The 53163-nt window shown below is 67.7% G+C and carries 63 protein-coding genes and 1 tRNA gene (1 of these 64 only partly in view); 33 read left to right on the top strand and 31 right to left on the bottom strand.

All coding sequences use genetic code 11. The features are described 5' to 3' along the window. Positions 1-46: 46 nt before the first annotated feature. Both MU521_RS07980 and MU521_RS07975 read left to right on the top strand, forming a co-directional pair. Complete coding sequence (locus MU521_RS07980) at positions 47-313, top strand: DUF7967 family protein (RefSeq protein WP_092690507.1); 267 nt, start codon at positions 47-49, stop codon at positions 311-313. Continuing rightward, entirely contained in the window at positions 313-576 is a 264-nt protein-coding gene (locus MU521_RS07975; protein WP_092690509.1) for a DUF7967 family protein, read from the top strand. Before MU521_RS07980 ends, MU521_RS07975 begins: the two co-directional genes overlap by 1 nt. 388 nt (positions 577-964) lie before the next feature. Here the strand turns inward: MU521_RS07975 and MU521_RS07970 are convergent, their stop codons facing one another. Genes MU521_RS07970 through MU521_RS07960 form a run of 3 tightly spaced genes read right to left on the bottom strand, consistent with a single transcriptional unit; the run spans position 965 to position 4825 of the window. Then, positions 965-1555 carry a hypothetical protein gene (locus MU521_RS07970; protein WP_092690512.1) on the bottom strand — a complete coding sequence of 197 codons (591 nt, stop codon included), beginning with the start codon at positions 1553-1555 and terminating at the stop codon, positions 965-967. A gap of 37 nt (positions 1556-1592) precedes the next feature. After that, a complete protein-coding gene (gene ligA / locus MU521_RS07965) occupies positions 1593-3671 on the bottom strand; it encodes an NAD-dependent DNA ligase LigA (RefSeq protein WP_092690514.1) in 2079 nt (692 codons plus the stop codon). A 44-nt stretch (positions 3672-3715) separates the two neighbouring features. Then, complete coding sequence (locus tag MU521_RS07960; RefSeq protein ID WP_092690517.1) at positions 3716-4825, bottom strand: pyridoxal-phosphate-dependent aminotransferase family protein; 1110 nt, start codon at positions 4823-4825, stop codon at positions 3716-3718. A 316-nt stretch (positions 4826-5141) separates the two neighbouring features. Between MU521_RS07960 and MU521_RS07955 the strand changes: the two genes are divergently transcribed. From MU521_RS07955 to metX, 3 genes are all read left to right on the top strand, one after another. Then, positions 5142-5513, top strand: a complete 372-nt coding sequence (locus tag MU521_RS07955; protein WP_139171080.1) for a hypothetical protein — start codon at positions 5142-5144, stop codon at positions 5511-5513. A 132-nt stretch (positions 5514-5645) separates the two neighbouring features. Next, positions 5646-6944 carry an O-acetylhomoserine aminocarboxypropyltransferase/cysteine synthase family protein gene (locus MU521_RS07950; protein ID WP_092690523.1) on the top strand — a complete coding sequence of 433 codons (1299 nt, stop codon included), beginning with the start codon at positions 5646-5648 and terminating at the stop codon, positions 6942-6944. Position 6945: 1 nt separating this feature from the next. Continuing rightward, positions 6946-8151 (top strand): homoserine O-acetyltransferase MetX, encoded by a 1206-nt coding sequence (gene metX, locus MU521_RS07945; RefSeq protein ID WP_092690526.1) that lies wholly within the window; start codon positions 6946-6948, stop codon positions 8149-8151. 20 nt (positions 8152-8171) lie between these two features. On the opposite strand, the gene MU521_RS07940 is transcribed toward metX, so the two are convergent. Next, positions 8172-8432 carry a hypothetical protein gene (locus tag MU521_RS07940; RefSeq protein ID WP_092690528.1) on the bottom strand — a complete coding sequence of 87 codons (261 nt, stop codon included), beginning with the start codon at positions 8430-8432 and terminating at the stop codon, positions 8172-8174. A 132-nt stretch (positions 8433-8564) separates the two neighbouring features. Here MU521_RS07940 and MU521_RS07935 point away from each other — a divergent pair, with 132 nt between their 5' ends. Beyond that, positions 8565-9860 (top strand): O-acetylhomoserine aminocarboxypropyltransferase/cysteine synthase family protein, encoded by a 1296-nt coding sequence (locus MU521_RS07935; protein ID WP_092690531.1) that lies wholly within the window; start codon positions 8565-8567, stop codon positions 9858-9860. On the opposite strand, the gene MU521_RS07930 is transcribed toward MU521_RS07935, so the two are convergent. After that, a complete protein-coding gene (locus MU521_RS07930; protein WP_092690533.1) occupies positions 9857-10570 on the bottom strand; it encodes a hypothetical protein in 714 nt (237 codons plus the stop codon). The two genes, MU521_RS07935 and MU521_RS07930, sit on opposite strands and share 4 nt — an antisense overlap. Before the next feature lie 137 nt (positions 10571-10707). After that, positions 10708-11343: a phosphoserine phosphatase SerB gene (gene serB, locus MU521_RS07925; protein WP_092690536.1), complete on the bottom strand. Its 636-nt coding sequence runs from the start codon at positions 11341-11343 to the stop codon at positions 10708-10710. Positions 11344-11453: 110 nt separating this feature from the next. Here serB and MU521_RS07920 point away from each other — a divergent pair, with 110 nt between their 5' ends. Then, positions 11454-11894 (top strand): DUF7522 family protein, encoded by a 441-nt coding sequence (locus tag MU521_RS07920; RefSeq protein ID WP_092690538.1) that lies wholly within the window; start codon positions 11454-11456, stop codon positions 11892-11894. A 3-nt stretch (positions 11895-11897) separates the two neighbouring features. On the opposite strand, the gene MU521_RS07915 is transcribed toward MU521_RS07920, so the two are convergent. Next, positions 11898-12536 carry a DUF7504 family protein gene (locus tag MU521_RS07915; RefSeq protein ID WP_092690541.1) on the bottom strand — a complete coding sequence of 213 codons (639 nt, stop codon included), beginning with the start codon at positions 12534-12536 and terminating at the stop codon, positions 11898-11900. A gap of 181 nt (positions 12537-12717) precedes the next feature. Here MU521_RS07915 and serA point away from each other — a divergent pair, with 181 nt between their 5' ends. Beyond that, the gene (serA, locus tag MU521_RS07910; protein WP_092690544.1) at positions 12718-14319 is read left to right on the top strand and encodes a phosphoglycerate dehydrogenase; all 1602 of its coding nucleotides are present in this window, start codon (positions 12718-12720) and stop codon (positions 14317-14319) included. 17 nt (positions 14320-14336) lie between these two features. Here the strand turns inward: serA and MU521_RS07905 are convergent, their stop codons facing one another. From MU521_RS07905 to rtcA, 4 genes are all read right to left on the bottom strand, one after another. Next, positions 14337-14708 carry a hypothetical protein gene (locus tag MU521_RS07905; RefSeq protein WP_217630124.1) on the bottom strand — a complete coding sequence of 124 codons (372 nt, stop codon included), beginning with the start codon at positions 14706-14708 and terminating at the stop codon, positions 14337-14339. 88 nt (positions 14709-14796) lie between these two features. Continuing rightward, entirely contained in the window at positions 14797-16119 is a 1323-nt protein-coding gene (thrC, locus tag MU521_RS07900; protein WP_092690549.1) for a threonine synthase, read from the bottom strand. Positions 16120-16183: 64 nt separating this feature from the next. Then, positions 16184-16573 carry a helix-turn-helix domain-containing protein gene (locus MU521_RS07895; RefSeq protein ID WP_092690552.1) on the bottom strand — a complete coding sequence of 130 codons (390 nt, stop codon included), beginning with the start codon at positions 16571-16573 and terminating at the stop codon, positions 16184-16186. A 67-nt stretch (positions 16574-16640) separates the two neighbouring features. After that, entirely contained in the window at positions 16641-17672 is a 1032-nt protein-coding gene (gene rtcA, locus MU521_RS07890; RefSeq protein WP_092690555.1) for an RNA 3'-terminal phosphate cyclase, read from the bottom strand. A 193-nt stretch (positions 17673-17865) separates the two neighbouring features. On the opposite strand from rtcA, the gene MU521_RS07885 reads away from it, so the two are divergent. After that, positions 17866-18900, top strand: coding sequence for a PAS domain-containing sensor histidine kinase (locus MU521_RS07885; protein ID WP_139171081.1), 1035 nt, complete (start codon positions 17866-17868; stop codon positions 18898-18900). Between the two features lie 234 nt (positions 18901-19134). Here the strand turns inward: MU521_RS07885 and sufU are convergent, their stop codons facing one another. Next, entirely contained in the window at positions 19135-19560 is a 426-nt protein-coding gene (gene sufU, locus MU521_RS07880; protein WP_092690561.1) for a Fe-S cluster assembly sulfur transfer protein SufU, read from the bottom strand. Positions 19561-19882: 322 nt separating this feature from the next. Between sufU and MU521_RS07875 the strand changes: the two genes are divergently transcribed. From MU521_RS07875 to MU521_RS07860, 4 genes are all read left to right on the top strand, one after another. Then, the gene (locus tag MU521_RS07875; RefSeq protein ID WP_092690563.1) at positions 19883-20086 is read left to right on the top strand and encodes a hypothetical protein; all 204 of its coding nucleotides are present in this window, start codon (positions 19883-19885) and stop codon (positions 20084-20086) included. A 62-nt stretch (positions 20087-20148) separates the two neighbouring features. After that, complete coding sequence (locus tag MU521_RS07870; RefSeq protein ID WP_092690565.1) at positions 20149-20847, top strand: AzlC family ABC transporter permease; 699 nt, start codon at positions 20149-20151, stop codon at positions 20845-20847. Next, positions 20837-21178: an AzlD domain-containing protein gene (locus MU521_RS07865; protein WP_092690568.1), complete on the top strand. Its 342-nt coding sequence runs from the start codon at positions 20837-20839 to the stop codon at positions 21176-21178. The genes MU521_RS07870 and MU521_RS07865 overlap by 11 nt, the downstream gene beginning before the upstream one ends. Positions 21179-21217: 39 nt before the next feature. After that, a complete protein-coding gene (locus MU521_RS07860) occupies positions 21218-21418 on the top strand; it encodes a hypothetical protein (protein WP_092690570.1) in 201 nt (66 codons plus the stop codon). Between the two features lie 36 nt (positions 21419-21454). On the opposite strand, the gene MU521_RS07855 is transcribed toward MU521_RS07860, so the two are convergent. From MU521_RS07855 to MU521_RS07815, 9 genes are all read right to left on the bottom strand, one after another. After that, a complete protein-coding gene (locus tag MU521_RS07855) occupies positions 21455-22699 on the bottom strand; it encodes an aminotransferase class V-fold PLP-dependent enzyme (protein WP_092690571.1) in 1245 nt (414 codons plus the stop codon). Between the two features lie 68 nt (positions 22700-22767). Beyond that, positions 22768-23184, bottom strand: a complete 417-nt coding sequence (locus MU521_RS07850; protein ID WP_092690574.1) for an acyl-CoA thioesterase — start codon at positions 23182-23184, stop codon at positions 22768-22770. Between the two features lie 83 nt (positions 23185-23267). Continuing rightward, entirely contained in the window at positions 23268-24362 is a 1095-nt protein-coding gene (locus MU521_RS07845) for a mandelate racemase/muconate lactonizing enzyme family protein (RefSeq protein ID WP_092690576.1), read from the bottom strand. Positions 24363-24445: 83 nt separating this feature from the next. Next, positions 24446-24736 (bottom strand): DUF424 domain-containing protein, encoded by a 291-nt coding sequence (locus tag MU521_RS07840; protein WP_092690579.1) that lies wholly within the window; start codon positions 24734-24736, stop codon positions 24446-24448. Beyond that, positions 24733-25491: a tetratricopeptide repeat protein gene (locus MU521_RS07835; protein WP_092690581.1), complete on the bottom strand. Its 759-nt coding sequence runs from the start codon at positions 25489-25491 to the stop codon at positions 24733-24735. The genes MU521_RS07840 and MU521_RS07835 overlap by 4 nt, the downstream gene beginning before the upstream one ends. A 167-nt stretch (positions 25492-25658) precedes the next feature. Next, entirely contained in the window at positions 25659-26768 is a 1110-nt protein-coding gene (locus tag MU521_RS07830) for an agmatinase family protein (RefSeq protein WP_092690584.1), read from the bottom strand. 207 nt (positions 26769-26975) lie between these two features. Beyond that, the gene (locus MU521_RS07825) at positions 26976-27998 is read right to left on the bottom strand and encodes a phosphate signaling complex PhoU family protein (RefSeq protein WP_092690786.1); all 1023 of its coding nucleotides are present in this window, start codon (positions 27996-27998) and stop codon (positions 26976-26978) included. A 157-nt stretch (positions 27999-28155) separates the two neighbouring features. After that, positions 28156-29721, bottom strand: a complete 1566-nt coding sequence (locus MU521_RS07820; RefSeq protein ID WP_092690586.1) for a high affinity choline transporter 1 — start codon at positions 29719-29721, stop codon at positions 28156-28158. Positions 29722-29985: 264 nt separating this feature from the next. Then, positions 29986-30438: a M67 family metallopeptidase gene (locus MU521_RS07815; protein WP_217630125.1), complete on the bottom strand. Its 453-nt coding sequence runs from the start codon at positions 30436-30438 to the stop codon at positions 29986-29988. A gap of 108 nt (positions 30439-30546) precedes the next feature. On the opposite strand from MU521_RS07815, the gene thpR reads away from it, so the two are divergent. Then, complete coding sequence (thpR, locus tag MU521_RS07810) at positions 30547-31104, top strand: RNA 2',3'-cyclic phosphodiesterase (RefSeq protein ID WP_092690589.1); 558 nt, start codon at positions 30547-30549, stop codon at positions 31102-31104. 73 nt (positions 31105-31177) lie between these two features. Here the strand turns inward: thpR and MU521_RS07805 are convergent, their stop codons facing one another. Beyond that, complete coding sequence (locus tag MU521_RS07805) at positions 31178-31444, bottom strand: DUF7999 family protein (protein ID WP_092690592.1); 267 nt, start codon at positions 31442-31444, stop codon at positions 31178-31180. 196 nt (positions 31445-31640) lie between these two features. Here MU521_RS07805 and MU521_RS07800 point away from each other — a divergent pair, with 196 nt between their 5' ends. The 8 genes from MU521_RS07800 (at position 31641) to MU521_RS07765 (ending at position 37911) form a co-directional block, all read left to right on the top strand. Continuing rightward, complete coding sequence (locus MU521_RS07800; RefSeq protein ID WP_092690594.1) at positions 31641-32450, top strand: ZIP family metal transporter; 810 nt, start codon at positions 31641-31643, stop codon at positions 32448-32450. Between the two features lie 260 nt (positions 32451-32710). Then, on the top strand, positions 32711-32863 hold the full coding sequence (locus tag MU521_RS07795; protein WP_077206110.1) for a 50S ribosomal protein L39e: 153 nt from the start codon (positions 32711-32713) through the stop codon (positions 32861-32863). Next, positions 32863-33138, top strand: a complete 276-nt coding sequence (locus MU521_RS07790) for a 50S ribosomal protein L31e (protein ID WP_092690597.1) — start codon at positions 32863-32865, stop codon at positions 33136-33138. Before MU521_RS07795 ends, MU521_RS07790 begins: the two co-directional genes overlap by 1 nt. A gap of 2 nt (positions 33139-33140) precedes the next feature. Then, positions 33141-33803 carry a translation initiation factor IF-6 gene (locus tag MU521_RS07785; protein ID WP_092690599.1) on the top strand — a complete coding sequence of 221 codons (663 nt, stop codon included), beginning with the start codon at positions 33141-33143 and terminating at the stop codon, positions 33801-33803. A gap of 154 nt (positions 33804-33957) precedes the next feature. After that, positions 33958-35058: a branched-chain amino acid ABC transporter permease gene (locus MU521_RS07780; RefSeq protein WP_092690601.1), complete on the top strand. Its 1101-nt coding sequence runs from the start codon at positions 33958-33960 to the stop codon at positions 35056-35058. Continuing rightward, a complete protein-coding gene (locus MU521_RS07775; RefSeq protein WP_245681158.1) occupies positions 35055-36368 on the top strand; it encodes a branched-chain amino acid ABC transporter permease in 1314 nt (437 codons plus the stop codon). The genes MU521_RS07780 and MU521_RS07775 overlap by 4 nt, the downstream gene beginning before the upstream one ends. Next, a complete protein-coding gene (locus tag MU521_RS07770; protein ID WP_092690603.1) occupies positions 36365-37207 on the top strand; it encodes an ABC transporter ATP-binding protein in 843 nt (280 codons plus the stop codon). The genes MU521_RS07775 and MU521_RS07770 overlap by 4 nt, the downstream gene beginning before the upstream one ends. Next, positions 37207-37911: an ABC transporter ATP-binding protein gene (locus MU521_RS07765; protein ID WP_092690606.1), complete on the top strand. Its 705-nt coding sequence runs from the start codon at positions 37207-37209 to the stop codon at positions 37909-37911. Before MU521_RS07770 ends, MU521_RS07765 begins: the two co-directional genes overlap by 1 nt. Here MU521_RS07765 and MU521_RS07760 read toward each other — a convergent pair whose 3' ends face one another. The 3 genes from MU521_RS07760 to MU521_RS07750 all read right to left on the bottom strand — a co-directional run bounded on the left by MU521_RS07760 (position 37912) and on the right by MU521_RS07750 (position 40200). Then, positions 37912-39147, bottom strand: coding sequence for an ABC transporter substrate-binding protein (locus MU521_RS07760; RefSeq protein ID WP_092690609.1), 1236 nt, complete (start codon positions 39145-39147; stop codon positions 37912-37914). Positions 39148-39238: 91 nt separating this feature from the next. After that, on the bottom strand, positions 39239-39709 hold the full coding sequence (locus tag MU521_RS07755; RefSeq protein ID WP_092690611.1) for a YbaK/EbsC family protein: 471 nt from the start codon (positions 39707-39709) through the stop codon (positions 39239-39241). 386 nt (positions 39710-40095) lie between these two features. After that, positions 40096-40200, bottom strand: a tRNA-Arg gene (locus MU521_RS07750). A gap of 111 nt (positions 40201-40311) precedes the next feature. Between MU521_RS07750 and MU521_RS07745 the strand changes: the two genes are divergently transcribed. From MU521_RS07745 to MU521_RS07735, 3 genes are read left to right on the top strand one after another with little or no spacing between them, the layout of a single operon-like run. Beyond that, on the top strand, positions 40312-40872 hold the full coding sequence (locus tag MU521_RS07745; protein WP_092690614.1) for an AAA family ATPase: 561 nt from the start codon (positions 40312-40314) through the stop codon (positions 40870-40872). Continuing rightward, positions 40869-41285, top strand: a complete 417-nt coding sequence (locus tag MU521_RS07740; protein WP_092690616.1) for an RNA-binding domain-containing protein — start codon at positions 40869-40871, stop codon at positions 41283-41285. Before MU521_RS07745 ends, MU521_RS07740 begins: the two co-directional genes overlap by 4 nt. Continuing rightward, the gene (locus MU521_RS07735; protein ID WP_092690618.1) at positions 41282-41896 is read left to right on the top strand and encodes an HAD family hydrolase; all 615 of its coding nucleotides are present in this window, start codon (positions 41282-41284) and stop codon (positions 41894-41896) included. Before MU521_RS07740 ends, MU521_RS07735 begins: the two co-directional genes overlap by 4 nt. On the opposite strand, the gene MU521_RS07730 is transcribed toward MU521_RS07735, so the two are convergent. Beyond that, positions 41888-43009, bottom strand: coding sequence for a molybdopterin-dependent oxidoreductase (locus MU521_RS07730; protein WP_092690621.1), 1122 nt, complete (start codon positions 43007-43009; stop codon positions 41888-41890). The two genes, MU521_RS07735 and MU521_RS07730, sit on opposite strands and share 9 nt — an antisense overlap. A 52-nt stretch (positions 43010-43061) precedes the next feature. Beyond that, entirely contained in the window at positions 43062-44027 is a 966-nt protein-coding gene (locus MU521_RS07725) for a lamin tail domain-containing protein (RefSeq protein ID WP_092690623.1), read from the bottom strand. A gap of 96 nt (positions 44028-44123) precedes the next feature. Between MU521_RS07725 and MU521_RS21615 the strand changes: the two genes are divergently transcribed. Beyond that, positions 44124-44981 (top strand): CBS domain-containing protein, encoded by an 858-nt coding sequence (locus tag MU521_RS21615; protein WP_349356956.1) that lies wholly within the window; start codon positions 44124-44126, stop codon positions 44979-44981. A gap of 440 nt (positions 44982-45421) precedes the next feature. Here the strand turns inward: MU521_RS21615 and MU521_RS07710 are convergent, their stop codons facing one another. Genes MU521_RS07710 through MU521_RS07700 form a run of 3 tightly spaced genes read right to left on the bottom strand, consistent with a single transcriptional unit; the run spans position 45422 to position 47646 of the window. Further along, positions 45422-46450 carry a nucleoside recognition domain-containing protein gene (locus MU521_RS07710; RefSeq protein WP_092690625.1) on the bottom strand — a complete coding sequence of 343 codons (1029 nt, stop codon included), beginning with the start codon at positions 46448-46450 and terminating at the stop codon, positions 45422-45424. A 60-nt stretch (positions 46451-46510) separates the two neighbouring features. Further along, positions 46511-47068, bottom strand: a complete 558-nt coding sequence (locus MU521_RS07705) for a magnesium transporter (RefSeq protein WP_092690628.1) — start codon at positions 47066-47068, stop codon at positions 46511-46513. After that, positions 47068-47646 (bottom strand): magnesium transporter, encoded by a 579-nt coding sequence (locus MU521_RS07700; RefSeq protein WP_092690630.1) that lies wholly within the window; start codon positions 47644-47646, stop codon positions 47068-47070. Before MU521_RS07700 ends, MU521_RS07705 begins: the two co-directional genes overlap by 1 nt. A 122-nt stretch (positions 47647-47768) precedes the next feature. Between MU521_RS07700 and surE the strand changes: the two genes are divergently transcribed. From surE to ftsY, 6 genes are all read left to right on the top strand, one after another. Beyond that, complete coding sequence (surE, locus tag MU521_RS07695; RefSeq protein ID WP_092690633.1) at positions 47769-48662, top strand: 5'/3'-nucleotidase SurE; 894 nt, start codon at positions 47769-47771, stop codon at positions 48660-48662. A gap of 156 nt (positions 48663-48818) precedes the next feature. Then, positions 48819-49829, top strand: a complete 1011-nt coding sequence (locus MU521_RS07690; protein ID WP_092690636.1) for an NAD(P)-dependent alcohol dehydrogenase — start codon at positions 48819-48821, stop codon at positions 49827-49829. 34 nt (positions 49830-49863) lie between these two features. Then, the gene (locus tag MU521_RS07685) at positions 49864-50073 is read left to right on the top strand and encodes a YgaP-like transmembrane domain (RefSeq protein WP_092690639.1); all 210 of its coding nucleotides are present in this window, start codon (positions 49864-49866) and stop codon (positions 50071-50073) included. A gap of 52 nt (positions 50074-50125) precedes the next feature. Next, positions 50126-50299, top strand: a complete 174-nt coding sequence (gene rpl18a, locus MU521_RS07680; RefSeq protein WP_092690641.1) for a 50S ribosomal protein L18Ae — start codon at positions 50126-50128, stop codon at positions 50297-50299. Then, the gene (gene pfdA / locus MU521_RS07675; RefSeq protein ID WP_092690644.1) at positions 50296-50763 is read left to right on the top strand and encodes a prefoldin subunit alpha; all 468 of its coding nucleotides are present in this window, start codon (positions 50296-50298) and stop codon (positions 50761-50763) included. The genes rpl18a and pfdA overlap by 4 nt, the downstream gene beginning before the upstream one ends. A gap of 6 nt (positions 50764-50769) precedes the next feature. After that, positions 50770-51897, top strand: coding sequence for a signal recognition particle-docking protein FtsY (gene ftsY, locus MU521_RS07670; protein ID WP_092690646.1), 1128 nt, complete (start codon positions 50770-50772; stop codon positions 51895-51897). A gap of 2 nt (positions 51898-51899) precedes the next feature. Here ftsY and MU521_RS07665 read toward each other — a convergent pair whose 3' ends face one another. Beyond that, positions 51900-52043, bottom strand: a complete 144-nt coding sequence (locus MU521_RS07665; RefSeq protein WP_175452823.1) for a DUF8595 family protein — start codon at positions 52041-52043, stop codon at positions 51900-51902. A gap of 414 nt (positions 52044-52457) precedes the next feature. Between MU521_RS07665 and MU521_RS07660 the strand changes: the two genes are divergently transcribed. Next, positions 52458-53163: the 5' end (the start) of a nitrite/sulfite reductase gene (locus MU521_RS07660; RefSeq protein ID WP_092690649.1), read on the top strand. Its footprint extends 1031 nt past the window's final position; the window shows 706 of its 1737 coding nt (coding positions 1-706); it begins with the start codon at positions 52458-52460; the stop codon falls past the right edge of the window.

Genomic DNA, 53163 nt, shown 5'->3' with positions numbered 1-53163 from the left:
GACGTGCGATGAGTGGATACAAGCCGGCCGGCCTGCAATCCCCGGTATGACCGACGGGACCGAACGGGTCTGGCTCGTCGAGCGCGAGTACAGCGACAAGGGACTGCTCACGCTCGTGTACGCCACCCCCGACGGCGAACGCTACATGCAGAGTAACCGCTCATCGAACATGCTCCAGGGTAGCGGTGTCACCGCCGCAAAGGAGGCCACTGCCGACCAGTTGAAGCCGGTGGACGACCCTGACTTGCGGGAGCGCTACGCCAGCGAGGCCGACCGCGTCGCCGAGAACAACGGCCCCGACGACGAGATCTGATGTCCGACGAGACCGTTCGCGTCTGGCTCGTCGCCCGCGAGTACGAACACGAGGACATGGTGACGCTCGTCTACGCGACGCCGGACGGCCAGCGGGCTGTCTTCCAGCAACGCTCGACGCGGATGCTGTTCGACTCGACCGTCACCGCCGGCCTCGACGTGGAACCCGACCGCCTGGAAGCCGTCGATCCCGAGGACCGGGAGCGGTACGCGACCGAGGCCGAGCGGATGGCCGAGCGACACGATCCCGACGACGAGGTGTGAGCCGGATGGCCCGACCGCAGGGAGGGCCATCGAACGAGCAAGCGGTGAAACCGCGAGCCGGATGGCCCGACCGCAGGGAGGGCCATCGAACGAGCAAGCGGTGAAACCGCGAGCCGGATGGCCCGACCAGTGAGGGATCGAAGATCCCTCTGGCAGCCGGCGCGTCGTCGTTCGAAAGGCGCTTCGCGCCTTTCGTGATGTCGCCAGACGCCGTCGGCATCTGGCTGCTAACCAGAACGCGGAGCGTTCTGGTGATGACGAGAGAGCTTTGCTCTCTCGGACCACGCCGGCGACGCAGGGAGAGGCATCGAACGAGCGAGCGGCGGCGGGGGAGCCGCGAGCCGTCACGGACAGACTCAGGCGCGCGTTCGTCGTGGCCGGCCATCCGCTACCCGACGTACTCCCGGTGAACCTGCGCCAGATCGACGTTGCTCGGGAAGACGTGCAGCGCAGGTGTGACGCCCCAGATCGAGGTCGTGACCAGTTCCTCGGCCGACCGGAGTCGCTCGCGCCTGGCGTCGTCGTCGATTCCGTCGAGCGACCCCCACTCCTCGACAGTGACCGGGACCACCAGTGTGTCCCGCCCGCGCCAGTAGGGATCGCGGAGGCCGGCCGGCGTCAGGTAGTACGCCGACTCGAACGTCGAGCGCGTCTGGATGATGACGTGGAAAACGCCACCCTTCTCGTCGGTCTCGGCGGTTTTCAGCGTCTCCCGAACTTCGGGGTCGAGGTCGGGGCCTGCCACGGCCGGCGCTTCGTCGGCGACGAGCGTGACGTACGCCTGTTCCTCGCCGTCCTGCTGGAGGCCGTTGTCGATGGCGCGGTCGGCGGCCGGATGGAGGTCCGCGTGACCGCCGGTCAACCGGACCGAGGGCCGGCCGAGGGCGCTGGTCGCGCCCAGTGTCAGGAGACTTCCCGCTCCGGCGGCGAGCAGGTCGCGTCTGGAGAGTTTTCGGAGCGCGTCGAGTCTGGAGGGCATACTCGCGGGTACAGGGGCCCCCGAAAAATCACTTGGGCTACAGCACGCCCCGCTCGTCCAGCAGGGCCAGGAACTCGTCCTCGTCGATTTCCGGGACGTCTTCGGCCGCGGCGTCCTCGCGTTTGTTGGTCCCCGGGTTCTCGCCGACGACAAGATAGTCGGTGTTGCCCGAGACGCTGCTGGTGGCCGACCCCCCGTTGGCCTCGACCAGGTCCTGGGCCGCCGAGCGCGTGAACTCGTCCAGTGAGCCGGTGAACACGAACGTCTCGCCGGCGAGTTCGTCGCCGGCGTCGGCCTCGACCGGCTGAGGATCGACGCCGCGCTCGCGCAACTGTTCGATCACCTCACGGTTGCGTGCCGATTCGAAAAACTCCCGGATCTCGCGGGCGACGGTCGGACCCACGTCGGCGACGGACTGGAGTTCCTCGGTGTCGGCAGCCATCACGGCGTCGAGGTCGCCGAACTCGCGGGCCAGCGATTTGGCGGTGCTGGGGCCGACCTCGGGGACGCCGATGGCCGCGAGGAACTCCGGAAGCGGTGGCTCCCGTGCCGCCTCGATCTCGGTGAGCAGGTTCTCGGCGCTCGTCTCGCCCCACCCTTCCAGATCGGCCACGGCCTCGCGGTCGAGCGCGTAGAGGTCGGGCAGGCGCTCGACTAGCCCGGCGTCCATGAGCTGCTCGATCCGTTCGGGGCCCAGGCCCTCGATATCTAGCCCCGTGCGGCTGGCGTAGTGTTCGATGGCCCGCTCCAGCTGGGCGGGACAGGCCAGCCCGCCGGTGCAGTAGGCCATGGGCCCGTCGCGCTCGACGGCGCTGTCACAGGCCGGACAGTGATCCGGGAACGAAAAGTGGCTCTCGGTGCGGTCCTCGACGACTTCCTCCACGTCGGGGATCACGTCGCCGGCGCGTTTGACCCGCACCGAGTCACCGACGCCGACGCCCAGGCGCTCGATCTCGTCGGGGTTGTGGAGGCTGGCCCGCGAGACCGTCACGCCGGAGACCTCGACGGGGTCCAGCAGGGCGACGGGTGTCAGCCGCCCCGTCCGGCCGACCTGGACGACGATGTCGGTGACCCGTGTCACCTCCTTGCGGGCGGGGAACTTGTAGGCGAAGGCCCACCGCGGGTGCCGGCTGGTCGCGCCCAGCAGGTCACGGGCCTCGCGGTCGTCGACCTTGATGACGACGCCGTCGATCTCGTAGGGCAGGTCCTCGCGCCCGTCGAGCATCGCGTCGCGGTAGTCGATGGCGGCCTCGATATCGTCGACCACCTCGACTTCCTCGGCGACTCGGAGACCCCACTCCCGGAGCGCCCGGAGGTCGGCCTGCTGGCTCTCTGCATGCTCGCTGGCGTCCAGCACGCCGAAAAAGAAGATCGAGAGCGGGCGCTCGGCCGTCACCGAGGGGTCGAGTTGTCGGAGCGTGCCCGCGGCGGCGTTGCGCGGGTTGGCGAAGGCGTCTTCCCCGCGCTCGACCCGTTCCTTGTTGTACTCTCGGAATGCAGCCTTGGGCATGTACACCTCGCCCCGCACGGCGAGGAACTCGGGGTAGTCCCCGCGGAGCCGCTGGGGCACGCTCGGGATGGTCCGGACGTTCTCGGTCACGTCGTCGCCCTCCACGCCGTCGCCGCGGGTCGCTGCCCGTTCGTACTGGCCGGCCTCGTAGACGATCTCGACCGAGAGCCCGTCGAACTTGGGCTCACAGACGTACCGCAGGTTTCCGTCCCAGTCGGCGTCGTCCAGCCCGTCCCGGACGCGTTCGTCGAACGCCCGGACCTCCTCTGTCTCGCCGCTCTGGTCGATGGAGAGCATCTCCGCGACGTGTTCGACCGAATCGAGTTCGTCGACGGCGTCGCCGCCCACGCGGCGGGTCGGGCTGTCCTCGGTATCGAGATCGAACTCGGCTTCGAGGTCTTGCAACCGCGAGAACAGGGCGTCGTAGGTACGGTCGCCGATCACTGGATCGGTCTCGACGTAGTAGCGGTAGTCGTGATAGCGGATCGCCTCGCGCAACTGCTGGGCTTGCTCGCGGGCTCGGTTCTCGTCGATAGCAGCGACCGGCGCGAAGTCGGTGTCCGGCTCCGTGACGTAGGGGTTGTCGGCCGGTGCGTCCGCGTCCATATCGGCTCCTGTATCGGGTCCGTATAGAGTCCCGTGGTCTCCCGTCAGAGCCCGGCCACGTCTTCGATGGCGTCGGTGAGCTCTTTGATGCTCTCGACGGTGTGTTCGCCCATGTGGCCGATGCGGAAACTCTCCTCGGAGATGTCGCCGTAGCCGCTGGAAAAGACCATGTCGTACTCCTCGGACACCTGCTCGACGGTCTCGGCCACGTTAATATCGCGCGTGTTCTCGATGCAGGTCACGGTCTGGGATTCGTAGCCGTCCTCGGGGTACAGACCGAAGTGTTCGCGGGCCCACTCGCGGGTGTACTCGGCCATCTCGCGGTGGCGCTGGTCGCGGGCATCGTGGCCCTCTTCGAGCATGTGTTTCATCTGCTTGCGGTAGGCGAGCATGATCGGGATGGCGGGGGTCGAGTGGGTCTGGCCCTTCCGGTCGTAGTAGTCCAGACAGCGCCGGAAGCCACCGTACCACGAGGAGTCGCCTTTCTCGACTTCGCGCTCGTAGGCGGCGTCGCTGACGGTACAGATGGCCAGCCCCGGCGGCATGGCGAAGGCCTTCTGCGTGGAGGTGAAGATGCAGTCGACGTCGTGGGCCTCGATGTCGACGTAGTCGCCGCCGAGACAGGAGATGGCGTCGACGACGAAGTAGGTGTCGGGGTAGTCACCCAGTAGGTCGCCGATCTCCTCGACGGGGTTGCGGACGCCCGTGGAGGTCTCGTTCATGACGACGCCGACGGCGTCGTAGCCCTCGTCGCTCTCCTCCAGCGCGTCGCGGATGTCCTCGGGTTTGACCGCCTGCCCCCACTCGTACTCGATGCGGTCGACCTCCTTGCCGAGGCGCTCGGCCACGTTGGCCTGGCGTTCACTGAACGCGCCGCTCGTGGGGACGAGCATGCGGTCCTCGACGAGGTTGAGCGTCGTGGCCTCCCAGAACTCGGTCCCCGAGGCCGTGAGGACGATCACTTCGTCGTCGGTGCCGAGGAACTCCTTGGTGTCCTCCACGATGGTCGTGTAGAGGTCCGTCATCCGGTCCATGCGGTGGCCGAACATCGGTTCCGCCATCGCCTCGATCACGTCGTCGCGGACCTCCGTCGGCCCCGGAAGATACAGCGTCTTGTCGGGATAGTCGCCCGTGTATTCCTGTTTCTTGGTCACCGAAACCACCTGGTACCCCCAACTCCTCGGCCGGGGGGCATGGTAGTTTTGATACCGCGGCGGGGGCCGGCCATTCAGTCGGATCCGTCCCCGCAGAGTCGTTCGGCCAGCGGATCGAGGTGACCCCGCCCGACGACGGCCACCACGTCGCTCTCGGCGCACAGGGTAGCGAGCCGGGTGGCTATACACCCGCTTCGCGCGCAACCCCTCGACGGCATCGGTTTCGCCCCGACGGATCGTAAATTCCAAATAGGAAATACAAGAACATAAACGCGAACGCTCCCGGCGTGACACGCTGTGGGGCCCTCCGACACCGATGGTCCGAAAACGTACACTCGTGATGGCGGTACTCGCCGTCCTCGCCGGGACCGGAATCGCGGTGGCGTCCAGCACGGCCGATTCGAGCCGGTGTGAACCGGTCGACGAGACCCAGAACATCTCGAAAGAGCGCCTCCAGAACCGGACGAACGCCTCCGACTACGAGGACTCCCGGTCGAACGTGAGCGAGGACGACGGCTTCGTCCTCACCGGCCGGAAACTGGCCGAACTGGCGATCGACGAGATCCTCGAAGAGGAGCCCTGCGGGAACGAGACCGCACCGAACGGCTCGACGACCTCGACCACGCCGACCGGCAACGCGACCGCCACCCCGACCGGGACCGCCGCACCGACGGAATCGGACGCCTGACTGCCCGCGTCTTCTCGCCCCGTCGACTACAGTGTCCGATTTCACGGCCACTCTCCCGTGTGTCACGAACACTCACAGAAATATTGCCGTAACTCTCGGTTATAGATGGCTTGAGATATATGAGTGTGGTACATGACTGACGACACGCGACGGTTCGGGACGCGGTGTGTCCACGCCGGCCAGGAAGAGCCGGATCCGGCGACGGGGGCACGCGCGCCGCCGATCTATCAGACAACGTCCTACGTCTTCGAGGACGCGGAGCACGCGGCGGACCTGTTCGCGCTGGAGGGCGACGGTAACATCTACTCGCGGTTTCACAACCCGACGGTCCGGACCCTGGAGGAGCGACTGGCCGCGCTGGAGAACGGGGTCGACGCCGTCGCCACGGGTGCCGGGATGGCGGCGCTGGACGCCGCCACGTCGGTGCTGGCCGAAGCCGGCGACAACGTGGTCTCGGCCTCGTCGATCTACGGCGGGACCCACACCTATCTCTCACACAACGCCCGCCGGCGCGGGGTCGAGGCCCGCTTCGTCGACACGCTGGACTACGCGGCCTACGACGACGCCATCGACGCGGACACCGCCTACGTCCACTGTGAGACCATCGGCAACCCCGCGCTGGTCACGCCCGATTTCGACGAACTGGCTGCCGTCTGTGAGGCAAACGACGTGCCGCTGTTCGTCGACAACACGTTCGGGACGCCCGCGCTCTGTACGCCCCTCGATCACGGCGCGGACATCGTCTGGGAGTCGACGACGAAGTGGATCCACGGGTCGGGCACGACCGTCGGCGGCGTCCTCGTCGACGGCGGCTCCTTCGCCTGGGGAGAGTTCCCCGAGAAGTACCCCGAGATCGGCGCGCCGAATCCTGTCTTCGACGGGACGACCTTCAGCGAGCGGTTCGGTGACCGCGCGTTCGCCGCCGCCGCCCGCTATCGGTCTCTCCGGGCCCTTGGCGACGGGCAGAAACCCTTCGACGCCTGGCAGACCCTCCAGGGCTCGGAGACGCTCGCCGTCCGGATGGAGCGCCACTGCGAGAACGCGATGGCCGTCGCGGAACACCTCGACGACCACCCGGAAGTCGCGTGGGTCACCTACCCGGGCCTGGAGCACCACGAGACCCACGACAACGCCAGCGAGTATCTGGAGGGGGGCTACGGCGGCATGATCGCCTTCGGGCTGGAAGACGGCTACGAGGCCGGCCGTGACGTGTGCGAGTCGGTCGAGCTCGGACAATTCCTCGCCAACGTCGGCGACGCCAAGACGCTGGTCGTCCACCCCGCGAGCACCACCCACGCTCAGTTGACCGAGGACGAACAGCGCAAAAGCGGCGTCACGCCCGACCTCCTGCGGCTCTCGGTCGGCATCGAGGACGTCGAAGATATCAAGGCAGACCTCGACCAAGCCATCGCGACGGCCACGAGGACGTAGCATGGAGGTCGAACGCGACACGATCTCGGTCGGCGAGTTCGAGTTCGAGTGCGGGGAGTCCATCCCCGACCTCGAAGTCGCCTACGAGGCCTACGGCGAGTTCACCGGCGAGAACGCGGTGCTGGTCTGTCACGCCCTGACCGGCAGTTCACACGTCGCCGGCCACAGGACCGGCAAAGACACCAGCGGCCAGGCCCGCGCGTGGTGGGACGACATCGTCGGCCCGGGGAAGGCCATCGACACCACCGAGTACTACGTGGTGTGTGCCAACGTTCCCGGCTCCTGCTACGGCACCACGGGCCCGGCCAGCGAGAACCCCGAGACCGGCGAGCCCTACGGCACCGACTTCCCCGCCGTCACGGTCGGCGACTGGACGGAAGCCCAGCGCCGCCTGCTCGACGAACTCGGGATTCCCGCGCTCCACGCCGTCGTCGGCGGGAGCGTCGGCGGCATGAACGCCCTGGACTGGGCGAAACGCCACCCCGACCACGTCGAGCGCGTGGTGTCCATCGCCGCCGCCGCCCGCCTCGACCCGCAGTGTCTCGCCCTCGATGCGGTCGCCCGCCGGGCTATCACCACTGACGACGCCTGGCAGGGCGGCGACTACTACGACACCGACGACGAACCCACCGATGGCCTGGCGCTGGCCCGCCAGATCGGCCACATCATGTACCTCTCGAAGGCCTCGATGGAACAGAAGTTCGGCCGCCGTGCCGCGGGCCGGGACGCCATGCGGACCTTCCCCGTCGACCCCGCTGGAACCTTCTTCCCCTACCGGGACGTGGAGTCCTATCTGGACTACCAGGCCGAGAAGTTCGTCGAGCGGTTCGACGCCAACGCCTACCTCTATCTCACCCGGTCGATGGACAACTACGACCTCGCCGCCGGCTTCGAGGACGACGCCGACGCCCTCAGTGCCTTCGAGGGCGAGGCCCTGCTGATGTCCTTTACCGGTGACTGGCACTTCACGACCGAGCAGTCCGAACAGGTCGCGGAGGCCTTCCGCGACCTCGACACGCCGGTCGCCCACCACGTCATCGAATCCGACCACGGTCACGACGCCTTCCTCGTCGAACCCGAGAAAGTGGGGCCGCCCCTCGCCGACTTCCTCGATTCGGGGGTCGACGGGAAGGCGATCACCGACACCGCCGAGGACGACGAACCCGAGAGTCAGTTCGCGCCCGTCCACACGAGTCTGTTCTCCTGAGCAGGTGTGAGCCGCTCCGCTCACCGCGCGGAGACGGCTGCAGCCACACCCACCAGAAACGCCGCGACGTGGGCCGGTTGCGCGACCGCGACGGCCGGCACGGCCGCCAGTACCGTCGCCGCCTGCGCGGGATCGGTCAGCGCCGCCCCGCTCCGGTCGCTGGCCGTCGCGAGCACGGTCACGGCGGCCCCGAGGGCGGCGACGAACCCGGCGACGGCCAGCGGATTGTCACTGAGTCGTTCGAGGACGACGCTTCCGGTCCGACCGACGCGACCACTCATCGCCCGTCGCTTCTCACCGGAGAAATATGAACCCATCCACACCGGGGAGACGGCTCCGGCCCGAACGTATTCGGCCACTGTCACCCACGAGTGGACAGCTATTTCTTCGGGGCGTGTGAATCGCCCCCAGCCATGACGGACGACGACGACGACCAGATCGAGACGAAGTCGCTCCACGTCGGCCAGGAAGACCCGGATCCGGCCACGGGGGCGCGCGCACCGCCGATCTACCAGACCACGAGCTACGTGTTCGAGGACGCCGAGGACGCCGCCGACCAGTTCGCGCTGGCGAAACCGGGCTACATCTACTCGCGGCTGATGAACCCGACCGTCGAGACCCTGCAGGAGCGCATCGCCGCGCTGGAGGGTGGCGTCGGCGCGGTCGCCACGGCCTCCGGGATGGGTGCGCTCAACCTCACCGACTTCGTGCTGGCCGGGCCGGGCGACAACATCGTCACCGCTTCCTCGCTCTATGGGGGGACCTACACCTACTACACCCACACGCTCCCCAGGAAAGGTGTCGAGGCGCGGTTCGTCGACACCCTCGATTACGAGGCCTACGAGGACGCCATCGACGAGAACACGAAGTACATCCACTGCGAGACCATCGGCAACCCCGCGCTGGTCACGCCCGATTTCGACCGCCTCGCGGAGATCGCCGACGATCACGGCATCCCGCTGTTCGTGGACAACACATTCGCGACGCCGTACCTGTGCAACCCCATCGAACACGGCGCGAACCTCGTCTGGAACTCCACGACGAAGTGGATCCACGGTCACGGGACGACCGTCGGCGGCGTCGTCGTCGACGGGGGCAACTTCGACTGGAGCGCCCACGCCGAGGACTACCCCGAGATCGCGACGGACAACCCCGCCTACCACGGCGTCAACTTCGCCGAAGCCATGGGCGAGCAGGCGTTCACCTACACCGCCATCGCGCGCGGCCTGCGCGACCTGGGCAACCAGCAGTCCCCCTTCGACGCCTGGCAGACCCTCCAGGGCGTCGAGACCCTGCCCCAGCGCATGAGCGCCCACTGTGAAAACGCCATGGCCGTCGCGGAGTTCCTCCAGGACCACCCCGAGGTCTCGTGGGTCACCTATCCCGGCCTGGAAGGCCACGAGACCCACGACAACGCCTCGAAGTACCTCGACGGGGGGTATGGCGGCATGATCACGTTCGGGCTGGAAGACGGCTACGATGCCGCCCGTGGCACGGTCGAGTCCACCGAGGTCGCCAGCCTGCTGGCCAACGTCGGCGACGCCAAGACGCTCATCATCCATCCCGCCAGCACGACCCACCAGCAACTCACCGACGAGGAGAAGGAAGCCGCAGGTGTCACCGACGATCTGGTCCGCCTCTCCGTGGGACTGGAGGGCGTCGAGGACATCACGGCCGACCTCGATCAGGCCATCGCTCAGTCGACCTAGAACAGGCTAAAGAGCCGACTGGTCAGCGCGGCCTGCCGGTAGGCCAGTTTCTGGAACGCGGCGGGTTGCCGGACTGCCTCGTCCAGCACGAGGTCCGGCATCGACCGGCGGGACTGCTCGAACATGAAGGTGGTCGCTACGTCGGCCGCCACGTCGCCGAGCAACTGCAGCACCGTCAGCGTCTGTGGCCCGAAGGGGCCGTCGGTCTCGATGGATAGGTCACCGCCGAGGACGGCCGAGGTGGCCGGCCGGCCGTCGATGATCGCCTGCCAGATGTCCCACTCGGCTTCGAGCACCGCGTTGACCTCGCGGTCGTCGGGCCCGTCGAGAATTTCCACCTCGGGACACTTCCCGTTCTCCAGCCCGATGTAACAGTAGATGTTCCCCTCGTGGACACAGAACTCGAGTTGATCGAGGAGGTCCTGTGACACCGGCGGGAAGTGCTCGCGGACCCCGTCGTCGATCAACTCGGGTGCCTCGTCGAGCGTCACGTCGTCGATGTCGTTCCGGATTTTCTCCGGGACGCCCTCGAACACCAGCTCCGGCAGGTCCCCGATCCGCGTCTCCGAAAGCGGCAGGTCCTCGACCACGATCAGCACGTCACCGTTCGACCCCACACCCCAGCCGACACCGACGTCGTCCAGCGCAGCGCTCTCGTTGATCTCGCGCCGGTATGCGTCGAGCCACTGTTGCGTGGGAAACAGACTCACACTCAAGACACTTCCTGTACACGTTTCCTACACAAAAGGCCTCCGCCCAGTACGACGTAAATTAAAATCAGAGATGGCATGAAAAGATCGGCGGCCGCCCCATCACGATACCGTTCGTCGGCCGGACAGCGCGGCCGTTAGAGGACGCCTTCGGCCTCCAGGAGTCCGTGGAGTTCGGCCATCGAGAGGACGATGGTGTCACACGCGGGTTCGACGGCCGGTTTCGGATCGAACCCGACCGACAGGCCCGCGACTTCCAGCATCGGCATGTCGTTGGCCCCGTCGCCGACGGCGATGGTGTCGGCCATCTCCACGCCGACCGTGCCGGCCAGGTCTTCGAGGGCGTCGTCTTTGGTCCCCTCGATGAGCGGGCCCTCGACCTCGCCGGTGAGTTCGCCCGCTTCCACCGGAAGCCGGTTGGCGACGATGGAGTCGACGGTGACACCGGCCTTTTCGAGTGCGCGCTCGACGCCGCGCTCGAACCCACCGGTCAGGATGGCGGTGTGGATGCCGGCCTCGTTGAGGTGCTCGATGACCATGGCGGCGTCCGCCCGGAGGACGACCTGATCGAAGGCGGCCTCGGCCTTGTCCTGGGTGAGCCCCTCCAGCAGTTCACACCGACTGCGGAGGCTCTCGGCGTAGCCGATCTCGTCGTTCATCGCCCGCTGGGTGATCTCCGCCATCTGGTCGGCGACCCCGCACTGCTCGCCCAGCAGGACGGTCATCTCCGAGTCCGAGAGCGTGCCGTCGAAGTCGAAGGCCACGAGTGTCATATTCTCCCGTTCGCGGCCGGGGGCTTCAAGGGCGGTGGTTTTCGTCGGTCGGCGTCGCCGACCCCGAACCGTCCCCTGCGCTTATATCCGCTCGTGACTACGTACGCGGCATGGCCGACACCCCGCCGGACGATCTCGAGGCCCCATCGGACGAGATGGCGGAGATCGACGACGACGAACTCGACGACGTGGACGACCACGTCCGTGACCTCATCGACGACCTGCAGGACGAATCCGACGCCTCCCTTCGCTCGGCGATCCGGTACGCCGCCGACGACTACGACGTGCTCTTTCTCCGCGAAGACGTGGCCGAGACCCTCTCGCTCCCCGAACGCGAAGAGCGCGCCGAGACGCTCATCATGAAGGGACTGAGCGATCCGCCACAGGAGGGCGCGCTGTTCGATTTCGGCACGCTCGACGCGACGATGCGGTTCTACGACAACGTCCTCGTGGCCCACTTCCCCTTCCGTGAGTGGTCGGGAATCGTGTTCACCTTCGACCGGACGGAGGCACCGCTTGTCGATCTCGTTCACGAACAGCTGGACGAATAGCCGTCAGAACGTGGTCCACGTCCGGGGGCCGAAGTCGCCGCCTCTCACTTTGAGCTCGGGGCCGTTTCCGTCCTCGCGTACCTCGACCAGCGCGTCGAACACCTGGGTCAGCACGTCCAGCGACTCGGTGTTGCGCGCGGTCGTATCGAGCGTGAACGCGCCGGCGAAGCCCGAGGACTCGATGCGGCCGGTCATGACGTGGGCGAACTGGTAGACCCGTCGGAGATCCGCGTACATCAGCATCGTCGACAGCGAGTGCAGACCGACGCGGGCCGCGCGGTCGGCGTGGTAGAACTCCCGCAAGAAGCCCGACGCGGCGATCCCGACACCCGTGAGGTCGCCGGCGCTGGTGACGTACTTCACGGTATCGCTGTCCCGGTGCTGGGTGAACCCGCGGCTCCGGGAGACGCAGTCGACCGACCGGATGTCCCAGTCGTCGGCGTCCCGGCCCGCCAGAAAGCGCTCCCGGAAGCGGTCGGCACCGCGCTTGGTCGTGACGAGGAGGGCGGTCCCGTCCGGACTGGCCCCCACCAGGTCGAACAACAGCCGGCGCTTGCCAGTCATCGCTGGTCCGGCGATCAGCACGCTCTCCCCCGTCGGGAGCGCCTCCAGGTCGAGCGGCGTTTCGGTCCCGTCGCTCACACCACCGCTCAGGGCCGCCCGCTATATCAACCCTCTCCCAGCGTCGGGACGTGACCGGGGGTTCGACCGCCTGCGCTCGGGCGACCGTGCGGACGAATCCCACGCGAGGCGGACGCTCGCTCCCGATACGGTGCGAGGCGATGAAGAAAGGGTTATGCCGGCAGGCTGGAATGGGTCGACCATGAAGGTACTCGTCACGGACCCGATCGCCGACGCAGGGATCCAACGCCTGCGCGCGGCGGGCCACGACGTGGAGACGGCCTACGACGTGGAGGGTGAGGCACTGCTCGACGCCGTCGCCGACGCGAACGCGCTGATCGTCCGCTCGGGCACCGAGGTCACCGACGAGGTGCTCGATGCCGCGAACGACCTCGTCATCGTCGGTCGCGCCGGCATCGGTGTGGACAACATCGACATCGACGCCGCGACCGAACACGGCGTCATCGTCGCCAACGCACCCGAGGGCAACGTCCGCGCGGCCGCCGAACACACCGTCGCGATGACGTTCGCCACCGCCCGCTCGATCCCGCAGGCCCACGTCCGCCTCCGGGGCGGCGAGTGGGCCAAAGGCGAGTTCCTCGGTACGGAACTCAACGGCAAGACGCTGGGCATCGTCGGCCTCGGCCGCGTCGGCCAGGAGGTCGCCAAGCGCCTGGGTAGTCTGGGCATGAACCTCGTCGCGTTCGACCCCTACATCTCCGAGGAACGGGCCGACCAGCTCGGTGCCGACCTCGCGGACGATCTGGAGGCGTGTCTCGACCAGGCGGATCTCATCACGATCCACACGCCGCTGACGCCCGAGACCGAGAACATGATCGGCGAGGACGAACTCGCCACGCTCGGCGGCGGCTACGTCGTCAACTGCGCCCGCGGTGGCATCATCGACGAGCCCGCGCTGGCCGAAGCCGTCGAGAACGGCCAGCTGAAGGGGGCCGCAATCGACGTGTTCGCCGAGGAACCGGTCGATCAGGACAACCCGCTCCTGGACGTGGACGACGTGATCGTCACGCCCCACCTCGGCGCGAGTACGGAGGCCGCACAGGAGAACGTCGCGACCGCCACGGCCGATCAGGTGCTGGCCGCGTTCCGGGGCGAACCCGTCATGAACGCGCTGAACGCCCCGTCGATGGACGAGTCGGCGTTCCCCCGCGTGCGACCGTACATCGACCTCGCGGAGACGGCCGGCAAGATCGCCGTCCAGCTGTTCGACGACCGCGTCGAGGAGGTCGAAATCTCCTACGAGGGCGAGATCGCCGAGGAAGAGCTGGATCTGGTGACTGCCAGCGCCCTCAAGGGCTGTTTCGAGCCCCTGGAGTGGCAGGTCAACGCCGTCAACGCGCCCCGGATCGCCGACGAGCGCGGTATCGACGTAACAGAGAAAAAGAGCCGCTCCTCCGAGGACTTCCAGAGTCTCGTTACCGTCACCGTCCGCAACGGTGACGACGAGGTCAGCGTCTGTGGCACCCAGTTCGCCGGCGAGGACCCGCGGATCGTGCGGATCGACGGCTACCGCGTCGACGCCATCCCGCACGGCCACATGCTCGTCGCGCGCAACGACGACGTGCCCGGCGTCATCGGGTTCATCGGCTCGACGCTGGGCGACCACGGCGTCAACATCGCGGCGATGTTCAACGCCCGCGAGACCATCGGCGGCGAAGCGCTCTCGGTCTACAACCTCGACGACCCGCCGAGCGACGAGGTGTTCGACGCGATCCTCGACGACGAGCGGATCATCGACGTGAGCTACATCAGCCTCAACGGCGCGGCCGAAGACGACGAGTAACCGGGCACGCAGCTCTTTTAAAATACTCGCGACAGTGCGTCACGGAGCCGTGCACCGATACCCGGTTCGGTCTCGTCGCTCTCGAACTCGATCTCGACGGCCCCGTCGTCGACGTGCGTCCGGGGGCTCTCCGCGGCCAGAAGCTCCTCGTAGCGGTCGATCACCGCGTCGAGTTCGCGCTCTTTCCGGGCGACGCGCTGTTCCAGCAGGGCAATCCGCGCTCTGAGGATCTCGCGTTCGGTCGCTCGCAGGCGCGCGGTGTCGGTGCGCGGGAACCGGCCGGTTGCGGGCCGCGTCCCGAGATCGGGCGGCGGCGCGGCCGGAATCCCGTCCACGGCCCGCTCGTCGGCCGATCCCCCGGGGGCGGCGTGTGTCGTGTCGGAAGTCATCTCGCGGACGTACAACTGTGTCACCGACTCACGTAAAGCCCAGTCAGACGCCCGGCACACGGGCGGCCGACGCCGTGTTGTCGGGCGATTACCGGAGCGCGCCCAGCACCTTCCCGAGCAGGCCGTCGCCGTCGAGGCTGACGCGTTTACCCGCGAGGTGGTCGAGGACTTTGTCCGTGTCGTTGGGGACGGGTTCGGGGTCGGCACCGGCCTCGGCGGCGGCCTCGGGGTCCTTGAGGAGGTGGCCGGTGGTCAGACAGACCACGTCCTCGCCGGGGTCGACCTCGCCGGAGAGACGGAGTTTCCGCAGGCCGGCGACGGAGGCAGCGGAGGCAGGTTCGACGCCGACGCCCTGTTCGGCCAGGTCGCGCTGGGCTTCGGTGATGCGCTCGTCGGAGACGGCGACTGCGGTCCCGCCCGTGTTGCGGATGCCGGGCAGGGCCTTCGGCGCGTTGACCGGGTTGCCGATGCGGATGGCGGTCGCGCGGGTCTCGACGTCGTCCCAGCGCTTGGTGTCTGCCAGGTCGTTCTCGATGGCTTCGACCATCGGCGCGGCCCCCTCGGCCTGCACGCCGGTGAGCTTGGGCACGTCGCCGGGCGCGAGTGCACCGCTGCGAACGAGTTCGCGGAAGGCCTTGTACAGCGCCGCGGTATTGCCCGCGTTCCCGACGGGGAGGACGATCCGGTCGGGGAACCGCCCCTCGTCCTCGTAGAACCGTTCGAGGATCTCGAAGCCGATGGTCTTCTGACCCTCCAGGCGGAACGGATTGAGGGAGTTCAGCAGGTAGGCCTCGCCCCGACTCGCCAGGTCCTGGACGATGTCGAGACACGAGTCGAAGTTGCCGTCGACTTCGAGGATGCGCGCGCCGTGGAGACTCGCCTGGGCCACCTTCCCGGCGGCGACCTTCCCGGCGGGCAGGAGGACGAGGGTTTCGAGGTTTGCGCGGGCCCCGTAGGCCGACAGCGCGGCGCTGGTGTTGCCCGTCGAGGCACAGGCCAGGCGGTCCACGCCGACTTCCTGGGCGACCCGGACGCCGACGGTCATGCCCCGGTCCTTGAACGAGCCGGTGGGGTTCATCCCCTCGTGTTTGATCCGGAGGTTGCGGACGCCGATGTCGTCCTCCAGATCGGGGACGTAGTGCAGTGGCGTGTCACCCTCGGGGAGCGTGACGCCCTCCTCGAAGGGGAGGGCCTCGCTGTAGCGCCAGACGCCCCGGCCCTCGAAGTCGTCGAAGGTGGGCGTGTCGGCGTAGCGGGCCTCCAGCAGGCCGTCGCAGTCGTCACAGGTGTAGCGCACGTCGTCGAAGGGGGCGAAGGTCTCGCCGCACTCGATGCAGGTCAGCCAGACGCCGTCGTCGGCGGCCTCGGGCACCGTCTGCGGACCGCCGAGTTCGAGATCGAGGGTTGCCATTACCTGACACGACGGCGCGCCGGCGCAAAAGTGGGGTGGTTTCGCTCCGGGACTCGCGGGGCCGTCAGGCCCCGTCTTCGCCGAACTCGTCGATGCGCTCGTGGACGTAGGCCGCCCACTCGTCGAGCGTCTCGTGCATCAACTCGCGGGCCTCCGGGACCGGCGTCGCCGTGTACTGGTAGACGTGCCCGCCGTCGTCCAGCAGTCGCCGGTTGCGACTGGCCAGCCCCTTCTCCCGGAGCGTCGACAGCGACCGGTTGACGTTCGAGCGGTCCCGGTCCAGCACGTCCGCCAGTTCGGCGACGGTACTCTCGGGCCGCTCGGCGAGTTCCAGATACGTCCGCGCCTCGTGGCGCTGGACGTCGAACACACAGGTCAGCACGTCCTCGAACCCCGGCTCGTCGTCGAGCATCAGTTCGCGAAACCGGTCCGGTTGCGGGTCGACCGTTGGCATCACTCCCGAGTTGGACGCCCCGCCGAATAAAACGAGGAGTTACTCCAGGCTCACCGCTCGACGGCACTCAGTTCCCGGCCAGTCCGTCCCCGCGCAACCGGACCCGACCACCCGCCGCTCCCTCCTCGACCGCCACGTCACAGCCAAAGCGCGCGAGCAGGTCGACCCCAGACGCGACGTGCTCGGTCACCGCTGGCACGGTCACCTCCCCGCCTCCCATCGCCAGGAACGGCAACAGTTGATCCGCCAGATGGCGGTCCACCGCGGCTCCGGTGCCCTCGAAGGCATCGAGCGCATCCACCGGCTCGCGTCCGACTTCCTCGGCCGGCTTGCCCTTCTCGCCCAGCGCGTCCAGCCCCGCGATGCCGTTCGCGTAGTCGGCCCGAACGGTGCAGACCGTCCCCGGCGAGTCACTCTCGACGTAGCCGACCAGTCGCTCCTGGACCGTCCGGCCCGCACCTTCCAGCCGGTCGACCGCGGCGTCGGCCTGGCGCGTTGCCACGTCGGCGTCGGCCAGGTCCGCACTCGCCACCGAGTACACCCGGACGCCTTCGGGGTCGCCGCGCTCGCCGAGTGCGAGCGGTGTCGGATCGACCGGACCGAGCGTGAGCGTCGCCCGTCCGCCGCCGACCGGGTAGAAGCCGCGTCGTGTGGCGTCGACCGCGACCGGGACGCCCAGTCGGCGCAGGAGTGGGAGTTTCACGCGGCGGTAGGTCGTGAGCGGCGGCGACCACGCAACGTCCGTCCCACCGGTCGCCGACAGGCGAATCGGCGCGTCCGCCGCCAGCGCCAGCGGCACTACAGTGTCGAACACGAGTGTAACACTCCCCGCGGTCCCGACCGTGACCGACGCCGACCCACCCGGCCGCCCGCCGGGCTCGAACGTGACGGTCTCCGACCCGAGGTCGATCCCGGTGACGGTCGCGTCACAGACCGCCGCCACCGCCTCGACGGCCGCGGCGTGCTGGGGTTTCAGTCCCGGTTCCGGCCGGTCGCCCCGGACGTTCTCGACGCGAACGGCCCGGTCGGTCAGGGCCGCCAGCGCCAGCGCGGTCCGGAGGAATCCCCCGCCCGCGTCCCTGCCGTCGAGTTCGAGCATGAGACACAGTAGCCCGCCGTCGGGCAAAAACGCGCCGTTCCCGTGTCTGGAAAAGCCGATCCGGTCCAGAAATTTTCTGATGATGTGACACGAACTGCCGAGCACAGTGTGGGTAGCACGACGGGAAATAGCGGCACACGGTTCGTAATCCGCGATAGTTTCAAATAATAGTAATCGAAAACAACCCGTGAAGATGTCTCAGGGGGCTGATGATGCGGGGGAGTGGCAGTGTCTGCTGGAGGACCTGCCGGTGATGTACGTCCACACACGCACCGAGGACGGGCAGGCGGTAATCGACGTGTGCAACGAGCGGTTCGTCGAGACGCTGGGCTACGACCGCGAGTCGCTGAAGGGGCGGCCGCTCGCGGACGTGTACACGCCCGAGTCGGCGGCGACACTCGAAGCCGGCGACGCGCGACCGGCGGCCGACGCCGACCCGGCCACCGAGCGGCGCAAACTGGTGTGTGCCGACGGCACTGTCGTCCACACACTCGTCCGTGCAGTGCCACGAACGGACGGCGACGGCGTCATCGGCACCCGGTTTCTGTTCGTCGACATCACGATGCGCGAGCAGCGCCGCCGGCAGGCGACCGTCCTCAACCGCCTGCTCCGGCACAACCTCCGCAACGACATGACCGTCGTCTTGAGTCACGCCCGCCTGCTCGCCGACGCACTGGACGAGACCGAGCAGGACTCCGCCCGGAAGGTCCGCGACATCGCCGAGCGCTGGGACCGCCTTGTCGAGAAGGTCCAGCGCATCCGGCAGGTCCTCTCCCCGGAGGACGACTGGCGACCGACCGACCTCACGACCGTCCTCGAACGCGTCGAGAGCGACCTCAACGACCGCCACCCCGACGCCCACGTCCACATGCTGCGCCCCTCCGAGGGTGTGGCCACCATCCGTCCCGAGGTCGAACTCGCCCTGACGGAACTCTGTGAGAACGCCATCCAGCACGCCGACGCCGACGACCCCGAGGTCGTCGTCACCGTCGGTGTCCCCCCGGACGAACCCTGGGTCAAACTCACCGTCACCGACGACGGCCCGCCTATCCCCGAGAGCGAACTGCTGGCCCTGCGCGACGACGAGACCACCCCGCTCGTCCACGGCACCGGCCTGGGGCTGTGGATGGTCCGCCTGGCCGTCGAACGCGTCGGCGGCCACGTCGCCGTCGTCGAGAACGACGACGATGGCACTGCCGTCACGATCCGCTATCCGTGCCGGAACTGACCGGAAAACCAGCGCCGGGCCGCTCAGTCGTCGTCTTCGGTCGTGGTCTTCTCGACGTCCAGTTCGCCGAAGTAGATGTCGCGCCTAAATTTTACGTCCTCGGGTTCCCTCGCTCGCAGTGCTCACTTCGGGAACCTCTCGTCGCAAAATTTAGTATAAAACTGCTTCTCGCGGGCCATCGTCTGCTCGCTATGCTCGCAGACTCGTCCGCGAGAAGGTGCTGTGCTTGCCCGCTCAGTCGTCGTCTTCGGTCGTGGTCTTGTCCACGTCCAGTTCGCCGAAGTAGATGTCCGCGCCGTCCTGCGCGACCTTCTCGGCCAGAACGGCGCACTTGATCCGCATCGGTGAGATGTCGACGCCGAGCATGTCGACCACGTCGTCACGGTCCAGTTCCTGGAGTTCCTCGATCGTCATCCCCTGGAGCTTTTCGGAGAGCATCGACGCCGAGGCCTGCGAGATCGCACAGCCGTCGCCCTGGAAGGCGACGTACTCGATCGCCTCTTCGTCGTCGTCGAGTTGTACCTGCATCTCGATGGTGTCGCCACACATCGGGTTCTCGCCGACGTGTGTGAACGTGGGGTCCTCCATCTCCCCGTAGTTGCGCGGGCTCTTGTAGTGATCGAGGATCTGCTGTCGGTACATATCGGAGCCGCCGACCATTGGTACTCATTGATAGACGAGTGCGACGCAAAAGGCTTCCGAGCCACCTTTTTCCCGCGGGGGTCGCGTGGCGACCCCCGCGGCAAAACCGTGGTTCCCGCGAACGGAGTGAGCGGGTGTCCACGAAAACCGGAGGTTTTCGGTATGCCACGAGAGCTCCGCTCTCGTGAGCACTCGAAAGACGCTCCGCGTCTTTCGGTGGCGAAAAAGCGGAACTCGCGCAGTGCGCGAGTTCCGTTGCTGTGCTGGTGCCACCGCCGACCGCACCCCGGCCGCTCGCTTTGGGTCAACTGTTTTTGCCGCCCCATTCGTAGCCGACCACATGGCACTCCAACTCCCGCTGGCCCTGCTGGGTCTCGCCGAACTGCTCGCCCCACGCGAAGTCGTCGACTTCTGGATGGATCTCGCCGTCACCGACGACAGCGAGGTCGAACTTCGCCCCTGGGTCTACACCGCCGCTCGTATCGAAGGCATCCTCATCCTCCTGTGGGTCGTCTCGCGCCGCGGCGGCGACGCCGACGACTGACTCCGCTCGGCCGCCCCGGCGAGGATAGTCACGGATAAACACGCCCAGATGTATCCCCAGCCATGAACCGCGCAGACTTCCGTCGCGGCGTTCGCGACGTCGCCCCGCTCTTGCTCGGCGTGGCCCCGTTCGGACTCGTCGCCGGCATCGCGGCCGCGAACGCCGGTCTCGACCTCACGCAGGCCGTCGGGATGTCGGTGATCGTCTTCGCCGGGGCCTCCCAGCTGGCCGCGCTGGACCTCATCGGCCGGGACGCGCCGCTCTCGGTCGTCGTCCTCACCGCCGTCGTCATCAACCTCCGCATGTTGATGTACTCGGCCTCCATCGCCCCCTACTTCCGGACGTTCGCCGCCCGGGTCAAGGCCGGTCTGGCCTACCTGCTGACCGACCAGGCCTACGCCCTCTCCATCGCCAGCTACCGGGCCGAGGCGTCGGTCGACCGCGTCGCCTACTACCTCGGCGTCGCCGTCACGCTGTGGGTCGTCTGGCAGCTCACCACCGCCGCCGGCGTCCTCCTCGGGACGGGCGTCCCCGACGCCTGGGGGCTGGAGTTCGCCGTCCCGCTCGTCTTTCTGGCCCTCCTGGTCCCCGCGATGGAGGACGGCCCGACCACGGTCGCCGGCCTCGTCGGCGGGACCGTCGCCGTCGCCGGTGCCGGCCTCCCGCTCAACCTCGGCCTGCTGGTCGGCGCGTCGGTCGGCATCGTCGCCGGACTGCTCGCCGAGCGACCCATGGAGGTGAACGCCACCGATGGCCACTAGCTACGCCGATCCGCTGGTGTGGGGCGTCATCCTCGTCATCGGCGTCCTGACCTTCGCTATCCGCCTCTCCTTCATCGGGCTCTTTGGCTACCTCGACGAGATTCCGCCCCGGCTCGAACGCCCGCTCCGGTACGTCCCTGCGGCCGTCCTCGCGGCGCTGGTCCTCCCGGCGTTCGTCACGCTCGAGGCCAGCGGCCTCGCGGCCGACAAACTCGTCGCCGGCGGCCTCGCCGCCCTCGTCGCCTGGCGTACGGAGAACGTCTTCGCCACCATGGCCGCCGGGATGGGCACGCTCTGGCTCGTCCGATTCCTGGTCCTCCCGGCGCTCTGACCGACCGACTTATTCCGGATGGTGTCATCGGCCCGAACGATGCTCGGTCGCTCTGGCACCGACGCCTCCGGCGTTCGCTGGGCGATGGCGACAGTCGTGTTCGTCCTCGGTGTCGGACTGCTGGCCTACGGTGTCGGCCGCTCGACCGGCGCGCTCGACTGGCGACTGCCACCGGTCGCGTACTTCGCGGTGGCCGTCGTGTTGTTCGCCCACGCGGCGCTCCAGTTCCGGCGGCTGTAACTCCGAATACGTCCGAATCGGTCGCGTCGGAGCCGCTCAGGCGAACAGCTCCCGGGCGTCCTCCAGCGCCTCCACGAGTTTGTCCACTTCCTCCCGCGTGTTGTAGATGTAGAAGGACGCCCGGGCGGAGGCGGCGACGCCGAGCTTGTCGTGCAGGGGCTGGGTGCAGTGGTCGCCGGCCCGGACCGCCACGCCGTGGGCGTTGAGAATCTCTGACACGTCGTGGGCGTGGACGCTCTCCAGATTGAACGAGACCAGGGCGGCGCGGTCGTCGCCCGCCGGCCCCAGGATCTCGATGTCCTCGAACTCCGAGAGCCTGTCGTAGGCGTACTCGGCCAGGGCCTCGCCGTGGCGGTGGACGTTCTCCATGCCGATCTCGTCGAGGTAGTCACACGCCTCCGCGAGGGCGATGCCCTGTGCGATGACGGGCGTGCCGGCCTCGAACTTCCAGGGGAGGTCGTGCCACGTGGAGTCGTCGAAGGTGACCTTCTCGATCATCATGCCGCCGTAGAGGTACGGCTGCATCTCCTCCAGCAGGTGCTTCTTGCCGTAGAGGACGCCAACGCCGGTCGGGCCGCACATCTTGTGGCCCGAGAAGGCGAAGAAGTCGGCGTCGATTGCCTCGACGTCGACTGGCATGTGCGGGACCGACTGGGCCCCGTCCACGAAGATCAGCGCGTCCTGTTCGTGGGCCAGGTCGGCCAGTTCCGAGACGGGGTTCACGGTCCCGAGGGTGTTCGAGACGTGGACGACGCTGACCATCGCGGTGTCGGGCCCGATCAACTCGCGGGCGTGGTCCATGTCGAGGTAGCCATCCTCGTCGACCTCGATGAAGCGGACCGAGGCACCGGTCTTCTTGGCGATCTGTTGCCAGGTGACCAGCGCCGCGTGGTGTTCCATCTCCGTGAGGACGATCTCGTCGCCCGGCCCCAGTTCTTCGAGGCCCCAGGCGTAGGCGACGGTGTTCATCGACTCCGTGGCGTTTTTCGTGAAGACGATCTCCTCGCGCTCGCCGGAGGCCCCGATGAACTCCGCGACGCGGTCGTGGGCGTCCTCGTAGGCGATCGAGGCCTCCTGTGAGAGCTGGTGGAGGCCGCGGTGGACGTTCGAGTTGTAGGTGCGGTAGTACTCGACGATGGCGTCGACCACCTGATCGGGCGTCTGACTCGTCGCCGCGTTGTCGAGATAGACCAGCGGCGTCCCGTCGAACTCCCGTTCGAGGATCGGGAAGTCCGCCCGGATGTCCTCGACGGAAAGCGGCGCTGATTCAGTGGTTCCCATTACCAGTTAGGAGGGGTTCCGGACCCAACACTCCTTCGGTCCTGCCAGGTACTGCTAGGTAGCAATGGTTACGCCTGGTCCAGTTCCGGTTCGAACGCCCGGATCGCCCCGCGCCACGCCGCGGGCAGTGCCGTCGGTGTCCCGTCCTCGCCCATGTAGACCTGTGTCGTCTCCCCCGTCGCCGCGAGGGTCCCGTCCTTCGCCATCCGGTAGGCCAGCGTCAGGCTCGACTCGCCCATCTCGGCGGCCCGGACGGCGACCTCGACGCCGCCGCCCTCGTAGGTGATCGGCGCGTGGTAGTCCAGTTCGAGGTTGGCCAGCACGAAGTTGCGGGTCCCGAGGTCCTCGGCGTCGAACGCGCGTTCGAGGTATTCGCCCCGCGCTTCCTCCATGTAGGTCGCGAAGACGGCGTTGTTGACGTGGTCCCAGGGGTCGATGTCGCGGTAGCGGATCGGCACTGTCGTCGTGAACGCGAACTCGGTCATCGCGTCGGGAGAACCTTCGGAGACTCCTCTCAGTTACGATCCCTGCCGTCCATGCGGATCGGTGACGCCGGTCGCCGCTCTCATTACTCCAGCAACGAATCGTCGATCTCGACCCCCAGCCCCGGTCCCTCGGGCGGGGTGACCACGCCGTCCTCGTGATCGACGGTTTCGTCGAGCAGGAAGTCCCGCACGTCGGGCGTCCACGGCGGTTCCATCGGGAACTCACACCACGGCGAGTCGTTGGCGGCCATGACGTGGAGGTTCGCGACGAACCCGATCCCGTTGGTCCAGGTGTGTGGCACGTATTCGAGGCCGTGCTGACGGGCCATCGCCGCCACCTCGTCGGCGCGTTTGATCCCCGTCGCCAGCGCGGCGTCGGGTTGCAACACGTCGAGCGACCCCTGTTTCACGAACTCCCGGAAGTGGTGAATACCGTCGTTGAACTCCCCACCGGCGATGGGCACGTCCGTCGCCTCGCGCAGACGGGCGTACTGTTCGTAGTCGTGGCGCGGGAGCGGTTCCTCCAACCAGCGGACGTCGCCCACGTCCTCCAGCCCGCGGGCGAACTCCAGAGCCTCCCGGAACGACCACTGGCGTTCGTGTTCCATCACCCGTACCGCCCACCCCTTGTTCGCGTCGACCATCAGCGGCAGGTCGGGGTAGGCCTCGCGCACCTCACGGACGATCTCGATGTGGTCCGGTTCGGTCACACGGAGTTTGACCGCGCCCACACCCGCATCGATCACGTCTCCGACGTACTCGATGCGCTCCTCGGCCGGCATCACCTCGCCCGTCGACGCGTAGACGGGAATCTCGCTCGCCGATCCCCCGAGCAGTTCGTAGATCGGCTTGCCGGCGTCTTTGCCGATGATGTCCCACAGCGCGATCTCGACGCCCCACGGCCGCGGGCCGACGAGGTTGATGCTGTCGAGTTTCCGGAGGACCCCCTCCACGTCGTGGGGGTCCTCGCCGAGCAGGAAGTACGATAACGGCTCCGAGAAGTCCATCCCGCCGGCGAAACTCGGCATCGCGCCGTAGCCGGTCAGCCCGGTGTCGGTCTCGATCTCGAACAACTCGACCTCGTGGGTGCCCTGCGGGTAGCCCGGAATCCACGTCGGTTCGAAGCTCCCCCCGGCCTGGTGTTCTAGGTGGTGCTGATCGACGCCGGTGATCTGCATGCGAGGTGGGCCACCCGGCGGGCACAAAAGCGTTCAGCCGGAGCGGTGAGGGACGGAAAGTGGGTGTGGACAGCGGGCGGTGGTCACATCCGCAACAGCTGGGCGTGGCGCGTGTCCTCGATGTCGAGGACGTTGGCCTCCTCGACGAAGCCGTGTTCGATGGCGACTTCGACGGCCCGGGTGCCGACGATGTTGGCCACGGCACAGCGCGCGAGGCTGTCGACGACGGCGTCCTCGTCGACCTCCTCGCCGTCGTAGAAGTCGGCCTCCACGGTCAGGGAAATCTCGCCGTTCTCGAAGGTCTCGCCGAGTACGTCGGGATCACAGACCGACACGAGCAGGCCCTCGTCGGTCTCGCGCTCGTTGAGGATCATTCGTCGAGTCGCTGTTGCTGCTGCTCGTCGACGAGGTCGGCCTCGGCCTCCTCGCGCATCTCCTCTGCCTCCTGGGCGACCTCCTTGGCGCGGTCGAACTCGCCCATCTCTTCGAGTGCGCGGGCCTTTTCCTCCAGGATTCGGGTGTTGCGCTCGCCCAGGCGGATCGCGTTGTCGAAGGCGTTCAGCGCGTCCTCGGCGAGGCCCCGTTCCAGCAGGAAGAAGCCGCGGTTGTACCAGGCTTCGGCGAACCGCTCGTCGATCTCGACGGCGCGTTCGGCGTGTTCCAGGGCCTCCTCGCTACGGCCGAACTCCCAGAGGGCGTAGGCGAGGTTGGTCTCTGCAGTGGCGGCGTGTTCGCTCGAATCGTCGATGTCGATAGCCTCCTTGTACGCGCCGATAGCCATGTCGTACTCTTCGAGTTCGGCGTGGGCCGCGCCCTTGTTGGTCCAGGCCTCCTGTTCGATCCGGTCGTCGTCGGCGAACTGGGCGACCCGCTCGAAGGCGTCGGCGGCCTGCTCGAAGCGGTTGATCTGCATGTAGGACAGCGCCACGTCGAGCAACTCCTCGGTGTCGACCTCGTCGCTCGCGAGGTTGCGCTCGTCGAGCATGTCCGTGAGCGCCCGGGAGTCGATTGGGTCGACCTTGTCCGGGTCCACGTCGAGTTCCGGCGGGTCCAGATCGAACTCGTCGTATGGGTCCTCGAACCCCTGCCCCTCCGAGAACTCGTAGTCGTCGGGCTCTCTATCTGTCATACCGACCGATTGGACGGGCAGGCGGTTAAGAGCTACGTCCACGGGACAGACACGAAAAAGGACGTGTCGTCTCTCTCTCACGGACTCCGTCCGTTCGAGCCGAGGTCGAAGACATCGCGCTCCCCGCTCGCTCGTTCGGAGATTCGTCGCTACGCTCGAATCTCCCGCTAGTCGTCCGCCGGTGCTTCCGTCTCCTCGGTCGGCCCGAGCGATTCCTTGGGCTTGATCGGGTCGCCCGATTCCAGCCCCTGCTCGGCCAGCGCCATGCTCCCCAGGACCTCGATGATGAGGCGGTTGGCGAAGCCGCTGGTGATCCCGCCGTTGTAGGAGTTGGTGTCGCTCACGTCGTAGGCCGGCGAGACCTCGACCACGTCGAAGCCGAAGTCCTCCGGATCGAGCGCCTTGACGACCTCCCGGATCATGTAGATGGCTTCCCGGGGGATCAGCCCGCCGGGCTCGGGTTCGCCGGTGCCGGGCGCGTAGGCCGGTTCCATCACGTCCACGTCGAAGGAGACCCAGACGGCGTCGGTCCCGTCCTGTGCGCGCTGGACCGCGTCGGTCACGATGTCGTCGAGGTCCATGTTTCCGACCTCCATCGCGGTGTACCACTTCATGCCTTCCTCGCGCATCGCCTCGTAGATCTCCGGCCCGGGCCAGAACCCGCGCGGGCCGATCAGGGTGTAGTTCTCGCCGGTCACGAGGTCGTCGTCGAAGACGCGAGCGACCCACGCGCCGTGGTCGTACTCGAAGCCGGTGAGTCCGTCCTCGCCGGTGTCGGCGTGACAGTCGAAGTGGATCAGCCCAACGTCCTCGTAGCCGTTGGCCTCGGCCCAGCCTTTGATATCCGGGTAGCTGATGGAGTGGTCGCCGCCGATGACGATGGGCGTCGCCTGCTCGCTAATCTCGTAGACGGCGTCCTCGATGTTCAGCTGGCTCTGGCGAGTGTCGCCCGGCGAGACCGCCGCGTCCCCGGTGTCGGCGACGCTGAAGTGATCGAAGGGATCGACACCGGTCTCGATGTTGAAGTGCTGGTACGGCGGCGAGGGGACCGTGGAGGCGGCCCGCACCGCGCGGGGGCCATACCGGGTGCCCGGCCGGATCGTCGTCGCCGTGTCCAGCGGGGCACCGATGATGCCCACGTCCACGTCCTCCTCGTCGAGGTTCCCGCGGTCCACTTCGGGGAGTTTGAGGAAGGAAGGGATGCCCGAGAAGATGGGTTCGTTCGCCTCGTCGTACGCCTCGCCGTAGATGTCGCGGCCTGATCTGTCGTCGGTCATGGTTTGTGTATCTGAATGCTCGAACGCGAATCGTCTGTCGCGTTTTTCTCGACGTTTCTGTGTGATCGACCAGTATGCAAAAGCGTTCCCTGAGATGTGTAATACCGTCCCCCATGTACGGCTGGGTCCAGTGGTTGTCACTGGGTGATTAAGGTCCTAGAGGTTGCCGCCGGTGGCGTGCGAGCGTCCGGAAAACCGGTGGGGCAGTCACTCGGCGGTGACCAGGTCGGGGTCCTCGCGGAAGGCGAGGTGGGTGGCGACGGCGAGGGTGTCCCGGGTGTGGCGGGCGCTCCGTTCGAGCATGTCGACGGCGCGCTGGAGGACGAGCAGTGGCTCGGGTCGGCGGTCGCGGAGGTAGCCGTTGACTTCGGCCACGTGATCGTCGACGCTTTCGAGTGCCGTCCGGGCCTCACAGGTCGTGTCGTAGTCGGGTGTGACGACCGCGGTCCGGGTGGCCTCTGCGGCCGTGTCGAGAGCGTCCGCGAGCGCGTCGACGTGGGCGGCGGTCTCCTCGTCGAGCGCCGACACGTCGTGGTCCCGGACCAGCGCGGCGATCTCGGTGGCGGCGTCGGCCATCAACACGATGTCCTGGACCGCCGACCGGTAGCCGATCAGCGGGAAGCCGGTATCGAGGCCGACGGCCCGGTTGAGCCGGGGGTTGCGGTAGGTCGCGAAGACGATCCGGAGGAACAGGTAAAACAGTTTCCGCACCTGTGACTGCCGGTCGATGACCCGCTCGGTCGCCGCGGCGTCACCCTCCCGGAGGGCGGTCAGGGCGTCCCGGCGCATCGTGGCCTCCGTCCGGTAGAGTCGGCCCAGCAGCGTCGCCAGCTCGAAATCGGTCGGCGCGATGGAACATCGGACCGTGATCTCGGTCTCGCGTTCCTCGACGATGCCCAGCCCCATGAGCCAGCGTTCCGCACTGAGGACGGCGTCGCGCTGTGGCCCCGTCAGCGGTTCCGTTCCGGCGATGCGGATGAGTTGCCGGCCGAGGACGTACTGAGTCTCGATGGCCCGTTCCAGCGCGTCGGCGCCGAGCGAGTCCGCGTCGACGGTCGCCTCCTCGTCGGTGAGTGTCGGGTCCTCGGGAACGAGCAACAGCGATCCGCCGCTCTCGTCGCGTTGCATGATGAGTTCGTCCCCCTTCTCGATCCCGTGGTGGCGGACCCAGTCGGCCGGCACCGTCACGCCGAGTGTCGACGACCCCAACTGCTGGACCTTCCGCTTCATCCGGATCGGGTCCCGATTCACGCCCGCTCACTCCGTCGGCTGGAACTGATCGGTCGATGATCGTCCATCTATTCTCGATTTCGTGTTTCGGTCCGCGGCATAAGCGATTACTGGTTCAGGAAAACGTACGAAATGGTGGAACAAATCGACGAACGTGTTATTCGTCGCTGTCGTCACCGCCGGCGACGATGGTCCGGTGGCCCTCCTCGTCCAGCGACCGGCTCCCGTAACTGTCGCGGGTGACGTAACCGACGGCCACGAACACGACGAGGCTCACCGCGGGGGCGATGAACGTCGGCAGGCCGTCGAACGACGCCGTGAAGATGTCGTTGGGGATGTACAGCAGCGTGTTCTGGTAGGCGTAGGTCGTCGGGACGAGGACGAAAAAGACCAGACGCGTGACCGACCCGGCGACCATCGAGGACAGCGCGGCGGGCGTGTTCGCCAGACTCGGCCGGTAGAGGCCGAACACGAGCGGCACCAGCGCCCCGGCGAGCATGATGTCGAACGCCAGCACGAGCAACATGCCGGTCGCCGAGACGCGGAGCGCGAAGAAGATGCCCAACAGCGTGATCGGGACGGCCATCAGCCGCGTCACTTTCAGCAGTTTGTCGCTCTCGCCGCTGAAGAAGCCGCCGGAACCGCCGTCGGTCGCCACGGCCTCGCCCGAGCTGTGTTCCTCGTCGACCCGGATGCCGACGATGTTGCGGGCCATCACCGAGGAGGTGCCGAGGATGGCACCGTCACTGGTCGAGAACGAGGCGGCGACGATACCCGCGATGACGACGGCCGCGAGCCACGGCGGCACGGCGTTTTGCAGGAGGACGTACAGCACCGCCTGGCTGCCGGCCTCGACCCCGAGCGAGGCGAGGATCGAACTCGAGGACAGCGCGACGATGGAGAAGGGGATGCCGATGATCAGCGTACCGGCCGCGCCGATGAAACAGGCCCGCTGGGCCGTCTCGGGGCTGTCGGCCGCGAACACCCGCTCCATGAAGTCGATAGCGACGATGTCACCCAGTCCCAGCGCGACGATGGTCGCGAGGTTGATGTACGCGCCCTGGCTCGGGTCGGTCAGCTGGCCCAGCGCCATCGGCCCCATCCCGTCGGGGATGGTGATGCCGTACTGGGTCGCGACGAAGACGATCAGGCCGATGGAGCCGAAGAAGGCCACGAACGCCTGGATCACGTCGGTGTACGCGACCGCGAACAGGCCGCCAGCGATGGTGTAGGCGAACACGATGGCGGCGATCAACACGACGCCGACGGCGTAGCTGGTGCCGACGAACGTCTGGAAGAGGTAGCCGCCGGCCACGAGGTTCCCGGCCAGCAGGAAGGCGTAACTGATGACCATGATGAAACTCGCCATCATCTCGACGGTGCGGCCGTACTTGCGCCGGAAGAAGTCCGGGAGCGTCGTGAGGTTCATTCGGTTCATCGGCTTGGCGAAAAAGAGGCCAGTGATGAACAGACACAGCGCCAGTCCGATCGGCAACGCCGCGCCGGCCCAGAACCCGGCGGCGGCCACCAGGTCGGTGTTGCCGAGCGTCGCGTTCGCGTCCAGCGACTGGGCCATCAACGTCGCCGCCGCCAGCGGGAGGATCAACCCCCGCCCCGCGACGATGTAGTTGATGCTGTCGCCCTCGATCTTCTGGGAGACGTACAGCCCGACCGCCAACATCACGACGATGGCCCCGCCGACCCCGTAGAGGATGACGCTCACACCACCACCTCCCGTCTCACGGTGCCCGATTCGTCATCGAATCCGGTTCGAAATCGAACTTCTCCAATCGTATCGCCGAAGTGCGCCACGTTCAGGCTCATTTTCGCTACAAAAATTAGGGTCTGATCACAACTGAAAGGCTTTCCCATATGATTGTATATCGAATCCCGTACTGATGCAACGACTCCCGTCGCACATGGCGAATACCTGGACGTACGCACAGATCAGGAAGGTCCTGTCTCGACCGGGGAAATATAAGGTATGCTAGGACAGTCGCGGGAGCGGGTGCCAGTCGCCGGGGTCGGTGCCGTCGCGGCCGACGGGGAGTTCCTGCCAGCGGAGCAGGCCGCGCTGGAACAGCCGGTAACTGTGGGGCGTTCCGCGCGGGGCGAACACGACGAGGGCGTACCGTTCGGGAATCTTCCGGCGGTCGATGTCGGTCAGGCCGGAGGGAGTAGACGCCGACGTGTGGGAGTGATAGCAGATCCGGGGTTCGGGTGGGGCGCGCTCGTCGACGGTCGCGACGAACCGTCGTTCCGGCGTGGTCGCCTCGTTGGGCAGGGGGACGTGTTCGGTCGCGTGGAGGCGTCCGCCGCGGCGCTCACAGGCCAGGAAGCCGCCGGCCTCCCGGGGGTGTTCGGCCGCGACGTGTTCGTCGACGGCGCGAACGAGTCCCTGCGGGATCGTCACGCGTCTGATCCGGGTGAGCGCTACCACGCGGTCGTCCTCGGCGTGATTTGGGACGGCCCACTTAGGACGATTTCGTTCGTGTCACGTGCCGAGTCGGGTCCGAACGTTCAACTCGCCGTCGCCACTGGATCCCGTATGGGCAACCGACTGTTCGTCAGCGTCGACCTCGACGGCCTCGCCGAGGCCGTCGCGGACGTACAGGACCTGTTCGCCGACGCGTCGGGACTGAACGTCACCGATCCGGACCAGGCACACGTCACGCTCTTTTTTCTCGGCGACACCGATCCCGCCCGCCTCGACGAGATCACGGCCACACTCGACACCGCGGTCGCCGAGGCCGATGTCGACCCATTCACTGCCGAGTTCGGCGGTCTCGGCGTGTTCCCCTCACTGGAGTACATCAGCGTCGTCTGGCTCGGCGTCGAGTCCGGGGACGACCAGCTGACGGCACTCCACGAGGCTATCGTGCCCCGGCTGGTCGAGCTGGGCTTCGAACCGCCGGATCACGAGTTCACACCCCACGCCACCCTCGCCCGGATGGAGCACGCCGGCGGCAAAGACCTGGTTCAGGACACAGTCCGCGAACGGGACCCCACGGCGGGCCAACTCCGCGTCGACGAGGTCCGTCTCACCGAGAGCGTCCTCACCGACGCGGGGCCCGAGTACCACACGGTCGAACGGTTCGAGTTGTGAACGAGAGAAGGTGCAGGAACGCCAGTGTGCCACCCCTGGCTGCCGCCGTGACGCCGTCGCGCCGGCGCGTCGGTCAGTCAGCGCCGAATCCCAGTGCCGGGCCACCCGGGAGGAGTCGGGTGAGCGAGTACGTTCCGTCGTCGGTCGGCGTCAGCTCCAGCCGCGCCGTCGCGCCCGGTGAGAGCGTCTTCGCGCGCTCCCGGAGCAGTTCGTCGGCGTAGTCGACCACTTCGACTGTCTCGCCGGTCGTCGGCTTCGTGACCGTCAGGGTACCGCGCTCGTCCATCGCCGATACGATAGTGACCGTTTCTCCACTTCCAGTCGCCTTCGTCGTTGACATCGAATAGTGAAATGCGAAATCGAGATATAAGTGTTTGGTACTAGGTGATAGAAATGCGTGTATGTCTACGGAACACCCGAAAGGCCCTACGACTGTTTAAGGATCACCCCAACACGCGCTCCGTCGTCCGTTTAGGCCGGCCAAAAACAATCAGGTTCGTGATAATTCTTAAGCCGGCGACGTTCGAAGCTCACCCATGGGAACGCTCGCGAATCTGACGCTGGTGTTCGTCGCGGGGCTGATCACGGCCCTGGCCACGGGGCTGGGTGCGCTCCCGTTCTTTTTCATCTCGGAGGTGAGCGACCGGTTGCAGGTCGGTCTCTGGGGGCTGGCCTCGGGGATCATGATCTCGGCGTCGACGTTCGGGCTGATCTTGGAGGGGCTGGCCGAGGCCGACGGCCAGGGTGACTACCTGCTGATGGTCGCCGGACTGGCGGCGGGCGTCGTGCTCGTCGTCGTCGCTAACAGGATCATCTCCGACCACCACTTCGACCCCAGGCAGTACGAGGAGGCCGACTTCCAGAAACTCGTCTTGATCCTCGGCATCTTGACGGTCCACAGCTTCCCCGAGGGGGTCGCGGTCGGCGTCTCCTTCGCCGAGTTGAACCTCGAAGGTGGGCTCGCGTTCGGGCCCTTCGTCGTCCCGCTGCTGGCGGTGTTCATGACCATCGCCATCTCCATCCACAACGTTCCGGAGGGGCTGGCGATCTCCATCCCGCTCCGGTCGATGGACGTGCCCAACTGGAAGATGGTCTGGTGGGCGGTGTTCTCCAGTCTACCCCAGCCTATCGGCGCAGTGTTGGCCTTCTACTTCGTGCGGATCGCCCGGGAGTTCCTGCCGGCCGGGTTCGGCTTCGCCGCGGGCGCGATGATCTATCTCGTCCTTTCGGAGTTCGTGCCCGAGGCCCTGGAGATGGGCAGTGGGCTCCCGGGCCGTGGCTACCGGGAACTGGCTACTGGCCTCGCCGTCGGGTTCGCGGTGATGGTGCCGCTGGCGTTTCTGTAGGCGAGGATGCGGCGGCGGTGCGGATGCTGTGCGGTCGGCCTTGAGTACGTTGTACCGAGCGCGAGCGGAGCGAGCGCTCGGCCTTTTTCGCCCACGTTTTTGCGCCGAGCGGTGGCGAGCCTCGCTCGCCACCCGAGGTCGCCCGAAAGAGCGCTCGCGCTCTTTCGGGATCACGAGAGAGCTTCGCTCTCTCGAACGACGGAAAAAGGTGGGGACGAAAGAACACAAATTTAAGCCGCGGCGGGGTAGAGACGGGCACCATGGGTAAGAAGTCGAAGGCCAAGAAAAAGCGTCTCGCCAAGAAGGACCGCCAGAACAGCCGAATTCCAGCGTGGGTCATGCTGAAGACGGACCGCGAGGTCCAGCGCAACCCCCAGCGTCGTAGCTGGCGTAACAGCGACACCGACGAATAATGAGCGCGAGTGATTTCGAGGAGCGGGTCATCACCGTCCCGCTTCGAGACGTGAACGCGGAACCGAAACACGAACGCGCCGGCAAGGCCATGACGCTGATCCGCGAACACCTCGCCCAGCACTTCAGCGTCGAGGGCGACGCCGTCCGACTGGACCCCTCGATCAACGAGGAAATCTGGGAACGCGGCCAAAAAAAGCCCCCGAGCAAGCTTCGCGTGCGGGCCGCCCGCTTCGAGGAGGAGGGCGAGGCCGTCGTCGAAGCAGAGACGGCATAGCTTTGCTCCGCGCGGCCTTCGCCGGTTCGGCGTACGTCGGCGTCTTCGCCCGGGCCACCGACGACTGTCTGCTGGTCCGCCCCGACGTCGACGAGGACCTCCGTTCGGACCTCGCCGACGAACTCGCGGTCCCGGCCGTCCCGACGACGGTCGGCGGCTCGGGCACCGTCGGTGCGCTGGCGACCGGTAACGAGAACGGCCTGCTGGTCAGCGGCCGCGCCACCGACCGCGAACGCGAGACTATCGAAGACGCCGTCTCGCTCTCCGTGACGGAACTCCCGGGCCGGATCACCGCCGCCGGCAACGTCGTCCTGGCCAACGACACCGGCGCGTACCTCCACCCGGACCTCTCACGCGAGGCGGTCCAGACGGTGCAAGACGCGCTGGACGTGCCCGTCGAACGCGGCACGCTGGCGGGCGTTCGAACTGTGGGCACCGCCGCCGTCGCCACGAACCGCGGCGTCCTCTGTCACCCCAAGACCACCGACGAGGAACTGGACTTCCTCGAAGACCTGCTCGACGTGCCCGCCGACATCGGGACGATCAACTACGGCGGCCCGCTCGTCGGGTCGGGCCTGCTGGCCAACGAGAACGGCTACGTGGTCGGCGAGGACACCACGGGTCCGGAACTGGGCCGGATCGAGGACGCGCTGGGCTACATCTGACTGGGCCGGATCGCGGCGCTCGACTGGAACTCACAGCCCGCCGCCGTATGTAGTTCTCCTGGCAGATACGTCGGCGACCGACGGGGTCTCCCGCGAGGGTCGCGTGACCGCGAGAGTCTGTGAACGTTTTATACCTCGCCACATATGCGACAGTATGGCCACAGATACGGAGACGAACACCCTCGTCGCGTTCGTCCGTGAGCGAGCGGTCCTCATCGCCCTCGGGCTCTTCGTCGCCCTTCTCGTTGCCGATCTGTTCCGCAAACTCGGGACGGGCGCGCTCACGGCCGCGAGTCTCGCCGGATTCGTCAAGGATGGCACCGTTCTCGGGTTGTCGCTCGGTCTCGCGGGGATCGGGCTGGCGATGACCTACAGCATTCTCAACTTCGCCAACTTCGCACACGGTGACTACATCACCGTCGGTGGCGTGGTCGGCTGGATCACTGCGTTTCTCGTCACCGGACTGGGTTCGTTCGAGGCCCAACCACTCGTGCTGTTGCGGGCGTCGTCGCGGACGCTCGGCATCAGCGTCACGACGGCTCCCGTCGCGATCTTTCTCGGCCTCGTCGTCTCGGTGGTGGTGACCGCCGGGCTCGCGCTCCTGATCGACCGGATCGTCTTCCGGCCGATGCGGGGCCAGCGGGGGATCGCCCTGCTGATCGCGAGCGTCGGCGTCGCGCTCGCGGTCCGCTATCTGCTCGTGTTCACGCTCCAGACCGGGCCACGCGGACTGACCGCCGGCCAGGCCACGCCCTCGTGGGACCTCCCCGTCGGCGGCGGATCGGTGACGATCACCGCACACGAGGCGACGCTGGCCGTGCTGGCGGTGGCGCTGATGATCGGCACGCACGTCCTCCTGCGGTACACCACGTTCGGCACCGCCATGCGCGCCATGGCCGACAACGAGGACCTCGCACAGGTCAGCGGCATTCCGACCGAACGCGTGATCCGCACGACCTGGCTGCTGGGTGCCGGGCTGACGGGCGCGGCCGGGTTCCTGATCGCGCTCGAACGCGGTGCCCTCACCATGAGCTTCGGCTGGCAACTCCTCTTGCTCGTGTTCGCGGCGGTCATCCTCGGCGGCATCGGCTCCGTCTACGGCGCGATGGTCGGTGGGCTCGTGATCGGGCTCGCGAGCCGGCTCTCGCTCGTGTGGCTCCCCGAGAGTTTCATCATCGCGGCGGCGTTCGTCGTGATGATCGTCATGTTGCTGGTTCGGCCCCAGGGTCTGCTCGGGGGGGTGACGACCGTATGAGCGCCCGGGTCGACGACGGCATGGCCGCCGTCTCGGAGTGGTTCGACGGCCGGAGCGACGCCGCACTCTTGCTGGTGCTGGCCGTCGGACTATACGCACTGTTCACGGGCGTCTCGCTCGTGCTGGGATACGATCTCGGCGGGATCGTCAACACGCTCCGCCGGATCACGTTCCTCTCGGCTATCTACGCGATGCTCGTGCTGGCGTTGAACCTCCAGTGGGGGTACACGGGCCTGTTCAACCTCGGCGTCGCCGGCTTCATGGCCGTCGGCGTCTACACGATGGGGATGCTCAGCACCGCACCCACCACCAACCCGCCGGGGCTGGGTCTCCCCCTTCCCATCGGCATCCTCGGCGGCGTCATCGCCGCCGCACTGGTCGGGGCAGTCGCCTCGTTGCCGGCCCTGCGCCTGCGCGGTGACTACCTGGCTATCGTCACGCTCGCGTTCTCCGAGATCGTCCGGCTGACCTACCGGTCGCCGGTGTTCGAGACCTTCTCGGTCGCCGGGCTGTCGCTCGGGACCGGCGGCTCGACGGGGATGTCTCTGCCCACCAACCCGATCCGGATACTGTTCTACGAGAACTCACAGGAGGTCACGTCGCCGCCCTCGGCCTTCGGCGAGGCGGTGTTCGGGACCTTCGAGGCCATTGGCGTCCGCGCCCCGGTCGTCGAGGGGACGGCGTACGCCATCGTCCTCCTGTTCGTCGTCGCCGGCGTGTACGCGCTGTTGCGCCGCGTCGGCAACTCGCCGTTCGGGCGCGTGCTGAAGGCTATCCGCGAGGACGAGACGGTCGCGGGTGCCCTCGGGAAGGACACCCGCCTGTTCAAGGTGAAGGTGTTCGCGCTGGGCTGTGGACTGATGGGACTGGCGGCCATCCTCTGGCGGATCGGCGGCCTCGCCTCGACGGCGGACTTCCGGCCGATCACGACCTTCTACGTGTTCGTCGCGCTCATCATCGGCGGGGCCGGGTCCAACACCGGGAGCGTGGTTGGCGGCGCGGTGTTCGCGAGCCTGCTGTTCGAGGGGCCGAACTTCGTCCGCCGGGTCGTCACGCAGTACGTCGACATCGGCATCGGCCAGACGCCCAGCACCATCTTCGAGGCCGTGGGCCCGCTGGCGTCGCTGGACGTGACGCCCCTGCTCGCGTACACCATCTCGGACGTGAACGTCTCGGCGCTCCGCCTCGTCTTGCTCGGCGTCGTCCTCATCTACCTCATCCAGAACCGCCCGGAAGGCCTGCTCGGCCACCGGACCGAGACGGCCGCGAGCGTCGATCTCAGCGAGCGGCCCGGAGGTGAGGATCGATGACGACCACCGCGCCCGACAGCGATGACGCGCCTGCCGACGAATCGGCCGCGACGACCGACGCGGACGCCGACGCCCCGCTCTTGCAGGTCCGCGAACTCGAGAAGTCCTTCGGCGGGATCACGGCCGTCGACGGCGCGACCTTCGAGGTCGAACGGGGCACGATCACCGGCCTGATCGGGCCCAACGGCGCGGGCAAGTCCACCACCTTCGACCTCGTCACGGGCGTGCAGACGCCCGACAGCGGGCAGGTGGTCTTCGACGGGACCGACATCACGGGGTGGCGACCCCACCAGGCGGCTAACCGCGGCCTCGTCCGGACCTTTCAGATCGCCCGCGAACTCGACGAGATGACGGTCCTGGAGAACGCGATGCTCGCGCCGCGGGGCCAGGTCGGCGAGAACCTCTGGCGGGCGGTCCTCCCCGGTGTCCGGAAAGAGGTCGTCCGGCAGGAGGAGCAACTGCGCGAGCAGGCCTGGGAGACCCTGGAGTTTCTCGAACTCGACCACCTCGCCGAGGAGTACGCCGGCGCGCTCTCGGGCGGCCAGCGCAAACTCCTTGAATTGGCCCGGGTCCTGATGATCGAACCCGAGATGATCCTGCTCGACGAGCCACTGGCCGGCGTCAACCCGACGCTCGAAGAGAAACTCCTCGACCGGCTCCACTCGCTACGGGACGACGGCTACACCTTCCTCCTGGTCGAACACGACATGGACGTCATCATGAACCACTGTGAGCCGGTGATCGTGCTTCACCAGGGCGAGGTGCTGGTCGAGGGGTCGCCCGAGCAGGTCAAAAACGACGACCGTGTGCTGGAGGCGTACCTCGGAGGTGAGGTCTGATGGCGTTGCTGGAGATCCGCGATCTGGACGCCGGCTACGGCGACCTGCAGATCCTCGACGGCGTCGACATGGACGTGGGCAGCGAGGCGTACGTCGCCATTGTCGGCCCCAACGGCGCCGGCAAATCCACCGTGATGAAGTCCGTCTTCGGGCTGACCACCTACATGGGGGGCTCCATCGAGTTCGACGGCGAGGAGATCAGCGGGCTGGGCCCCTCAGAGATCATCACGCGCGGGCTGAGTTACGTCCCGCAGAGCGACAACGTGTTCGCCGGGCTGACGGTGCGGGAGAACCTGGAGATGGGGGCCTACACCCTCGACGGCGTCCCCGAGTCCCGGGTCGAAGCGGTGTTTGAGCGCTTCCCCATCCTCGAAGAGCGCCAGGGCCAGCGGGCCGGGTCGCTCTCGGGCGGCCAACAGCAGATGCTCGCGATGGGGCGGGCGCTGATGCTCGACCCCGATCTGCTCTTGCTCGACGAACCCAGCGCGGGGCTGGCTCCGGACCTGGTCGCGGAGATGTTCGACCGGATCGACGAGATCAACGAGGCGGGGACCGCGGTGCTGATGGTCGAGCAAAACGCGAAGGAGGCCCTCCGTCGGTGTGATCGCGGGTACGTACTGGTGCAGGGACAGAACCGCCACGAGGACACCGGCAGGGCCCTGCTCGACGACGAGCGGGTCCGTGCGGACTTCCTCGGCGGCTAATCAGGGCGTGATCGTCTCGACCGTCTCCACGCCGGAGTCGGTGAACTCGAAGTACTCGTAGGTGGCCGCCGCCAGGTCGCCCGCCTCGTCGAACGCCACCGGCCCGGAGACGCCCTGGTAGTTGACGGCGTCGCCGTTGGCGGCCATCTCGATGCCCTCGACGAGGTTGCCCGGCGTGACCTCCTGGCCGTCGCCCTGTGCGACCGTGCGCATGTTGTCCCGGACCGCAGCGCCGGCATTCTCGCCGGCGGCGGCGTTGGCGAGTACCAGCACGGCCGCGGCGTCGTAGGACTGCCGCGTGAACGGTTTCCCCGACGGATCCGCGTCGTAGACCTGCTGGTACTGCTCCGTGAAGAACTCCACGCCGGGGCCTTCACCGAGCGGCGCGGTCCCGGTGACGTTGTCCATGCTGCGCCCGACGTTGGCCGGGAGATCACCCGACTGGAGCCCGTCCGAGACGAGGATGTCCCGGTCGGCGCTGTAGTCGTTGTAGTAGTCCCGGAAGATCGTGACCCCGCTCCCGGGGTAGCCGACGACCAGCAACACGTCGGGATCGTCGCTCAGCGCTTCGCTCAACTGCGAACTGTAGGAGTTCTGCCCCTCCGAGTACGACACCGACGCGGTGACGGTCCCACCGAACTCGTTCTCGAAGGAGTCCACGAACCCGGCCGAGAGCCCGTTCCCGTACGCGTTGTTGAGATACAGCGTCGCCGCGCTGCTGTGGCCCTGCCGCTCCGAGGCGATCCGGGCCAGGACCTGCCCCTGGAGGGCGTCGGTCGGCGGCGTCCGGAAGAAGTAGTCGTTGTCCTCGAGCGTCGTGAAGTCCGGCGCGGTACTGGCCGGCGAACACATCGTGATTCCGTTGGGAATCGCGACCTGGTTGGCCACCTGCAGGCTGACCTCGGAACTGAGCGCCCCACAGATCATCGGATAGCCGGCGTTGACCAGCGCGTTCCCGCCGCTGACACCCTGGCTCGCGGCCGTGGCCGTGTCCTCGAACTGCACGTCGACCTCGAAGTCGGTGTCGGCGTCGTTGACCTGCTGGGGCACCAGCTGGGCCGCGTTGCGGATCGGCGGCCCCAGGTTGCTCAGCCCACCGGTGACGCCCATCAACAGCCCCATCTTGATCGTGCGTCCACTCCCGCCGCCGTCGCCACCCGTACACCCCGCCAGGCCGGCGACACCGGCCCCTGCGATTCCTCCGAGTACCTGCCGTCTCCGTATTCGCCGTACCATATATGGTACGTGTTTCACTCTCACAATATAAATACTCCCGTGTCACTCGCTCACAATATCCGGTCGAACAGCCCCCGGTAGCCCCGACGGTTCAGTCCGTCACCGGGACCGGGGTCGCGTCGGCGAGGTCGGCCAGCCGTTCGGGATCGACGGGGAACACCGTCTGTGGCGTCCCGGCGGCCGCCCACACCTCGTCGTGGTCGAGCAGTGTCTCGTCGATGTAACTCCGGATCTCCGAGTCGTGACAGAACGGCGGGACGCCGCCAATCCCGTAGCCCGTCGCGTCCCGGACCAGGTCGGGATCGGCCATCGCCACCTCCTCGGCACCGATCTCGTCGGCCAGATGGGCCTCGTCCACGCGGTTGGCCCCGCTGGTGACGACTATAATCGGCTCGTCGTCGGCGGCGAACACGAGGCCGCTGGCGATCTGTGCCACCTCGCAGCCGACCACCTCGGCCGCGTCCGCAGCCGTCTTGGTCCCCTCGTCAAACTCGTGGACGTCGATTGCGATACCGTAGCGGTCGGCGGCCGTCTCGGCGAACTCCTCGGCTCGGGGATGCATACCCCCGCTGAGGTGTGGGGGGCTGAAAATTCTGCTGGCGTCGAGAGAGTGTCAGAAGTTGCACCGCGGTACGTTCCGAGGTACGTGTCGACCGTCGATTCCATCACGTCAATCTCGCTCTGAAATTCGTCAGGCCTGGCGCTGGCTGGCATTTGCCTGCACCAGCATCCGCGGCGCTTCGCGCCGCGGTTCACTTCACGCGAGCGTAGCGAGCGTGGAGGTCTTTTTCGCCCACGTTTTTCGTGGAGTGGTGCGCCGCAGGCGCACCCGACGCAAAAATGGTGGACGGGCACGGTGGGATTTTCACCCGATGCCAGACCTCGCTTCGCTCGGTCTGCCGTGGTTCAAATCCGGTGCCGTTACTGCTCACTGTCGTTCGCAGATAACGGGCACGGTGGGATTCGAACCCACGACCATCGGATGGCTTCCACCGGCAGATGACTGCAGGTGATAGAAGTCCGACGCTCTAGTCCGGACTGAGCTACGTGCCCTCGGGTTGGACTGTACCGTGAGGGACAAAAAGAACCTCGGTTTCGGGGACCGGTTTCGACCGCCACGGCCAGTCACAGCCCTTAAGCGCGCCTCGGGACTACCGGCTGGTAATGACCGTTATCGGGACAGTCGGCCTCCCGGGCAGTGGGAAAGGCGAGGCGGCGGAGGTCGCCCGCGAGCTGGGCGTGCCGGTCGTGACGATGGGCGACGTGATCCGCCGGGAGTGCCGGGACCGCGGGCTGGACCCGGCCAGCCACCACGGCGAGATCGCCCAGAAACTCCGCGATGAGAACGGGCCCGCGGCCATCGCCGAGCGATCCCTGCCGTTGATCGAGGAGCGACTGGCCGGTGAGGACACCGACACCGTCCTCGTGGACGGCCTCCGGTCGGACGTGGAACTGGCGGCCTTTCGCGACCGGTTCGGCGGGGAGTTCTATCTCGTGAGTATCGAAGCACCGTTCGAGGTGCGACGCGAGCGGATCACCGACCGCGGGCGCGACGACACCGAGGGCGGCGAGAGTCTGCGGGAGCGCGACGAACGCGAACTCGGGTTCGGGATGGGCGAGGCCATGGAGCGGGCCGACGTGACCATCGAGAACACCGACACGCTCGAACGGTTCCGCAAACAAATTCGGACGGTCTTCGACGAGGGACCGGAGGCGGTACGATGATCTACAGCGTCGACGTGCAAATCACCGCGCCGGTCAACGACACGGAGGTCACCGACCGGGTGGCCGACGCCATCCGCAACCTCTTCCCGGACGCCGAGATCGAGGAGCGACCGGGCGAGTTGCTGGCCGAGACCCACAGTCTGGAGACGCTCTCGGAGGCGCTCCACCGCCAGGAGATCCTCGACGCCGCCCGCAAGGTCTGCTTCGAGAACCGGCAGGGCGACACGTTCAGCTTCGATCTGAAGAAACAGCCGGCCTTCGAGGGCGTGGTCACCTTCGCGGTGGGGAACCCGAGCGAACTCGGCGACCTCCACGTCCGGGTGCGGGTCGAGGAGCCGTCCGTCGAGGAGTACATCGACCACGTCGCGCCGGCGACCGAGGAGGGGCGACCGGTCCAGTCCGACGACCGATGACGGGTGCGATCTTCTTCGCGGTCGACGGCACGCTGCTCTCCCACACCGCCGACCGGGAGACCGTCGTCGAGCGCGGACTCGAAACGGTCCTCGGGGAGGCCGACCCGGAACTCGTCGAGACGTACCTCGACACGCTCGACGAGCGGCGGGCGGCGCTCGATTCCGGGGCCGAGCGGGCGGGCGCGGAGGCGGTCGCGGCGGCGGTCGACGGCGAGGTCGCGCCGGACGAACTCACCGACGCGCTCCGCGAGGCCGAGATCGAGGCGACGACGGTGCCCGAGGCCGCGCCGTCGGCGCTGGCGGCGCTCGCCGAGACCGAGCACCTCGCGATCCTCACGAACGGGAGTCGTGACCGACAGATGGCCAAACTGGCGGCCCACGACCTCGATGGCCTCTTCGAGACGGTCGTGACCGCGCCCGGGGCCGGTGCGGCGAAACCCGATCCGGCGATCTACGAGTACGCCCGCGAGCAGGTCGACGCCGACGAGTACGTGATGGTCGGTGACGACTACGAGGGCGACGTCGAGGCCGCACGCGAGGCGGGGTTCGTTCCGATCCACTACGAGGACGACGGCCCCAGTCTCTGGGGGGCGCTGGACGCCCTAGTCTAGCCCGCTGACGAAGATGGCGACCCACTGACCCAGATCCTGTCGGTGGGTGACTTCCACGCGCTCGACCCACTTGACCCACTGGAAGCCGCGGCGGCCGGGCGCGACGAGTCGGAGCGGGAACCCGTGGCCGTGCGCGAGCGGGTCGCCGTCGACGCGGGTCGCCAGCAGCGCGTTCTGGGCCTCCTCGATGGGCAGGCTCCAGTAGTAACCCGTGACGGAGCGAAAGCGGACCCAGGCGGCGTCGTCGGCCGGCTCCACTCGATCCAGCAGGTCGCCGACGCGGACGCCCGCCCAGTCGTGTTCGGAGTACCAGCCGCTGGTGCAGTCCAGGACGGCCCGCTCGCTGGTCGCGCCGACGGGGGTGTCAGCGGCCGATCCGTCGCGTTGGCGCGGTGCCGACCGGGAGTCGGGGGGGAGGGCGTCGAAATCGAGTTCGAGGGGTGTCGCGACCGCGCCGGCGACGGTCAGGGTCCAGGCGTCGGGGTCGATGGGATCGGGGTCGTCGGCGACCCAGCTGGTGACCGGGAAGGCGTTGCCGTCGTCGCTCCCGTCCTCCTTGGAGCCGGTGAACCGGCGGTCCCGACCGGGGAGCGAGAGGGCGTCGCCGGCGACCTGCTGGGCCTTCCAGGAGAGCGCGCCGAAGCCCAGCAGGGCCCCGTACTGGAGGGTCGTCCGTCGTCGATCTATCCCCGCGGTCGAGGGGAGCCGGAACCGGTGGCGCAGGTGCCACAGCAAGACGGGGACGACGAGCGTGCCCAGGACCATGTGGAGAAAGAGGAGCGGCCAGCCGGCGATCCGGACGGGCCCCGACAGCGCCCAGTAGATGCCGGTCCCGAGAGTCGCCAAGGCGAGCGTGCCGAGCAGGATCGAGACCGGAGTGCCGTCGTCCCACAGATCGCGGTCGGTGACGCGGCGACGGACGCGGCGGAACTTCCAGCCCAGCAGGGCGACCAGCGTGAAGCCAGCCAGCGCGTGGAGGGTGAACAGCCACGCGCCCGAGGGCTGGCCGACGGTGAGACTCACCAGTCCCGACCCGACCTCGAACGCGACCAGCGCGAGGATCGACCAGTCGACCAGGCTCGGCGGCGGTGCCAGGCGGGCGAGCACGCCCATACCCCCACTCGGGGCTGGACGGGCTTGGATGCTCGGACGGGTCGGTGGCGGCTCAGTACGCCTGCCGCGCCATCACGGTCTCGTTCGCGGCCCGCACGGTCACGGTGTCGCCGCCGTTGTTCCAGACCGGACTCCCCTGACCCCAGTACAGCGTCGTCGCCGAGTCGGTCCCGCTCCCGGTCCGGAGCGTGAGTCGTGCGCCGGGGTCGAGCGTCGTCCCATCGGGGAACCGGAACCGGTGGTCGGCCGCGTCGGCGACGGTCCATCCCGAGAGGTCCAGCGCCGTCTCGCCGCGGTTCTCGAAGCGCACGTACTCGTCGTTCAGGTTCTCGCGGTCGTCGCCGGCGGCGTCTGCGTGGATCTCGGTGATCGCGAGCGCGCCCGTGACCGTGCCGCCGTCCGCGGCGACGGTGCCGTCGCCCGTTCCGGTCGCCGTCGGCGGGTCCTCGGTCGCGCAGGTCCAGAGTCCAGTGCCGTCGGCACGCGCTCGCTGTTCGGCGGCGTCGAAGGCCTCCCGTTCGGTGAACTGGCTGTCGTAGACGCGGGCGTGGCCCTCGGTGAGCAGCCAGTAGTTGACGTTCTCACCGTCCTGGTAGAGATAGCCCAGCAGGCGGCCGTAGTAGCCCCGGCGGTCGCTCTCGGCGTCGACACCGAGCGTGATGGTCTCGCCCAGCAGGCGCTGGGTCATCGCGCGGGTGGCGTCGTGGCCGGCCTCGGCGAGACACGCCCGGCCGGCTGCGGTCTCGGGGACGCCCTCGAACTCGGCGGCGTCGTTCTCGCCGCCCGTCTCGGGCGTGTCGACGCCGAGCAGGCGGACGGTGTCTTGCGTGCCGTTCCGGTAGCGGACCGTCACGGTGTCGCCGTCGACCACGGCCGTGACGGTCACCGCGTAGCTGTTCGCCAGGTCGGCGTCCGCGGGTGGTGCGGGCGTCCCCGGCGCGTTCGAGCCGTCCGGCGAGACTCCGAGACAGCCGCTCGCGGCGACGAGGACCACGAGGGCGACGACGGCACGGTCCATACGTCGCCTGTGGGGGCCAGCTACTTGAGCGGCGAGGCCGACCGGTGGTGGGGTGACCCCAAGGCACAGAGAATCCGGCCCCGGAGGTGTCACCGAATGCTCGTCCCCGTCACCATCCGCGAGGTAATGAACCCCACAGTCGAGACGATCAGTCCGGACCTCGACGCCGCCGCCGTCGCCGAACTGCTCCACGGGAAGGATATCGGCTCGGCGGTCGTCGTCGAGGATGGCGACCCCGTCGGCATCGTCACTGAATTGGACGTGGTCGGACTGGTGGCCGAGGGGTACGACGCTGGGACGGTGACCGCCGCCGACTGCATGTCCGGTCCGGTCGTCACCGTCGACGCCGACGACTCCATCGAGACGGCCGTCGACCGCTTCCGCGAGCACACGATCAAGAAACTCCCAGTCCTCGACAACAGCGAGGCGCGAAGCGCCTCTGGTAGCCGGACGCAGTCCGGCGACGGCGACCTCGTTGGCATCGTCACGACGACCGACATCTCCTACTACCTGCCTCAGCTCAGCCGGCGAACGAAAGCCAGCGGTGGCTCGACGGCCGACCACCACCACCGCGACCGCGTCGACACCGCCTACGAGCGCGACGAGTGGGAGTTCGAGAGCCTCGGCCCCCACGACGACCGCATCGAGGTCGGTGACGTGGTGAAGTTCACCAAGACCCTCTCCCAGGGGGACGTGGCGGCCTTCGCCGAGGCCAGCGGCGACACCAACCGCCTCCACCTCGACCCCGACTACGCTCAGGGCACCCGCTTCGGCCACCCCATCGCCCACGGAACCCTCGTTGCCGGCGTCGTCAGCGCCGCGCTGGCCGCCTGCCCGGCCTCATCGTTCACCTCTCGCAGGACACCTCCTTCCTGGGCCCCGTCGACATCGGGAGCGAGGTCACCGCCGAGTGTGAAGTCGTCGAGGACCTCGGGAACGACCGCTACCGGCTGACCACCAGCGTCCACACCGACGGCGACGAGGTCATCGACGGTGAAGCCGTCGTCATCGCCGACCCGATCACCGACACGGCCTGACCGTCTTCAGCCGACACGCTTCTCCGACTTTCCGCCGATCCGTCTCCTGACTGCCGGAAACGCCCCGTCAGTTCCTCTCAGTTCGTTACCTCGTGCCGTGGGACGGCTCACCAAACCTATCAGATGCAAAGAATTAAGGTCGGCGGCAGTCCTTATACAATCATAATGTATTGCCCACAGTGCGGGACACGGATGGCTCTGAACGACGAGACGACGAAGTTGAACGAGTACGCCTGCAACACCTGCTACAACACCGAAATCGAGGCCAAGCAGCCGGTCGCCGGCCACGCACTCTGAGGCCTCCACTTTTCGGTTGTTTTCGGGTCCAGAGCTGCCGCGCTGTGCGTGACCCGATTCTCACACCGCCGACGGCGCGAGCAGGACGACGAGTGCCACGGCGATGAAGACGACTTTGAGTACCGTGTTGACGACGATCACTTTCGACCCGAACTCGCGACCCCAGATGCCGTACTGGAAGGGGATCGACCGCTTGAACGTCGAGACGGCGAAGGAGACGATCCCGCCCACGAGCATCGTCGCGACGGCCGCCCGCGCGGTGAACGTCCCGTTCTCGATCAGCGGCGCGACGAAGATCGCCCCGTTGGTCGTGTCCACGGCGTAGACTGCAACGGCCGGGATCGCCGCGCTCGGCAGACCGAGCGCTCCGGTGAGTGGTGCGACCGCGCCCGCGATGCCGAGCGCGTCCGGACTGCCGAAGAGGACGGTGACGAACTCCGCGTAGTAGGCCACCAGCGTCGCGACGACCAGGTAGACGACCAGCAGGCGCGGCACGATGTCCCGGACCTTCTCGACGGTGCTCTCGGCGGCGGCCCGGAGCTTGGCGCGGCGATCCTGCACCTCGCCGCCGTCCGCTTCCGCTCCCGCCGCCGCCTCGTCCACGTCGGCCTCCACGGTGGTGTCGACGTTTCGCTCCGAGAGCAAGAGTGCGCCCGCCAGAACACCGGTTGCGGTGATCGCGAGCGAGATCAGCGCCCGCGCCCCGACGTACATGAGGCCCACTCTCAGGCCGAGGATGGGGATCAATACGGGCGCATAGAACGTAAAGATGTGCTGGGCGAACCCGAAGAACGTGTTCATCGTGACGGCCACGAGCGTCGCCCGGTCGTCGAGCAGGCCGGCCTCCCGATACTCGGCGAGCATGCCGTATCCTGCGGTCGGGGAGGCCGTCGTCGCCAGAATCGCCGTCCCGACCTCCGGCGGGAGGTTCGCCGGCTGTGTCAGTGGTCGTGCAAAGCCCGCGATGTACTCGACCGCGCCGAACTCGACGGCGACGCTGGCCAGGCCGACCCCCAGGGCGATGAAGACCGTGATCGACGCCACGCGGACCAACACCTCCACCAGCAACGCCGTCGGCTCCGGTGCCATTTGGCGTCCCTTGGAATCTGGCGGTCAAAGCCCTGACTATCCTGCCTGCCACACCGCCCCTCACACCACGAGTCGCACGACGGTGAACAGCACCACGACGCCCAGCACGTCACAGACGTTCGTGACGACGGGAATCACCACGTCGTCGGGGTCCAGCCCGAACCGATAGGCGGCGTAGGTCGTCACCAGCGTCACGACCACTGCCAGCACCGCCAGCACTGCGCCGCTTCCGGACGCCACCAGCACGACGGTCCCGACGCTCAGTCTGGAGCCACCCACGAGCGTCTGGGCCAGCCACGCGCCGGCCCCGACCAGCGGGAACAGCGTCAGCGCCAGCCCGCACGTCGCGACGGCGTTGCCCAGCAGGTACTCGTCGTCCGGCTCGAAGGAGAGCAGGCCGAGGTGGACCACCGTCGAGAGCCGCGCCGCGAGGATGCTCCCGAGGTTTCCCGCCATCCCGATGGTAACGGGCACCAGCACCAGCAGGGAGGGGTACCTGAGGAGTGTGCCCTCGAAGGTATCGAGGACGAACCCGCTCGCCAGTTCGATGCCGGTGAGGACCAGCAGGATGGGGAGCATCGTGCGCATGATCGCGCCGGGGGACCAGCGCGTCTCCATCAGAGCCCACCCAGCCCGAGGACGATTCGCGTGGCGAGCAGGAGTGTGGCGACGCCGACCACGTCGCCGGTGGTCGTGACGACCGGCCCCGCGAGTGTGTCGGGGTTGTAGCCGCGGCGATACCCCAGGAAGACGACGCCGACGACCGCCGCCGTCAGCAGGAGGCCGGAGATCAGTCCGGCGATACCGGCGATCCCGAGGAGCGTGGTGACGGGTGCGACCCGCCGTCCCAGCACCGCGAGGACGACGAACGCCAGCACGGCCGCAAAGAGGCTCACGAGGACCCCGTTCGCCAGCGCCGCCGCGACCGCGTCCCGCAACCGCTCGTCGTCCAGGTTCAGCGTCGGCTCGATCAGCCCCTGGTGGAGCGCGGAGGCGAGCCGCGCGCCCAGCGATCCGTAGACGTTCCCGCGGGTCGCCAGCAGGGCGGGGACGAGCATCAGGAGACCGGGGACCGCCTGCAGTTCCGCCTCCATCCCGCCGAGGACGACGCCGGCGAACAGGCCACCGACCGCGCTCACGGCCAGCACCGGGAGCGCCTCGCGGTAGGCCTCGGCGGCGACCTCGCGGACGGTCATTGGCCGGCCCAACGAACCCCCGAGACAAAAACCCCGGTAGCCCGGCCGACTGCCGTGGTGCGTGTGGACAGGAATCACGACAGGCCCGAAAGACTGACGCGTCGGGGCCCCAACCACCGACCGTGACTGCCCCCCACGTGCTGTTGACGAACGACGACGGCATCGACGCCCCCGGGCTGGCGGCGCTGTACGAGGAACTGACGGGGGTCGCCGAGGTGACTGTCGTCGCACCGACGGACAACCAGAGCGGAACGGGCCGGACCCGGACTCACCGCACCACCCGTGAGGAGCACCCCTGGGGCTACGCTATCGACGGGACGCCCGCCGACTGCGTGGCCTACGGGATCGGTGGCCTCGACGCCGACTTCGACCTCGTCGTCGCCGGTTGTAACCACGGCCCCAACGCCGGCAACTACGTCGTCGGCCGCTCGGGGACTGTGGGTGCCTGCATCGAAGCCGCCTTCCTCGACGTGCCAGGCATCGCCATCTCCGCCTACCACGCCCAGGATTTCTTCGTCCACCCGCCCGAGGAGTACGACTTCGGCCGCCCCGCGAAGGTGGCTCGGGAACTGCTCGTCCGGAGCCAGAGCAGCCCGGTGTTCGAGGATGCCGACGTGTTGAACGTCAACGCGCCCGTCGACGTACCCGAGTCCGCGATGCGGCTCACCGAACCGCACCACGACTATGCGGTGGACGTGGAACACGAGGCCGCCGAGCGCGACGAGGTCGACATCGGCAAGCCACGCGACGGTGACATCGCCATCCGCGACGTGGTCTGGCCCAACACGGTCGGCTGGGAGAGTCCGTTCCCCGCCGACGAGGACCTCCGGGAGCGGTATCCGGTGGGGTCGGACCGCCGCGCCCTCGTCGAGGGTGAGGTCAGCGTCTCGCCGTTGACCGCGCCCGCCCTGTCCGTCGAGACCGGGTCGCTCCAGCAGGTGGTCGACGGCTACAACGACAGCGAGCGCGCCAGGGAGCGCGCCCACGAGGAACAGCGCCGCGACGACGGGGCCTGAGTCGCACCTTCCGGGCCGCGCCCCCACTCTTATACTGCCCGCCTCACGAGGGGGTTCCTTTACTGGACCGGAGCCGTTCCTGTCCGATAGCATGATACGACGGGTAGCGGGGACCAGTACAGAGTCACGACCGACCGCCACGGAGGGGCACTGACCGTGCGCGCCGCACGCTTCCACGGTCCCGACGAGGGGCTGGTCGTCGAGGAAGTCCCCCGGCCCGAACCCGGCCCGGGCGAGGTCCTGATCGACGTGTCGGCCTGCGGGCTCTGTCACTCCGATCTGCACCTGATGCACGGCGACCTGCCGATCCCGACGCCGCGGACGCTGGGCCACGAGGCCGCCGGCGAGGTCGCGGCGACCGGCCCCGGCGTCGACCACCTCGATCCGGGTACGAGCGCCGTCGTCTTCGGCGGCTGGGGGTGTGGTCACTGCGAGGTCTGCACCCGCGGCGACGACCAGCTCTGTAACGTGCTGGAGTGGGCCGGCATCGGGCAGGACGGCGCGCTCGCGGACTTCGTGGTCGTCCCCGACGCCAAATACGTCCTCCCGACCGAGATCGATCCGGTCGAGGCCGCGCCGCTGACCGACGCCGCGCTCACCCCATACCGCGCGGTCCAGCGCGCCCGTGATCACCTCGCGCCGACCGACACGCTCCTGATCGTGGGAATCGGCGGCCTCGGTCAGTTCGGCGTCCAGTTCGCCGCCATGACCGGCGCGCAGGTCGTCGCCGCCGACCAGGACGCCGAGAAACTCGCGCTCGCCGAGGACCTCGGCGCGGACGTGACCATCGACGTGACCCAGGAGTCCATCCAGAGCGCCGTGCGGCGCGTCACCGACGACGGGGCCGACGCCGCCATCGACTTCGTCGGCAAAGACGAGACCCTGCAGGCCTGCGGGAACGCGCTCGGCACGCAGGGCCGGCTCTACATCGTCGGCATCGGCGGTGGCTCCTTCGAGCTCTCCTTCAACCCGCTCGTGGGCAGCGAACTCGTCTGTACGAACGTCTTCTGGGGTAGTATCGACCAGCTCCGGGACGTGCTGGATCTGGCCGAGGCGGGCCGGCTGGACGTGGGCGTCGAACCCGTCGGCTTCGCGGATCTGGTCGGGACCTACGACCGACTGGAGGACGGCGACGTGGACCGGCGGGCCGTTCTCGTGCCGGAGTGACCGAAATTAAGTCCCTGGCGGCCCAACGACGCGTATGGCCGAGACGAACGTCGGCGGCATCGACCGGACGGGGCGCGCACTGTTGGCGGTCGTCCTGACGGTCGTCGCCGTCGCCACGCTTCGGACGGGGAACCGAACCACTGGACTGCTCGCGGGGATCGGCGCGCTCGCGTTCGGATTCAACGCCGTGACCTGTTTCTGTGGCCTGAACGCGGCACTCGGGATCGATACGTCCGAGGAATAGGGTAGAGGTGAGGTCGGTACATTCTTCCGCGTCGGTCCCGCACGTCCCGAACATGACCGAGTTTACCATCAGTGGTCGATGGCAGGCCCGCGATGGATGGGAATCGTTCGAGAAGACTATCGAAGCCGAGAACGAGGACGTTGCGGTCGAACACACCTTCGCCGAGTTCGGCTCCAAGCACGGCCTGAAGCGCACACAGGTCGAAGTCAGTGAGGTGGCCCAATGAGCCTCGGTGGCGGCGGTGGCGGCGGCCAGCTCCAGCAGCTCGCCGAAGAGATCCAGGCCCTCGAAGAAGAGAAAGAGTCCCTCGAAGCCGAGATCGAGGAGCTGCAGGCCGAACAGACCGAGATCGACGAGGCCATCGAGGCCATTCAAACGCTGGAAACGGGCGAGACGGTGCAGGTGCCCCTCGGCGGCGACGCGTACGTCCGCGCCGAGATCCAGGACATCGACGAAATCATCGTCTCGCTGGGCGGCGGGTACGCGGCCGAGCGCGGCCAGAACGACGCCGTCGATACCCTGGAGAACAAGAAAGACACCCTCGACGACCGGATCGAAGACATCCGCGAGGAGATCAGCGAGGTCGAGGCCGAGAGCGACGAACTCGAGGAGAAGGCCCAGCAGATGCAACAACAGCAGATGCAACAGCAGATGGCCCAGATGCAAGAGCAGGAAGGCAACGACGAGTAAGGGGCCATGTTCGACGGACTGAAAGACAAGCTCAACAGCTTCAAAGAGAACGTCGAGGAGGAGGCCGAACCGGTCGAGGAGACCGCGGACGCCGACGCCGAGACGGAACCCGCGGACGCCGACCAGCCGGACGGGCGGGAAGAACCGGTCGAGGGCGAACCCGGGACGGAACCCGAACCCGAACCCGAGGCCGACGCGGACGACGGCGACAGCGACCGCGGGCTGATGGAGCGGGCGAAACTCGCGGCCACGGGCAAGGAAGTTATCGAGGAAGACGACCTCGAGGGCCCGCTGGAAGAGCTGGAGCTGGCGCTGCTCTCCTCGGACGTGGAGATGAGCGTCGCCCAGGAGATCCTGCGGGGCATCCGCGAGAACCTGATCGGCGAGACGCGCTCGAAGGTCAAGACCACGGGACTGGTGGTCGAGGAGGCGCTGCGTGACGCGCTGATCGACGTGATCAGCGTCGGGCAGTTCGACTTCGAGGAGCGAATCGCCGAGGCCGACAAGCCGGTCTCGATCATCTTCACGGGCGTCAACGGCGTCGGGAAGACGACGACCATCGCCAAGCTCTCCCAGTGGCTCGACGAGCGGGGCTATTCGACGGTGCTGGCCAACGGCGACACATACCGGGCCGGCGCGAACGAACAGCTCCAGCAACACGCCGACGCGCTGGACGAGCGGCTGATCTCCCACGAGCAGGGCTCGGACCCGGCGGCGGTCATCTACGACGCCGTCGAGTACGCCGAGGCCAACGACGTGGACGTGGTGCTGGGCGACACGGCCGGTCGGCTCCACACCAGCAACGACCTGATGGACCAGCTGGAGAAGATCGACCGCGTGATCGAGCCGGACATGACGATCTTCGTCGACGAGGCGGTGGCCGGGCAAGACGCCGTCAACCGCGCCCGGGAGTTCGACGACGCCGCCGCTATCGACGGCGCGGTCCTCACCAAGGCCGACGCCGATCCGCAGGGTGGCGCGGCTATCTCCATCGCACAGGTCACGGGCAAACCCATCCTCTTTCTCGGGACCGGGCAGGACTACGACGACCTCGAACCGTTCGACCCCGAGGTCATCGTCGACCGCCTGCTCGGCCACGACGAGGACGCCGAGGCCGGCGAAGCGGCGGCCTGACCTCACTCCTCGCGCCGTTCCGAAAGCCGTTCCCAGACACCCGTACAGCCGACCACGTCGTCGAGGTCGTCGAGGTGGTCGGGGCGCTCCTCCTGGCCGTCCGCCGCGTCGTCGCCCTCCGGGGCCGGCTCACCCGAGTCTGCCATACCACCGATACGAGCGACGCACGCAAAAGCGCCCGCCTGGCCCCCGCGTTCGCCTGTGCCCGCCGTAACCAGCAACAATTGCCGGGTAAACGACGACGGGACGGCGACTGGGCCGAACGGGACCGGTGGATTCCGTCGGGCGGTTTCGCCCGGTCGTACACGCGGGGTCTGTCAGGTCACCGGAACGTCACACGCGTCCCCGAGTAGACGGCCGCTGCCCGCCACTCGACCGCGTTCGTGAAATGGCACCGCGTCACACATAGCGGCAAGGTCTGACGGTTCCGGGCGGCACTGGCAGCAGCGTCCGGAAGGCGAGGGTCTACGTCCGTGTGTGGGAGTCACAGTCACACGCGGACGCACGGGAGTCGGTGCTGGAGTTCGGTCGGAACGTGACTGCGTTCGCCCGGAGGCACCATGAACACGGTCGAACGATGGAAACAGGAGAAACACCCGCTGGAGGTGGTCGCGGACGTCCGCGAGTACGCCGAGGCGGGGTTGACCTTCGACGAAATCGAGGCGCGAGCGGGTGACGGCGAGTGGGAACGGCTGAAGTGGGCCGGCATGTACGCCCACGGACGACAGCGCGGCTACTTCATGCTCCGGACGAAGGTGCCCGGCGGGCACCTGACCCCCGAGCAGGCCGAGGTCGTCGGCGAGGTGGCCGCGGAGTACGCCACCGCCCCCGAGGAGTACGGCGGTGCGAACCAGAACGAACTGTGGGGCGACGCCTTCCTCGACATCACGACCCGACAGGACATCCAGATGCACTGGATCGAACTCGAGGACGTGCCCGACATCTGGGAGCGGTACGGCGAGGTCGGACTGACGACGATCCAGGGGTGTGGCGACTCCGCCCGGAACGTGCTGGGCTGTCCGGCGGCCGGTCTGAACGACGACGAGTGTTTCGACGCCCAGCCCGTGGTCGACGCGATCACCGACTTCTTCACCGAGAACCGGGAGTACGCCAACCTCCCCCGGAAGTTCAAGATGACCGTCACCGGCTGTCGGGCCGACTGCGCCCAGTCACAGATCAACGACGTGGGGCTGACGCCCGCGCGGAAGGAAATCGACGGGCAGCCCCACTACGGCTTCCACGTCCGGGTCGGCGGCGGCCTCTCGG

Origin of the sequence: Halorientalis regularis, assembly GCF_023698535.1 — an archaeon.
In the GTDB taxonomy this organism is placed as follows: domain Archaea; phylum Halobacteriota; class Halobacteria; order Halobacteriales; family Haloarculaceae; genus Halorientalis; species Halorientalis regularis.
This window is presented reverse-complemented; position numbering and strand designations above follow the sequence as displayed.

Bases quoted from the DNA above. Each gene is read 5' to 3' on its own strand.
- MU521_RS07980 (WP_092690507.1), top strand. From the start codon at position 47: ATGACCGACGGGACCGAACGGGTCTGGCTCGTCGAGCGCGAGTACAGC.
- MU521_RS07975 (WP_092690509.1), top strand. From the start codon at position 313: ATGTCCGACGAGACCGTTCGCGTCTGGCTCGTCGCCCGCGAGTACGAA.
- MU521_RS07970 (WP_092690512.1), bottom strand. From the start codon at position 1,555: ATGCCCTCCAGACTCGACGCGCTCCGAAAACTCTCCAGACGCGACCTG.
- ligA (WP_092690514.1), bottom strand. From the start codon at position 3,671: ATGGACGCGGACGCACCGGCCGACAACCCCTACGTCACGGAGCCGGAC.
- MU521_RS07955 (WP_139171080.1), top strand. From the start codon at position 5,142: ATGGTCCGAAAACGTACACTCGTGATGGCGGTACTCGCCGTCCTCGCC.
- MU521_RS07950 (WP_092690523.1), top strand. From the start codon at position 5,646: ATGACTGACGACACGCGACGGTTCGGGACGCGGTGTGTCCACGCCGGC.
- metX (WP_092690526.1), top strand. From the start codon at position 6,946: ATGGAGGTCGAACGCGACACGATCTCGGTCGGCGAGTTCGAGTTCGAG.
- MU521_RS07940 (WP_092690528.1), bottom strand. From the start codon at position 8,432: ATGAGTGGTCGCGTCGGTCGGACCGGAAGCGTCGTCCTCGAACGACTC.
- MU521_RS07935 (WP_092690531.1), top strand. From the start codon at position 8,565: ATGACGGACGACGACGACGACCAGATCGAGACGAAGTCGCTCCACGTC.
- serB (WP_092690536.1), bottom strand. From the start codon at position 11,343: ATGACACTCGTGGCCTTCGACTTCGACGGCACGCTCTCGGACTCGGAG.
- MU521_RS07920 (WP_092690538.1), top strand. From the start codon at position 11,454: ATGGCCGACACCCCGCCGGACGATCTCGAGGCCCCATCGGACGAGATG.
- serA (WP_092690544.1), top strand. From the start codon at position 12,718: ATGAAGGTACTCGTCACGGACCCGATCGCCGACGCAGGGATCCAACGC.
- MU521_RS07905 (WP_217630124.1), bottom strand. From the start codon at position 14,708: ATGACTTCCGACACGACACACGCCGCCCCCGGGGGATCGGCCGACGAG.
- thrC (WP_092690549.1), bottom strand. From the start codon at position 16,119: ATGGCAACCCTCGATCTCGAACTCGGCGGTCCGCAGACGGTGCCCGAG.
- MU521_RS07895 (WP_092690552.1), bottom strand. From the start codon at position 16,573: ATGCCAACGGTCGACCCGCAACCGGACCGGTTTCGCGAACTGATGCTC.
- rtcA (WP_092690555.1), bottom strand. From the start codon at position 17,672: ATGCTCGAACTCGACGGCAGGGACGCGGGCGGGGGATTCCTCCGGACC.
- MU521_RS07885 (WP_139171081.1), top strand. From the start codon at position 17,866: ATGTCTCAGGGGGCTGATGATGCGGGGGAGTGGCAGTGTCTGCTGGAG.
- sufU (WP_092690561.1), bottom strand. From the start codon at position 19,560: ATGGTCGGCGGCTCCGATATGTACCGACAGCAGATCCTCGATCACTAC.
- MU521_RS07875 (WP_092690563.1), top strand. From the start codon at position 19,883: ATGGCACTCCAACTCCCGCTGGCCCTGCTGGGTCTCGCCGAACTGCTC.
- MU521_RS07870 (WP_092690565.1), top strand. From the start codon at position 20,149: ATGAACCGCGCAGACTTCCGTCGCGGCGTTCGCGACGTCGCCCCGCTC.
- MU521_RS07865 (WP_092690568.1), top strand. From the start codon at position 20,837: ATGGCCACTAGCTACGCCGATCCGCTGGTGTGGGGCGTCATCCTCGTC.
- MU521_RS07860 (WP_092690570.1), top strand. From the start codon at position 21,218: ATGCTCGGTCGCTCTGGCACCGACGCCTCCGGCGTTCGCTGGGCGATG.
- MU521_RS07855 (WP_092690571.1), bottom strand. From the start codon at position 22,699: ATGGGAACCACTGAATCAGCGCCGCTTTCCGTCGAGGACATCCGGGCG.
- MU521_RS07850 (WP_092690574.1), bottom strand. From the start codon at position 23,184: ATGACCGAGTTCGCGTTCACGACGACAGTGCCGATCCGCTACCGCGAC.
- MU521_RS07845 (WP_092690576.1), bottom strand. From the start codon at position 24,362: ATGCAGATCACCGGCGTCGATCAGCACCACCTAGAACACCAGGCCGGG.
- MU521_RS07840 (WP_092690579.1), bottom strand. From the start codon at position 24,736: ATGATCCTCAACGAGCGCGAGACCGACGAGGGCCTGCTCGTGTCGGTC.
- MU521_RS07835 (WP_092690581.1), bottom strand. From the start codon at position 25,491: ATGACAGATAGAGAGCCCGACGACTACGAGTTCTCGGAGGGGCAGGGG.
- MU521_RS07830 (WP_092690584.1), bottom strand. From the start codon at position 26,768: ATGACCGACGACAGATCAGGCCGCGACATCTACGGCGAGGCGTACGAC.
- MU521_RS07825 (WP_092690786.1), bottom strand. From the start codon at position 27,998: ATGAAGCGGAAGGTCCAGCAGTTGGGGTCGTCGACACTCGGCGTGACG.
- thpR (WP_092690589.1), top strand. From the start codon at position 30,547: ATGGGCAACCGACTGTTCGTCAGCGTCGACCTCGACGGCCTCGCCGAG.
- MU521_RS07805 (WP_092690592.1), bottom strand. From the start codon at position 31,444: ATGTCAACGACGAAGGCGACTGGAAGTGGAGAAACGGTCACTATCGTA.
- MU521_RS07800 (WP_092690594.1), top strand. From the start codon at position 31,641: ATGGGAACGCTCGCGAATCTGACGCTGGTGTTCGTCGCGGGGCTGATC.
- MU521_RS07795 (WP_077206110.1), top strand. From the start codon at position 32,711: ATGGGTAAGAAGTCGAAGGCCAAGAAAAAGCGTCTCGCCAAGAAGGAC.
- MU521_RS07790 (WP_092690597.1), top strand. From the start codon at position 32,863: ATGAGCGCGAGTGATTTCGAGGAGCGGGTCATCACCGTCCCGCTTCGA.
- MU521_RS07780 (WP_092690601.1), top strand. From the start codon at position 33,958: ATGGCCACAGATACGGAGACGAACACCCTCGTCGCGTTCGTCCGTGAG.
- MU521_RS07775 (WP_245681158.1), top strand. From the start codon at position 35,055: ATGAGCGCCCGGGTCGACGACGGCATGGCCGCCGTCTCGGAGTGGTTC.
- MU521_RS07770 (WP_092690603.1), top strand. From the start codon at position 36,365: ATGACGACCACCGCGCCCGACAGCGATGACGCGCCTGCCGACGAATCG.
- MU521_RS07765 (WP_092690606.1), top strand. From the start codon at position 37,207: ATGGCGTTGCTGGAGATCCGCGATCTGGACGCCGGCTACGGCGACCTG.
- MU521_RS07760 (WP_092690609.1), bottom strand. From the start codon at position 39,147: ATGGTACGGCGAATACGGAGACGGCAGGTACTCGGAGGAATCGCAGGG.
- MU521_RS07755 (WP_092690611.1), bottom strand. From the start codon at position 39,709: ATGCATCCCCGAGCCGAGGAGTTCGCCGAGACGGCCGCCGACCGCTAC.
- MU521_RS07745 (WP_092690614.1), top strand. From the start codon at position 40,312: ATGACCGTTATCGGGACAGTCGGCCTCCCGGGCAGTGGGAAAGGCGAG.
- MU521_RS07740 (WP_092690616.1), top strand. From the start codon at position 40,869: ATGATCTACAGCGTCGACGTGCAAATCACCGCGCCGGTCAACGACACG.
- MU521_RS07735 (WP_092690618.1), top strand. From the start codon at position 41,282: ATGACGGGTGCGATCTTCTTCGCGGTCGACGGCACGCTGCTCTCCCAC.
- MU521_RS07730 (WP_092690621.1), bottom strand. From the start codon at position 43,009: ATGGGCGTGCTCGCCCGCCTGGCACCGCCGCCGAGCCTGGTCGACTGG.
- MU521_RS07725 (WP_092690623.1), bottom strand. From the start codon at position 44,027: ATGGACCGTGCCGTCGTCGCCCTCGTGGTCCTCGTCGCCGCGAGCGGC.
- MU521_RS21615 (WP_349356956.1), top strand. From the start codon at position 44,124: ATGCTCGTCCCCGTCACCATCCGCGAGGTAATGAACCCCACAGTCGAG.
- MU521_RS07710 (WP_092690625.1), bottom strand. From the start codon at position 46,450: ATGGCACCGGAGCCGACGGCGTTGCTGGTGGAGGTGTTGGTCCGCGTG.
- MU521_RS07705 (WP_092690628.1), bottom strand. From the start codon at position 47,068: ATGGAGACGCGCTGGTCCCCCGGCGCGATCATGCGCACGATGCTCCCC.
- MU521_RS07700 (WP_092690630.1), bottom strand. From the start codon at position 47,646: ATGACCGTCCGCGAGGTCGCCGCCGAGGCCTACCGCGAGGCGCTCCCG.
- MU521_RS07685 (WP_092690639.1), top strand. From the start codon at position 49,864: ATGGCCGAGACGAACGTCGGCGGCATCGACCGGACGGGGCGCGCACTG.
- rpl18a (WP_092690641.1), top strand. From the start codon at position 50,126: ATGACCGAGTTTACCATCAGTGGTCGATGGCAGGCCCGCGATGGATGG.
- pfdA (WP_092690644.1), top strand. From the start codon at position 50,296: ATGAGCCTCGGTGGCGGCGGTGGCGGCGGCCAGCTCCAGCAGCTCGCC.
- ftsY (WP_092690646.1), top strand. From the start codon at position 50,770: ATGTTCGACGGACTGAAAGACAAGCTCAACAGCTTCAAAGAGAACGTC.
- MU521_RS07665 (WP_175452823.1), bottom strand. From the start codon at position 52,043: ATGGCAGACTCGGGTGAGCCGGCCCCGGAGGGCGACGACGCGGCGGAC.